Genomic DNA, 56,429 nt, shown 5'->3' on the forward strand with positions numbered 1-56,429 from the left:
CATCTGCGCTGAACATCAACGGCTTTCTGCGCCACCCCGAAAGAAAGGGCTTGCAAAATGTGCTGCGATTAGACGACCCCCGGAACCCGAAAGCGCCCCGCGATGTTCTACCGCCCCGCCGATGGCCACGGCCTGCCGCACAACCCCTTCAACGCCATCGTGACACCCCGCCCCATCGGCTGGATTTCCACCCGTGGGCCGCAGGGCGACAACCTCGCCCCCTATTCCTTCTTCAACGCCGCCGCCTATACCCCGCCGCAGGTCACCTTCGCCTCCACGGGCCTCAAGGATTCCGTCACCAATATCCGCGCCACCGGCGTCTTCGCCGTGAACATCGTGGCAGCCGCGATGCTGCACCCGATGTCCGAAACCTCGGCCGAATTGCCGCCGGAAGTCGACGAATTCGCTCATGCCGGCGTCGCCCGCGCCGAATGCACCGCCATCCCCTGCCCCCGCGTCGCCCATGCCCCCGCCACACTGGAATGCGAGGTGATCGACATCCTCACCCTGCGCGGGCAGAATAACTTTCTGGTGCTGGGCGAGGTGGTAGGCATCCACCTGCGCGACGATTGCCTGATCGACGGCCGCTTCGACGTGACAACCTTCCAGCCGCTCGCCCGGATGGGCTATCGCGACTATGCGGTTGTGCGCGACGTCTTCGAACTGAAACGCCCGAACGAGGGGTGATCGGCCCCGCAAGGCGGCCCCGTCCCGGGCCTGCCCCGGGACCTCCCCCTTCCGCCAGGAACCGCGCGCCAGAGGCCCCGGATCAGGTCCGGGGCGGGGTCGGCAGGATCCGCGATTTCGCCGCCAGATCGCCCGCCCGCCAGACATAGGCCGCAACCAGCGGCTCGTCCCCCGTCCGCATGCCATGCGCCATCCAGGGGTCATGCCGGATCACCTGCCCCGGCGCGACCGGCGCATAGGGCCCCTCGCCCCGCATCCACAGCGCCCGCCCCGACAAGGGCAGATAGACCTCCGCCGCCGCATGGGCATGGGGCGGATAGTCGATCCCCGGCCCCAGCAGCAGGATCCCCACCGCCACCACCTCGCTCGCGATGGGCCCGCGCAGCCCGATCACCTCCGTCCAGCCATAGGAGCGCAGGAAATCCGCCCCGAAATCCGCCATCCCGTAGGTCTGCCCCCAGCACAGCCCCGCCGCCCCGTCGCGCAGCCCCGCCACAAGCCCGGCAAAGGGAGCAGGCGCCCCGCGCGCCGCCGCCTCCAGCACCCCGCAGACAGGCAGCATCCCCGGCGTCACCGCCCGCGTCACCCGCGCTTCGGGCCAGCCCGCCACCGCGTCCTCCGCCCCCGCCGCCACATAGGCCGCATGCAGCGCCCCCGCCAATGTCACCGAATCCATCCCGCATCCTCCACCCTGCCCCGGCACAGCAGATCATGTCCGGGGCGGACGATCACCCCCCTTCCCCGCCCCGCAAACCCCGCCTAAGCTGCGCCGCAGCGACAGAAGGGGCAATCCATGCAGACGATGATCGGCGTGATCGGCGGGTCCGGGGTCTATCAGATCGACGGGCTGGAAGGCGCAGACTGGGTCAAGGTGGCCTCCCCCTGGGGCGCCCCCTCGGACGAGGTGCTGACGGGCCGCCTGAACGGCCTGCCCATGGCCTTCCTGCCCCGCCACGGGCGCGGCCATGTCCATGCCCCCTCCGATGTGCCCTATCGCGCCAATATCGACGCGCTGAAACGTCTCGGCTGCACCGACATCATCGCCGTCTCGGCCGTTGGCTCCCTGCGCGAGGATTTCCGCCCCGGCGATTTCGTCATCGTGGATCAGTATATCGACCGCACCTTCGCCCGCCCCAAATCCTTCTTCGGCGCAGGCTGTGTGGCCCATGTCGGCTTTGCCCATCCGACCTGCCCCCGCCTCTCCACCGCCTGCGCCGCGGCCGCCCGGCAGGCGGGGATCAGCGTGCATGAAGGTGCCACCTATGTCGCCATGGAAGGCCCGCAATTCTCCACTCTCGCCGAATCCCGCCTCTATCGCGGCTGGGGGGCCGATGTCATCGGCATGACCGGCATGCCCGAGGCCAAGCTCGCCCGCGAAGCGGAACTCTGCTACGCCTCCATCGCCATGGTCACCGATTACGACTGCTGGCATCCCGGCCATGATGCCGTGGACGTGGCCGCCGTCATCCGCACCCTCACCGCCAATGCCGGCAATGCCCGCGCCGTGATCGCGGCCCTGCCTGCCCATCTCGGCCCCGACCGCGCGCCTTGCCCGCATGGCTGCGACCGCGCCCTCGACATGGCGCTGATGACGGCACCCGACAAGCGCGATCCGGCCCTTCTCGCCCGGCTCGATGCCGTCGCGGGCCGCGTCCTGCGGGGCTGACCGCCCGCAGCGCGCGCGGCCTTAACCCTCGGGAAACCATGCAAGCCGTGCTATGATGCCCCAGAGGGGGCGCGTTTCGCCCCTGGTCACCAGTGGAGCCCGGTCATGCTCACCTCCCATATCCGCTACCTGCAATCCCGCCTCGCCGCCCTCGGCCATTATGCAGGCCCGCTCGACGGGCAGCGCGGCCCCCTCACCGATGCCGCCATCCGCAAGGTGCTGCCCCTCCTCGGCCAGCCCCTCCCCCCCGGATGGCAGGGCTGGACACCCCGCCGTCAGGCCACTGCCGCCCTGCAGGCCCTGGCCCGCGCCGAAGGCCTGAATCCCGGCCCGATCGACGGCTGGTGGGGCCCGCAGACCGATTACACCGTCACCGCCATGATGACGCGGGCCGAAACGGGCCGCCTGCCCGACTGGCGCGACATCCGCCCCGGCACCGCCAACCCCCATGGCTGGCCCCGGGAAAGCGAGGTTTCCGCCTTCTACGGCCCGCATGGCACGCCCGAAGGCCGCCGCCCGCCCCTGGTCAAGGTGCCCTCGCCCTGGACATTCCGCATCGCCTGGAATCTCGCCCAGCCGCGCAGCTTCCTCTGGGCGCATGAGAAGACCGCCGCCTCCCTCACCCGCATCCTCGCCCGCATCCACCAGCATTACGGCGAGGCCCGCCTGCGCGAGTTGCGGCTGGATATCTTCTCGGGCGATTACGACCCCCGCCTGATGCGCGGCAGCCAGACGAAATGGTCGATGCATGCCTGGGGCATCGCCTATGATTTCGACGATACCGAGAACCGCCTGAACTGGGGCGCCGACCGCGCCCGCCTCGCCCACCCCGAATACCGCCCCTTCTGGGAGATCTGGGAAGCCGAAGGCTGGGTCTCCCTCGGCCGCACCAGGAATTACGACTGGATGCATGTCCAGGCCGCCCGCCCCGACTGACAGCCCGACGGACACCCTATCGAAAGGCCCGACCGTTCCCCCGACGTCCCGCCCCTGCCGGTCCCACCCCCGGGACCGGCCCTTTCCTGACGCCCGCCGTCCCGCTCTGCCCCGGACTTTTCGCCCGCCGGTCCCGCCCCGACCGCCCCGACCGGACGTCGCCGTCCCTCACTACCCCCAACATCACTCCCCGGCCTCCTGTCCCCTCTCCCCCCCCTTCGTCCTCACCCCAATACCCTCACTCCCGCAGCCCTGCCCGCCCGCCCCGACCGACTCCCCGACTGACACCCCGCCCAAAGGCCCGACCGTTCCCCCGACGCCCCACCCACCGGTCCCGCCCCTGACCGGCCGCAACCGGACGCCCGCCGTCCCGCTCTGCCCCCACCCTCACTCCCCGGCCTCCTGTCCCCTCTCCCGCCCCTTCGTCCCGGCCCAAATACCCTCCCTCCCGCAGCCCTGCCCGCCCGCCCCGACGGACACCCCGGCTATTCCCCCGACGCCCCACCCGCCGGACCCGCACTCGACCGGCCCCGACCGGACGCCCGCCGTCCCGCGCTGCCCCCACCCTCACTCCCCAACCTCCTTTCCCCTCGCCTACTCCTTCGTCCTCACCCCAATACCCTCCCTCCCGCAGCCCTGCCCGCCCGCCCCGACCGACTCCCCTACTGACACCCCGCCCAAAGGCCCGACCGTTCCCCCGACGCCCCACCCGCCGGACTTGCCCCCGACCGGCCCCGACCGGACGCCCGCCGTCCCGCGCTGCCCCCACCCTCACTCCCCGGCCTCCTGCCCCCTCTCCCTCCCCTTCGTCCTGGTCCAAATACCCTTCCGCCTTCTCGCAGGCCTGCCCGCCCGACCCGACGGACACCCCGACTGACACCCCATCGGTAGGCCCGACCGTTCCCCCGACGCCCCGCCCGACGCCCCACCCGCCGGCCCCGCACTCGACCGGCCCCGACCGGACGCCCGCCCTCCCGCGCTGACCCCACCCTCACTCCCCAGCCTCCTTTCCCCTCTCCTCCCCCTTCGTCCTGGCCCAAATACCCTCCCTCCCTCCCGCAGCCCTGCCCCTCCGCCCAGACTGACCCCCCGTCCAAAGGCCCGACCGTTCCCCCGACGCCCCCCCGCCGGTCCCGTCCCCGTCCGGCCCTTTCCGGACGCCCGCCGTCCCGCTCTACCCCCACCCTCACTCCCCGGCCTCCTGCCCCCTCTCCCGCCCCTTCGTCCTGGCCCAAATACCCTCCCTCCCGCAGGCCTGCCCGCCCGCCCCGACTGACACCCCGACTGACACCCAGCCCAAAGCCCCGCCCGGACGCCCTCCGCCCCGCTCTGAGCCGCATCCTCTTTCCCCAGCCTCCTTTGCCCGCCCCTGCCCTTCATCTTGGCCCAAATACCCTTCTTCGTTTCCACCGCCATGCCCGCCCGCCAGCCAGCCCCGCACCCAGCCCCGGATGGCGTCCGCGCGCGCCCCGGGCGGGGATTGCGCGACCCGGGGGGTCCGGGGGGGCCGGATGGCCCCCCCGGCCTGCCCCCCCGGCCTGCACGCCCTCCCCCCTCGACGCCCCCGCCCCGGGGCGCTAGACCTTGGCCATTCCCACAGCGTCAGGGCTCCGCATGACCAGAACCGTCAAGGACTACATCCGCACCATCGTCGACTTCCCGCATGAAGGAATCCTGTTCCGCGACGTGACCACCCTCTTCGCCGATCCGCGCGGCTTCCGGATGTGCGTCGACCAGCTGCTCGCCCCCTATGCCGGCATGCGCATCGACAAGGTCGCCGGGCTCGAGGCGCGGGGCTTCATCCTCGGCGGTGCCGTGGCCCATCAGCTTTCCACAGGCTTCATCCCGATCCGCAAGAAGGGCAAACTCCCCGGCGCCACCATCGCGGAAAGCTACAAGCTGGAATATGGCGAGGCGACGGTCGAGGTGCATGACGATGCCCTGCAGCCGGGCGAAAAGGTGCTGCTCGTCGATGATCTTCTCGCCACCGGCGGCACCGCCGAGGCCGGGATAAGGCTGATCGAACGGCTGGGCGCACAGGTCGTCGGCTGCGCCTTCGTGGTGGATCTGCCCGATCTGGGCGGCCGCAAGCGGCTCGAATCCCTCGGCATGGATGTGCATGCCCTCTGCACCTTCGAAGGGCTCTGACAGCCCCGGCCCAGCCGGAGCCCGGGCCGCGCAGGGCGGCCCCGTCAACCCTTCCTTAACCCTTCGCCGCTAGAAGCGATTCTGTCGGGGCACCCACCCCGGCGCTGCTTGCAAGAACCACACCCCACCCACCCCGCCGGTTCACCCCGGCGGGGTTCTTCGTCATTGCCCCGTTACCCGCCCCGGGCTACCTCTCGCACCATGACACCCTATCGCGACCTCTTCCGCAGCTTCGGCAGCATCGGCCTGATGTCCTTCGGCGGCCCGGCCGCGCAGATCGCCCTCATGCACCGCGTGCTGGTCGATGATCGCAAATGGCTGTCCGAGCGGGACTTCCTCGCCGCCCTCTCCTTCTGCATGGTCCTGCCGGGGCCCGAGGCGATGCAGCTTGCCACCTGGTCGGGCTGGCGGTTGCGGGGCACGATCGGCGGGCTGATCGCGGGGCTCCTGTTCGTGCTGCCCGGCGCGGCCGTGGTGCTGGCACTGGCCGCGATCTATGCCGCCTTCGGCAGCCTCCCCTGGGTTCAGGCCCTGTTCATGGGCGTCCAGGCCGCCGTCGCCATCATCGTGATCGAGGCGCTCCTGCGCGTCGGCAAGCGCGCCCTGCAGGGCCGCGCGGCGCGCGTGCTGGCCCTTCTGGCCTTTGCCGCGCTCTTCTTGCTGAACGCGCCCTTCCCGCTCGTCATCCTCGCCGCCGGGCTTTGGGGATATGCCACCGCGCGCGGCACCGCCACGCCCCTGCCCCCGCCTCCCCGCGCCACCCATACCCTGCGCACCGCCGCGCTCTGGCTGGTGATCTGGCTCGCCCCGCTCGCCGCGCTCTGGGCGGCCGATGCGGGCCTTCTGGCCGAAATCGGCCTCTTCTTCGCGAAACTCGCGATCCTCACCTTCGGCGGGGCCTATGCCGTCCTGGCCTGGATGGCGCAGGCGGTGGTCGAAGACAAGGGCTGGCTCACGCTGCGCCAGATGATGGATGGCCTCGGCCTTGCCGAAACCACGCCCGGCCCCCTGATCCTCGTCACCGAATTCGTGGGCTACCTGGCCGGACACCGGCAGGGCGGCTGGCCGCTCGGCCTCGCGGCTGCCCTGGTCACGCTCTGGATGACCTTCGCTCCCAGCTTCCTGATGATCTTCGCAGGCGCCCCCTGGATTGCCCGCATCACCGCCGCCCCCCGCCTCGCCGGCGCGCTGTCGGCCATCATGGCCGCCGTGGTGGGCGTGATCGGCAATCTGTCGGTCTGGTTCGCGGCCCATGTCTTCTTCGCCGAAGTCGCGCGCGAAAGCTTCGGCCCGCTCCAGCTGCTCACCCCCGATCCGGCCAGCCTGCGCCCCGGCCTTGTGGCGCTGGCCCTTCTGGCCGGCTGGATGCTCCTGCGTCGCCACTGGCCCCTGCCTCTGGTCCTTGCCATCTGCGCCGCCGGAGGGCTGGCGCTTCATCTCCTCGCCCCCCATCTCCCCCCGACCCCCTGACACAAAGCATGCCCCCCCGCCCGACGCCCCCTTCCCTTTGGGGGCGAATCCCCCGTAAATGAAGACAAGCAGCGGAAAGGACAGCGCATGGCCCGTTCCATCGACTATGGCAACCTGATGCATCGGGCGATGCGGGGGCTGATCCAGACCGTCCTGCGCGATGTGGCGCGCGATGGCCTGCCAGGCGCGCATCATTTCTTCATAACCTTCGACACCACCCATCCCGGCGTCGCCATCGCCGACTGGCTCCGCGCCCGCTACCCGGCCGAAATGACCGTGGTCATCCAGCACTGGTTCGAGAATCTCGAAGTCACCGATGACCAGTTCTCCGTCACGCTGAACTTCGGCAACCAGCCCGAACCCCTCGTCATCCCCTTCGACGCCGTGCGCACCTTCGTCGATCCTTCCGTGGAGTTCGGCCTGCGCTTCGAAACCCACAGCGACGAGGAAGACGAGGACGAGGAAGACGAGGATGACGACGGCGACGATGACCCGCCGCCCCATCAGGACGCCGAGATCCTCAGCCTCGACAAATTCCGCAAGCACTGACTCCGCAGGCACTGGCCGCACAGGGGCGAAAGGATCTTCGGCAAGGATCCTCCGCCCCCCGGAATTTTCGCATGAAAATTCGTAGGGGGGCGGCGGTATGCGACGGTATGCCGATTGATTTTAAGGGTCCTGCCCGCTAAGGCGGGCACAAGCGATATCAGGAGGCTTGGCCATGACCGCAACCCGCACCGAGACCGACAGCTTCGGCCCGCTGGAGGTTCCTGCCGACAAGTACTGGGGCGCGCAGACCCAGCGCTCGATCATCAACTTCCCCATCGGCTGGGAACGCCAGCCCGTCGCGATCATCCGCGCGCTGGGGGTGATCAAGAAGGCCTGCGCCTTGGTCAATATCGACCAGGGCGATATCTCGCCCGAACTGGGCAAGGCCATCGCGGCGGCGGCGCAAGAGGTGATCGACGGCCGCTTCGACGACAACTTCCCGCTGGTGGTCTGGCAGACGGGATCCGGCACCCAGTCCAACATGAACGCGAACGAGGTCATCTCGAACCGCGCGATCGAGATGCTGGGCGGCGTGATGGGATCGAAGAAACCCGTCCACCCGAATGACCATGTGAACATGGGGCAATCGTCCAACGACACCTTCCCTACGGCCATGCATGTGGCCATCGGCATGATGGCCCGCGACGTGCTGCTGCCGGGGCTGGAGAAGCTGTCCAAGGCGCTCTGGGCGAAGTCCAACGAATTCAAGGACATCATCAAGATCGGCCGCACCCATACGCAGGACGCGACACCCCTGACGCTGGGTCAGGAATTCTCGGGCTACGCCACGCAGGTCGACAAGGGCATCGCGCGGGTGAAGGCCTGCCTGCCCGATATCTACGAACTGGCCCAGGGCGGCACCGCTGTTGGCACGGGACTGAATACCCGTGTCGGCTGGGATACCCGCGTCGCGGCAAGGATCGCCGAAATCACCTCCCTCCCCTTCGTCACCGCCCCCAACAAGTTCGAGGCGCTGGCAGCCCATGACGCGATGGTCATGTTCTCCGGCGCACTGAAGACGGTCGCTGCGGCGCTCTTCAAGATCGCCAACGACCTGCGCCTCCTCGGCTCCGGCCCCCGGTCGGGTCTGGGCGAGCTGATCCTGCCGGAAAACGAACCGGGGTCCTCGATCATGCCCGGCAAGGTGAACCCGACGCAGGCCGAGGCGCTGACGATGGTCTGCGCCCATGTCATGGGCAATGACGCCGCCGTGGGCTTTGCCGGCAGCCAGGGCCATTTCGAACTGAACGTCTACAACCCGATGATGTCCTACAACGTGCTGCAGAGCATGCAGCTTCTGGGCGATGCGGCGGGCAGCTTCACCGACAATATGGTGGTCGGCACCCAGGCCAACACGGCGCGGATCGACAAGCTGATGAAGGAATCGCTGATGCTGGTGACGGCACTGGCGCCGACCATCGGCTATGACAACGCCACCAAGGTCGCCAAGACCGCCCACAAGAACGGCACGACGCTGAAGGAAGAGGCGATAGCCCTGGGCTTTGTCGACGCCGAAACCTTCGACCGCGTGGTGCGGCCGGAAGACATGATCGGACCGAAGGGGTGAGAGGCGGTCCGGGCCATTCCGGCCCGGATCGAAAGCTCCGGTGGAGCTTTCGAAGCATCGAACGCCCGCTGCCGCTGCAGCGGGCCGGGCGGAGGGAACCGAAGCAATGTCCGAGATCGTCAACCTTCGGCAAAAGCGCAAGGAGGCGGCCCGCAAGGCCGCCCGCGCGAAGGGAGATGAGAACGCCGCGAAATTTGGCCGGACCAAGGCCGAACGCGATCTGGAACAGGCGCGGGCGGAAAAATCCGCCCGCGACCACGATGCCCACCGGCGCGACGAATGACCGCCCGCCCCGTCAAGCATTCGCTCACCCTGCGCGGCCACCGCACCAGCGTCAGCCTGGAAGAGGAATTCTGGCAGGCCTTCCGCAGCATCGCGGCAGAGCGGGGTCTGACACTGAACCAGTTGGCTGTGGAGGTTGACGAGGCGCGCGCAGGCGATGTGGGTCTCGCCTCGGCGATCCGGGTCTTCGTGCTGAAGCGGTATCGCGGTTAACCGGGCGTTTACCCCGCTGCGGCATGGTTTACCCATGAGCCGCAATCTTCTTCCCTATACGACCGAAGGGTGGATTTCCCATCTCTTCAACTCGCAGGCCGCGCGGGATGGCGGGGTCATCCGGCGTCAGGTCCGCGATGTCGAACGCTATGTGGGCCGCGAGGTGTTCCTTACTGAAATGCGCAGGCGCGGTTACCCCGTGCTGGAAAATGCCGGCCAGTTCCTCATCATCTGCAACCAGGAACCGATCCGCCGCGTGGTCTAGCGATTTCTGACGCAGAAATCGCAGCGGAATTTGACGCAAATTCCGCCAACAGGCGCCGCGCCCGGAACCCGATTTCTGCGTGCAGAAATCGTTGCGAAATCTGCGTCAGATTTCGCCCCCCCGCCGCGTCACCCGCAGCCACACCCCGTCCCGCGCCCGCACCGTCAGATGCGCCACCGGCACCGGCACCCGCCCCTCCACCACCTCGAAGCGGAACGCCCGACACAGCATCGCCAGCAGCAGAACCCCCTCCGCCATGGCAAACCCCGCCCCGGTGCAGACCCTCGGCCCGCTCGAAAACGGCAGCCACCCGTCGCGCGCCTGCACCTTTGTCTCCTCCCGCCCCCAACGGTCGGGATCGAAGTCATCCGGCGCGGTCCAGATCCGCTCATGCCGCCCCAGATGCCAGGATGACAGCACCACCTGCGCCCCCGGCTTCACCTCCCGCCCCCGGAACTCCTCCGGGCAGGTCGTCTCGCGCACCATCATCGGCACCGGCGGAAACAGGCGCAGCGCCTCGCGGAAGACATCCCGCGTCAGGCGCAGCCGCGACAGCGCCGAAAACTCCGCCACCATCCCTGCGGCCTCCGCCGCCACCCTCTCCTGCACCTCCGGATGCGCCGCCAGCAGCCACAGCGCCCAGCCCAGCGCGCTCGCGCTCGTCTCATGCCCGGCAAGAAAGAAGATGGCGACCTGATCCACCATCTCCTCCGTCCCGAACCGCTCCCCCGTCACCGGGTCCGCCGTCACCATGATCTTCGTCGCCAGATCATCCGGCGCGGTCCCCGCCGCAATCTCCGCCGCCCGCCGCGCCGTCATCGCGGTGATCAGACGCCGGATTTCCGCCGCTGCCCCCTTCGTCCCGCGCCGGAACCCGCGCGGCATCCAGCGGGGTAGCGGCACGAAGGCCGCAAGGTTCAGGATCGGCTGCGTCCGCTGATAGGCGCGGAAGGCATGGAAGACCGCCGTCGCGTCCCGGTCCTCGATCGGGATCGAAAACAGCGTGCGAAAGATCACATCCGCCGCCGCGTGGCTGGCGATTTCCTCCACCTCCACCACACCCACCGGCATCCGTGCCACCGCCGCCTCGCCCGCCGCCCACATGGCCGGAAAGGTGTCGCGCAGCCGCCCCCCTTCGAAGGCGGGATCAATGATCCGCCGCTGCCGCTTCCACTGCTCCCCGTTCGTCACAAAGACCGACTGCCCCAGCAGCGGCACCAACCCCTCGCGCACCCGCCCCGATTTCGGGAAATCCTCCGGGCGCTCCTGCAGCACAAGCCGCACCAGCGCCGGGTCGTTGCACATGTAGCTTCGAAAGAACGGCGTGCGGAACTCGGCCATCCAGGCGCGATACAGCCGCGCGGGCTGGGCCGACAGGATATCGGCCCGGAACAGCCGCAGATAGCGCCAGAACGATACCCGGTCCGGCCGCGCCTCGGGCTTGGGCACCTTCATGCCAGGCTCCTGTGGCCCGACATCGCCCGCTCGATCCGGCTTTTCGATGCGGCCCGCCCGCGATACCGCGCGCCCAGCGTCAGGGGCCCCGCCGTGATGCGGAAATAGTCGTAATCCCCGGGCCGGTCGAAGGCGCACATGTACTGGAAATGCAGCCGGAACCAGCGGAATCGCATCCTGCGCCACCGCTCCGGCGAAAAGGTCTGGGTGAAGGCGGCCGAAATCACCAGGGGCCAGCGCTTCCCCTCTCCCGCCACCCCCGTCACCGCCACCGGATCGCACAGCGCAAAGGCGCAGCCGTCCCCCGGCGCGGTCACATCGACCCATGTCACCTCGTCCCGCGTCGACAGATAGGCCAGATCCCCGCGCAGCCGCCGCGCCTCGGGCAGGAAGGACATCATCGGCACCACCTGCCCCAGCGTCAGAAAGGAAAGGGCCGGCCCCCGCTCCGGCAGGCCCGCCCGGATCAGATCGGCCAGGATCGTCACCCCCAGAATCGCCCCCGAGGAATGGCCCACCACCAGAACCTCATCCACCTCCTCGCGCAGCGCCACCCCGATGCGCGCGGCGAATTCCCCCATCCGCGCCTCCAGAACCGGCGGATAGGCCCCCCAATGCCCGGCGGAAAAGGCATAGTCATGCATCAGGTAATAGGCCAGGAACCGGCCATCCCAACGCTGGAACAGCCGCAGCACCGCCCAGGCCAGCGCCAGCCCCGCCGCCGCGCCCAGCGCAATCCCCGCCCCGCCCGGCCAGAGCCGCGCCCCCGCCAGCGCAAGTCCCGCCCCCGCCAGCCCCGCCAGCAGCGCCTGCAGCCCCAGCATCACCACCGGATAAAGCGCGGCCAGCGTCGGCCCCTTGCGCAGCCGCCCCAGCCGGAACAGCGCCCCCGAGGCGACATAGATCCAGGCCGTCCGCAGCATCTGCGCATAGGTGGCCGGAATGGTCCGCCGCATCGACCCGCCGATGATATCGGCCCAGGCCAGCACCTCCACCGCGCTTTCCACCGTCTCGCCGTCGATCTGCGCCGTCACGCTCCAGCCATGCGCCACGCCAGCCCGCTTGGCCCCGATCTCCAGCGCATAGCCCGAAATCGCCGCCTGGGCCGGGCCTTCCTTGCGGTAGAACTGCCGATAGCGCCGCGTCTGCATCGGATCGAAACCGGGGATATAGAAGACCTGTCGCCGCCGCACGCGCCCCGTCTCTGCCGCCGTCAGCTCCGCCATTGCCCGCTCCGCCACCGAACCACCGCCACCATCCCTTGGGCCACTATGGCGCGGCGCGGCGCTCAGCCCAAGAGGGGAATGCCGAAGCGGTCAAAGGTTTCCAGAAGCCACCAGCTGAAATCGGTGAAGGCCCCGGTCAGCAGTGCCAGCCCCACCACGATCAGCAACAGGCCCATCGCCCGCTCGATCCATTTCATGTGCCGCTTCAGCCGCTGCATCACGCCCATGGCCCGCTCGATGAACATGGCCGCCAGCAGGAAGGGGATCCCCAGCCCCGCCGCATAGACCCCCAGCAGGACCGTGCCGCGCTGCACCGATCCCTCCTGCGCGGCGATCGACAGGATCGCCCCCAGCTGCGGCCCGATGCAGGGCGTCCAGCCAAAGGCAAAGGCCAGGCCCAGCACATAGGCCCCAAGGGCCGATCCGCCGCGATCCCCCGCATCCAGCCGCGCCTCGCGGTCCAGCAGGCCGATCCGGAACACCCCCAGGAAATGCAGCCCGAAGACCAGCACCACCCCCCCCGCCATCTGCGAGAACAGCACCTGGTTCTGCAGGAAGAAGGCGCCAAAGGCGCTGGCGGTAAAGCCCAGCAGCAGAAACACCGTCGACAGGCCCAGCACGAAGAACAGCGCAGGCAGCATCACCCGCCGCCGCGCCGCGCCCGCCGCGGGGGCCCCGTCCCGCCCCGTCATCTCGCCCATGCTGATCCCGCCCATATAGGCCAGATAGGGCGGCACGATGGGCAGCACGCAGGGCGACAGGAAGGACAGAACCCCCGCCGCCAGCGCCACCAGCATGGCCGGGATCAATCCCGCATCTATGATGTCAAAGCCCAGCATGCCTCCTGATAGCCTCTTCGCCCCCCCGCGTCACGACGCCCAGTTGTCACATTGCCGTGGCCCTTCTGCAACCTTTCGGCTATCACCCCGCCATGGCCGCACCCTGGGATATCGAGATGGATTGCGAAGGGCTGCTCTGCCCCCTTCCCGTCCTGCGCGCGCGCAAGCGGCTGGCCGCGATGCAGCCCGGCCAGATCCTGCGCCTTACCGCGACAGACCGCATGGCCGCGATCGACCTGCCGCATTTCTGCACCGAGGCCGGCCACCGCTTCCTCGGCACCGAAGAGGCAGGCCCCGTCACCGCCTATCTCATCGAACGCGGCCCGGGCTGACCCTCCCCAGACGCAGCCCCCGCCTCCCCCCTTCATCCTGGCCCAAATACCCTCGGGGGTCCGGGGGTGAAACCCCCGGGCAGCCAAGCGGCGCAGCCGCGCAGGCGCCCCAAAGGCTTGCGCCGCAGGCGCGCAATTCCCTTCCCGCGCTGCAAAGGCAAAAGCGCCAGCCTCCGCATCCTCGGCACCGAAGAGGCAGGCCCCGTCACCGCCTGACTCATCGAACGCGGCCCAGGCTGCCCCCCCGGACGCAGCCCCCGCCTTCCCCTTCATCTTGGCCCAAATACCCTCGGGGGTCCGGGGGTGAAACCCCCGGGAAGCCAAGCGGCGCAGCCGCGCAGGCGCCCCAAAGGCTTGCGCCGCAGGCGCGCAATTCCCTTCCCGCGCGGCGCAGGCAAAAGGGCCGAGGGTTGCCCCCCGGCCCCAGCCAGAAATCCTCCCGCAGAGCTTCAGCGGCCCAGCGACCACCAGCCCTTCTTGCGCGGCTTCGACGGGTCCGCCTCGGCCTTGGGCGCGGGGGCCGCCGCCGGGGCCTCGGGGGCGATGGCGGCAAGCTCGGCCTCGCCCGGATCGGCCACCAGCGCGGCCTCCTGCGGCGCGGCGATGCCCGGATCGGCCGGGAAGGCCGCCTCGGCGACCGCCGGTTGTGCCTCTGCCGCGGCCGGCGCCTCTGGCGCCTCGGCTGCGGCCGCCTTGGCCTTGCTGCTGCGCGACCGGGTCGCAGGCTTCTTCGCCTTGGGCTTTTCCGCCGCAGCCTCTGCCTCGGCCGGGGCCGCTTCCGCCACCGCGGCCTCGGTCACCACTTCCTTTGCAACCGGGGCCGCCTCGGCAACAACCGCCTCAACCGGGGCCGTCTTGCGGCTGCGCGCGGCGCCGCCGCGCGACCGCGTCACCTTCTTCTTCGGCGCAGCCTCCGCCGGGGCCTCTTCCGGGGCCGCCTCCGTCACGGCCTCCGCCGCGCCTTCGGCTGCCGCCTCGGCGACCGGCGCGTCAGACTCGTCGTCCTCGTAGCCTTCCGCCTCGCCACCAGCCATGGCCTCGCCCGCCTGATCCGCCGGGCCGCCATTCTTCTTGCGCCGCCGACGACGGCGCTTCTTCTTGCCGTTCCCGTCCCCCCGGGCCTCGCCGCCGCGCGCATCACCCCGCGCCTCGCCGCGCCCTTCCGCCTGCTCTGCGACCTCGGCCTCTTCGGCCTCGTCCAGATCCTCCTCCAGCGGCAGGTCGTCGTCTTCCTCTTCCTCCACCGGCGCGCCCATCAGCCCGGCATGGCCCGAAATCACCGAGGAAACCTCCGGCACCACCCGCGTCGCCGTCTTGAACTTCTCGATCACGTAATCCGGGCTCACCAGCGCCGGATCGCCCTCGATCCGCACGCTCATGCCGTAACGCGCCTCGATCAGCGCGATATGTTCCCGCTTCTGGTTGATCAGGAAATTCACGATCCCCACCGGCGCCTTCAGCAGCACCTCCTTGGACCGCTTCCGCGTGCCTTCCTCTTCCAGCGCCCGCAGGATCTGCAGGCCCAGGCTGTCATCCGACCGGATCAGCCCGGTGCCATGGCAATGCGGGCAAGGCTGGGTGGTGCTTTCCAGCATCCCCGGCCGCAGCCGCTGGCGGCTCATCTCCAGAAGGCCAAAGCCCGAAATCCGCCCCACCTGAATCCGCGCGCGGTCCGTCTTCAGCTTTTCCTTCAGCCGCTTCTCGACCGTCGCATTGTTGCGGCGCTCTTCCATGTCGATGAAGTCGATCACGATCAGACCGGCCAGGTCGCGCAGGCGCAACTGCCGCGCGATCTCTTCCGCCGCTTCGACATTCGTCTTCAGCGCCGTTTCCTCGATCGAGCCTTCCTTGGTGGCCCTCCCTGAGTTCACGTCGATCGCCACCAGCGCCTCGGTCACCCCGATCACGATGTAGCCGCCCGATTTCAGCTGCACCACCGGGTTGAACATGCCGCCCAGATAGCTTTCCACCTGATAGCGGGCGAAAAGCGGCATCTGCTCGTCATAGCGCTTCACCAGCTTGGCGTGGCTCGGCATGATCATCCGCATGAAGTCCTTGGCGGTGCGATAGCCGGCCTCGCCCTCGACCAGCACCTCGTCGATCTCGCGGGAATAGAGATCCCGGATCGACCGCTTGATCAGGTTGCCTTCCTCATAGATGGCCGCGGGCGCGATGGATTTCAGCGTGAGTTCCCGCACCTGCTCCCACAGCCGCATCAGATATTCATAGTCGCGCTTGATCTCGGCCTTGGTGCGCTTGGCGCCCGCCGTGCGGATGATCAGGCCCGCGCCTTCCGGCACCTCGATCTCGCCCGCGATCTCCTTCAGCTTCTTGCGGTCCGCCGCCTGGGTGATCTTGCGGGAAATCCCGCCGCCCCGCGCCGTGTTCGGCATCAGCACGCAATAGCGCCCCGCCAGCGACAGATAGGTGGTCAGCGCCGCGCCCTTGTTGCCGCGCTCTTCCTTGACGACCTGCACCAGCATGATCTGCCGGACCTTGATCACTTCCTGGATCTTGTATTTCCGGTGGCGCGGCTTGCGCGGCGCGCTGATCTCTTCCGCGACATCCTCTTCGGCGACGGATTCGATCTCGTCATCAGTGTCGCTCGCATGGTCCATGGCGCGATAGGGACGCTCGCCCCCAGCCTCAGCCCCCGCCTCGCCCTCATCGCCCGCGGCCTCCGGCGCGGCAGCCTCGGCCTGCACCGCCTCCGCGACATCGGCCTCGGCGGCGATCACCGCCTCGCCTGCCAGCGCCTCATCCGCCAGCGCCTCGCCGGCCTCGTCCTCGTCCAGATCAACCACATCCATGCCGCCGATCTCGGCCGCCTTCACCGCATCCTTGCGCGCGGCCTCGGGCCGGGGGCGCGACCGCCCGCGCGACCGGCGGTTGTCCTCTTCGTCCTGCGCGCGGTTATAGGCGCGCTCTTCCTCCAGCAGCGCCTTCCGGTCCGCCACGGGGATCTGATAGTAATCCGGGTGGATCTCCGCAAAGGCCAGGAAACCATGCCGGTTCCCGCCGTAATCCACAAAGGCCGCCTGCAGCGAAGGTTCGACCCGCGTCACCTTGGCAAGGTAGATGTTCCCCGCCAGTTGCCGCTTGTTGACCGTCTCAAAGTCGAACTCTTCGACCTTGTTTCCATCCACCACCACCACGCGGGTCTCTTCCGCATGGGTGGCGTCGATAAGCATTTTCTTTGCCATGATATCCTGATGCGCCCCGGCACGGCCTCCCCGCCCCGGAGCATGCTCCAGGATCGGGTTCGGACGGGCAAAGGCGGCTTGTCTGGGCAAGACGGCGCGGGGCGAAAGGCCGGGCCATGCCCGGTGGGCATCCCTCGGCTTTCGTCATCAAAATCGCGCGCGTCATCGCGGTTCTCTTCCGGATGCCTTGCGGCACCCACCTGCTAAAGCCCGCTGCGTCTTGTGACCTGACGGGCAAACTGACGACCTTTCGGCCGATCCGACTGCCACCCTCCCGGCAGCGCTGAAAGGCACCGGCCTCGGGGGCAGAGAATTCCACGGCGGGGCAAACCCCGCGTCCGCCGACCCTAGCGGCAAAGTCGCGCAAAACACAATGGGGGAATTTCGCACATACCCCGCCCCCGCGATCCAGGGTTGCAAGCCGCCCCAGGGCCCTCAACCCTGCGTGACCGCGCCATTCATCCAGCATTAACCATGGGTTAACGCGGGATTAAGGTTAACGCTCGCGGAGCCATACGCCGTATGCACAGCTGTCTGCACCAGCCGTCTGCACCGGCTGTTGCACGCCATTTTTGCTTTATTTCAATGGGTTAACACCGTTTCAGGTGTAATCCGACCGGCTCAACCCGTATTTCGCCATTTTCTCGTTCAGCGTCCGTCGCGGCAGGCACAGCTCATCCATCACCGCAACGATACTGCCCTTGTGGCGGCGCATCGTATTGTCGATCAGCATCTTCTCAAAGCTTTCGACATATTCCTTCAAGGGCTTGCCCTCGGTCGTCATCGCAGGCCCCGTCGCCTCGTTGTCGGCCATCAGAAGGCTCGCGATCGACCCCGATCCCCGCCGGTTCTGCAACACCGCCCGCTCCGCGATATTGACCAGCTGGCGCACATTTCCGGGCCAGGGCGCCTGCAACAGCTGCGCCGCCTCCTGCGCCGTCACCTGCGGCGCGTCACAGCCATATTCCTCGGCGAACTGCTCGGATGCGCGGGCGAACAGCGTCAGGATATCCTCGCCCCGCACCCTAAGGGGTGGGCAAAGGATCGTCATCGCCCCCAACCTGTAGTAGAGATCCGACCGCAACACATCTTCCAGCGTCTTGTCCGGCGCATGTTCGTTGCAGATGGCGATGATGCGCGTCTCGGGCGGTGTGCCCTGATCGTTGATCAGCGTCAGCAGCCGCGCCTGCAGGGGCTGGCTCAGCGCTTCCACATCCTCAAGGCACAGCGTGCCCCCCCGCGCCTCTTCCACCAGCGGCAACTGTCCATCCTCCGAGGGGCCGAACAGCTTGGCCGCCAACTGATCCTCGGACCAGGCCGCGCAGGAGATGGTCACGAATTTCTTCGATGCCCGCGGCCCCACCGCATGCAGCGCATGCGCCACCAGCGTCTTGCCCGTGCCCGTCTCGCCATCAATCAGGACATGGCTATCTGCTTGACCCAGATCGAGAATATCCTCACGCAGCCGCTCCATCACCAGGCTGGAACCGATCAGCTTCTTCATCAGGATCGACCCGTCCGAAAGCTCCTTTCGCAGCGCCCGGTTGTCCAGCGTCAGCCGCCGCGCCTGCGTCGCGCGCTTGGCAAGTTCCGTCATCCGGTCGGGGTTGAAGGGCTTTTCCAGAAAGTCATAGGCCCCCACCCGCATCGCCTCTACCGCCATGGGCACATCGCCATGGCCGGTGATCATGATCACGGGCAGGCCCGAATCCATGCCCATCAGGCGCTTCAGAAAGGCCATCCCATCCATGCCGGGCATCTTGATATCGCTGACGACAACGCCGGGAAACTCTGGCCCGATCCCCTTCAGCGCATCCTCGGCGCTGGCATAAGTCTCTGTATCGAAACCGGAAAGCGCCAGCCACTGGCTGATGGACTGCCGCATGTCCGCCTCGTCATCGACGATCGCCACCTTCATTGCCCGCGCCATGCCAACCTCATTCCGCTGCTTCCACTTCCCTGCCCAAGAGGGGCAATTGCATCTCGAAGACCGCGCCGCCGCCTTCGCCGTTCCGCGCGGTCAGACGCCCGCCCAGATCGGTGACGATCCCCGAAGAGATGGCAAGGCCAAGCCCCACCCCCTCGCCGGGTTTCTTCGTCGTGTAGAAAGGCTCGAACAGATTGTCCAAGTCCTTGATTCCCGTGCCATTGTCGCGCACGGCCAGCATCGCCACATCGCCCGCCGACAGGATCAGGTCGATCTGCGGATCGCTCCTGTCCCGCGTCGCGTCCAGCGCGTTGCGCAGCAGGTTGATGATCACCTGCTCCAGCCGCAGCCGATCCGCCATCACCATCACCGGCGTGCGCGGCAGGGTGCGGGTGATCTTGACCACCCGCAGCTTCAACTGCGGCTCCATCATCGACAGCGCGCTGGACAGGCAGGCCCGCAGGTCCACCGGCTCGAAGGCCTCGCCGCCCTTGCGGGCATAGGATTTCAACTGCCGCGTGATCGCGCCCATGCGTTCGATCAGGTCGTCGATCCGCTGGAAGGACGACAGCGCCTCTTCCGGCCGCTTCCGCTGCAACAGAAGCCGCGCCCCCGCCAGATAGGTCTTCATCGCTGCAAGCGGTTGATTCAACTCATGACTTACCGCCGCCGACATCTCGCCCAAAGCGGCCAGCTTGGACGATTGCGCCAGCGTCAGTTCCGCCACCGCCAGATCCTTCTGCACCCGCTCGCGTTCCGCGATCTCGCGCTGCAGCCGCGCGTTCAGCAGCCGCAACTCCGCCGATTCCCGCTGAAAGCTCATGCTCTGCGACCAGGCCTTGCGCGACAGGAAATAGAAGGTCAGCGCCATCAGGATGGCGAATCCCATGATCTCCAGCGCCAGAATCCCGTTCACCCGCTCGCGGACCGAGTCATAGGCCGTGAAGGTCACCATCCGCCAGCCGCGGAAGGGCACCCGCGCCTCGGTCTTCATCACCGCCTCGCCGCGCAGATAGGCATCCGGCGGCGCCTGCGCCCAATCCGCCGTGGCCTGCAGCGCCCGGCTCAGCGCCGAAGGCGCATCCCGCACCGCCAGCGCCTCGGCCATCGGCAGGCCCCGCCAGCGCGGCTCGGTCGCAAGGATCACCACGCCCTCGCTGTCGGTCACCATCACGGCATCCTGCAGGCCCGCCCAGGCCCGCTCATACTTCATCAGATCGACCGCGACGACGATCACCCCGCCCGGCTTGCCATCCACAAGCACCGCGCGGGAATAGGTGAAATCATAGCCGCCCCCCTCGCGCGCCTGGGCGGTGAAGACGGTATCCTTGTTGCGCACCGCCTCTACAAAATAGCCCATCGACCTGTGGTTCGTCCCCAACAGGTTGCGGTTCGTCGCGGCGACCGTGCGCCCGTCGGCATCAATCAGCAGGATCGAGGCGACCCCGATCTCCGATTGCACCCGGATCAGTTTCTGCGACGTGTCCGAAAACACCCGGTCCTTCAGCGCCCCCACCAGCGCCGGATCCCCCGCCAGCAGCAGAGGCACGACCGAGGTCCGCTGCAATTCCGAAACCATGTTCCCGGAATAGAGCGCCAGCCGCAGTTCCGCCCGGTTGCGCGTCGATTCCGTGAACCGCTCCGACAGCCAGCGATTGGTCACCAGCACCACGCCAACCGCCAGCACCACCATCAGCACGATGGCCAGCTTCACCCGCCACGAGATGCCGGGCGGCGTTTCTGCATCGAAATTGGTGTCTCTCTCGGCGCTCATGGCGGCAATCTAGGCCCGCCCCGGGCCCCGCTTCAAGCACGGCCCCCGGAATGCCGGTTCAGGCAAGCGCCAACCCGCCCAAAAGGGCCTTGAACAGCACCGCGCCATCCGTTCCGCCCTGCAACGGGTCCACCACCCGCTCGGGATGCGGCATCATCCCCAGCACGCGGCGATTCTCGGACAGGATCCCCGCGATGTCGGCCACCGATCCGTTGGGATTGTCGGCATAGGTAAAGGCGATGCGGTCCTGATCCTGCAACTGCTTCAGCCCATCCGCGCCAATGGTGTAATTGCCGTCATGATGCGCCACGGGAACCGTGATCTCCTGCCCCTTGCCATAGCCCGCCGTAAAGGCGCTGTCGGCCGTCGCCACCCGCAAGGTCAGCATCCGGCAGACGAATTTCAGCCCGGCATTCCGCATCAGCGCGCCGGGCAGAAGCTGCATCTCGGTCAACACCTGAAATCCGTTACAGATCCCAAGCACATAGCCGCCCCGCGCGGCATGGGCCTTGACGGCGGCCCCGATGGGCGATTGCGCGGCAATCGCGCCGCAGCGCAGATAGTCGCCAAAGGAAAAGCCGCCCGGAACGCCCACCACATCCACGCCCTCGGGCAGCGCCGTATCCTTGTGCCAGACACGCACCACATCCCAGCCCGCCCGTTCAAAGGCCACGGCCAGATCGCGATCGCAGTTGGAACCCGGAAAGGTGACGACGGCAGCCTTCATCTTGCATCCTTTCGGAAATGGCGGCGGGATGGGCGCGGATTACCGCAAAGCCCGCCCCGCCGCCACTGCAAAAACCGCCCCCTCAGCTTTGCGGACGGGTCTTTTTCGGGTCGTAATGCGAAAGCCCCACGATGACCGCCGGCAACCGCTTCTGATGCCCGTCCAGCTTGCCGATCTCGACCGCCGTTCCCACCTCGGCATGGGCCAGATCCACCCGCGCCAGCGCGATGTTCTTGCCCAGCAGGGGCGAGCGCATGGAGGATGTCACCTCCCCCACCTGCGCGCGGCCCACATGGATGCAATCGCCATGGCCCACATCGACATTGGCCTCGATATCCAGCCCCACGAACTTCCAGCGCGGGTTCTCCTTCCGCCGGATCAGCGCGTCACGCCCGATGAAATCATCGGTCTTGGATTTCAGCGGCACGGTAAAGCCGATGCCCGCCTCGAACGGGTCAGTCTGGTCGCTGAAGTCATAGCCCGCAAAGATCAGCCCCGCCTCGATCCGCACCATGTCCAGCGCGGCAAGGCCCATGGGCCGCAAGCCCAGATCGCGCCCGTTCTCCCAGACCGCGTCATAGACCGCCGTCCCGTCCTTCGGATGGCAGAACACCTCGAACCCCAACTCGCCCGTATAGCCCGTGCGCGACACCACCACCGGTGCGCCGTTCGGCCCGCCCACGCGGCCAACGGTGAAACGGAACCAGCCCAGTTCCTCGATCGTCGGCTGATGCGGCGCGGTCCAGATCATCCGGCGCATGATCTCGCGGCTGTTCGGCCCCTGAACGGCAAGGTTGTGCAACTGGTCGGTCGAAGACCGCACCATCACCTTCAGCCCCAGCTTTTCGGCCTGTTCCCGCAGCCAGATCCCGCCGTAATCATCCCCGCCGATCCAGCGGAAATTGTCGCGCCCCAGCCGGAACAGCGTGCCGTCGTCGATCATGCCGCCATGTTCATAGCACATGGCCGAATAGACCACCTGCCCCACGCTCAGCTTCTTCACATCCCGCGTCAGCGTGTATTGCATCAAGGCTTCGGCATCCGGCCCCGTCACCTCGAACTTCCGCAGGGGCGACAGGTCCAGCACCACCGCCTTCTCGCGACAGGCCCAATATTCCTCGATCGCGCCGTTCGAGGAATAGACATTGGGCAGCCAATAGCCCTTGTATTCCACCACATTGCGCGTCAGCGCGCCCGTGCGTTCGCTGAACGCGGTGTCCTTGGTCATCTTCGGCTCCGAGTCAGGGGTGGCGCGCCAGGCGATGGCGCGGCTGAATTTCTCCTCACCCGAATAGGTGCGGACATGGATATCGCTCAGATACCAGCCATTCGCGGGCGTCGTGTCATCCGGGCAGGCGGACGACACGCAGACCAGATCCGTCAGCGCGCGGAACAGCACGTAATCGCCGGGCCGCGACCAGGGCTCATCGGTGTAAAGCACGCCATGCGCGTCGATGCCGGTATTGAAGAACAGGTTCACCGCCATCCAGCCCGGCCGCGCGGTGACATTGTATTCCGCCAACGCGCCATTGAAGTTCTCGGAACAGTTGGCATGGCCCGGATAGCCGATGTCGTCATAGTATTTCGCGGCACAGGCCATGGCAAAGGCGTCATGCCGGCCAACCGTATCCTGCACCACTTCCAGAAGCGGCAGCATGTCCTGATCGAAGTATTTCGAATGCAGCCCCGGCATCGAATAGGCATGGCCCATCAAGGTGCGCGAGGTCGTCACGTCCAGCGCGTGTTCGATCCCGCGGTCGAGCTTTCTTGCCGCAAAGGCCTGAAAGTCGGTGCATTGCCGCCCGTCCACATCAATGATCTGGATGTAATCCCCCGCCTTCACGAAATAGGCCCGCGCGGTGGCCGACTTCACCCGCAAATCCAGCACCGGATCGGCCAGCGGATCGGGCAGGTCGAACTGCTTCACCGACAACAGGGCCGAGCGCTGCACCAGCACGAGGATCGGCGTCGCCGTTTCCTGCCCGTCCGGCGTCATGTCTCCGCCCGGCGCGGCGATGACCAGAACGCCGTCCCGGGTGATGGTGAAGGCTTCCTCGCTTCCCGCCGCCGTCTCGGCCCCGAACAGCGCCACCGCCCCGCCCTTGGCAAGGTCGATCCCGCGCCGCTCCAGCCCCAGCCGCAGCCCGCCCATGCCCGATCCCAACCGTGGCCCCGCGGCCAGCAGCGCCTTCAGCCCGGACGCATCGGAATTGGCCTGAACGCCCAGCAGGCCCGCGTCGATCCGGCCGCCCTCATCCGCCGCGACCAGCTCCACCCGCTGCCCGCCTTCGGGATTGACGATGCTCACGCGGTCGCCGGTGCCGACCCGGATCAGGATCGCGCCATTGCCGGGAACCTCATAGCGCTCCTTGCCGGAATGCGGCATGGCCGAGGACGGCGTCAGGATCCGGCTTGGGCGCGGCGGTCCGGGGATCACCTTGGGATACAGATCAAGCATCGGCTTCTCCCGCATCAGAGTTGCATCAGTGTAAAAACTGTTTCACAAAAAGAATATCCAGCGCAATCCTTCGGGGCAAGCGCCAACATCGCAAAACGGGGCCTGACGTGATCGCACTTTCACTGGGACTTCTAGCCGCGCTCTGCTGGGGGATGCATGACTTCACCATCCGCCGCGTGGGCGGCAAGGCAGATGTGGCGGCGATGTTCGCCCTTGTCACCCTCTTCGGCCTGATCCCGCTGATCCCCATCGCGCTGATCGCCGGCGGATGGGGGGTGATCGGCACGCAGCAACTGCTGCTGGCGCTGGCCGCAGGTGTGGGCACGGTCTGCGCCAATATCGCGCTCTACAAGGCCTTCACCATCGGCCCGGTATCCCTCGTGGCGCCGATCTGCGGCTCCTACCCCGTGCTGTCGGTCCTTTTCGCCATCGCCCGCGGGCAAGAGGCGGGGATGCAGGAATGGCTGGCGGTGCTGGCCGTGGTGGCGGGCGTGGCCATCGTCGCGCGCGGCGAAGGCGGGGCCTCATCCGGCAGCCGCCTTGCGGCGGCAGGCTGGGCCGCGCTGGCCTCGGTCTCTTTTGCGGTCACCTTCGGCCTTGCGCAATGGTCGGCAGAAACGGGGGCGCATATGCCTGTTGCCGCGATCACCCGCGTCACGGCGCTGACCATCGCGCTGATCTGGCTCTTGCAGCGCCGCCCTGCCCTCTCGGGCCTCGGCACCATCTGGCCTGCGCTGCTGATGATGGGGTTCCTTGACGTCTGCGCGGTCAGCGCGATCACCCTGGCGGGGGGGATGGAGAATGCGGAATACGCCGCCGTCGCCTCGTCCATCTTCGGGATCGTCACCATCCTGCTGGCCTGGCGCTTCCTGAAGGAACCCATGCGCGCCGGGCAATGGGGCGGTGTGGCGCTGGTCTTTGCCGGGATCGCCGCGCTGGGATTGGGCTAGGGTCGGCCCGCATCACTCCGACGGCGGCAAGGCCCCGGCCAACCCCCGCAGCCCCACCAGACGCCGCCGTTCATCCGCCGGGTTCACGCCAAAGGCTTCGGCATAATGCCGCGTCATCGGGGTGGAACTTGCATAACCCACCGAAATCGCGATCTCGGTGATGGACTGGGTGGAATAAAGCACCTTCTGCCGCGCCTTCTTCAGCCGCATCAGGCGATAGTATTTCAGCGGGCTCTGCCCCGTCGCCTGCTTGAAGCTGCGCTCCAGATGGCGCTCGGAAATGCCCAGCGATTCCGCCACGTCCGAAATCTGCACCGGATCCTCGATATGGTCCGAAAACACCCGGATCGCCTGCCGGATCATGTCGGGCAGCAGGTCATCCGTGCCGCCGCGCTTCTGCACCGGAACCTTCTGGATCACGTCATCGCTGCGCACGAAGGGGTGCTGAAACCAGCAGGCCACTTCCGTCATCGTGTCGCGTCCCAGCTTGTCCTCGATCATCCGCAGCATCATGTCGAACACCGCCCCGGCCCCGCTGGCCGTATGGCGCCGCCTGTCGCGGATGATCACCGACTGGCTGGCCACGATATCGGGGAATTCCGCCTTGAAGGCCGCCTCATAGCACCAATGCACCGAACAGACATGCCCGCCCATCACCCCGGATCGCACCAGCGGAAAGACCCCGCCAGAGAACCCGCCCAGCACGGCCCCGCAGCGTTCCATCCAGCGCACCTGCGCATTGGATCGCTTGGGGTGCAGAAAGTTCGACTGCGGCATCGACAGGAAGAACAGATAGTCCAGCCCCTGCGCCTCGGTCAGGGTGACGTCGGGATCGAACCGCACCTCGGCCGAAGACCGGATCGGCCCGGTCTCTTCGCCCAGCAGTTTCCAGGCGAATTCACGCCGCCCCACGATCTCGTTCGCGGCCCTCAGCGGTTCGATGGCCGAGGTCAGGCAGGCCATCGGAAAGCCGGGAAACAGCAGGAATCCCAGCGTCGTCGGCTGACCCGGTTCCGTCATGCGCTGGCCCCTCCCTGCCCCCGCGTCAATCTTCAGGCCACCAACCCGGAGAAGTGGGAAGCCCGTCATCGAACTGCGACAGCCACTTCACCATCGTCTCGCGGTTGCGCAGGAACCCCTTGTAGGCCGCCAGATCGGGATGCAGGTCGCGCACCACGCGATGCAGGCGGCGGGCCCATTTCGGCTGGGTCACAAGCTCTTCGAACTTGATCAGATAGCAGCGGATCGGAAAGGCGATGGCATTGGACCGCGGCAGCCGCCACAGCGTCTGCAACTCCACCCGCAGATGCTGACGATGGCCGATATTGTCCAGGTTGATCTCGGCCTTGGTCGGCCCCCATTTGGGATAGTTCTCGGGGCTGGTGTCCAGCAGCGGATCCACCGTCATCGTCCAGTTGAACCGGCGCACCGGCGCCCCGTGCTGCAACTTCAGCAGGAATTTCAACGCCCGGTCGAAGACGCCCTTCTCATGCGCCAGCGGCACCGGGGCATGCCATTCGTGAAAGCTCATGCCGATGTCGAAATCGAGGCTCCAGTCCGCCTGCGTCGTCACCATGCCGGCCTCGATCCACAGGTTCTCGTCGCGCTGGTCCTGCAGGGTAAAATCGCCCTGCGCCTGCCGCGTGATGTATTCCATCGGGCCATAGGGCAGCGTGGAAGGGTCGAGGAAGGTGAAGGTCTGCTCGATCTCCATCGGCCGGTTGATCCAGGTCCAGCGATTGCCGGTCTTGTGCAGTTCGAACCAGTGCGGATAGTCCCGCGCCTTGCTTTCCATGATCAGTTCCAGCAGGTCCCAACCCGCCAGTTCCATATGCGGCAAGGACTGGCAGCGCAGCGGATCGTCCTTCAGCACCAGCGCACGGTCGCGCATTTCCGCCAGGTAATGCTCGTCCACGTCGAAGGCATGTTCGAACACCGAACCGGGGCGGCCCGGCACATGCGGCTCCATGTTGACCGAATACATGTAATCGTCCCGGTCGAAGGGAAACGGAAAGCGCTTGATGGCGCGTTCCGAGTTGCGAAACGTGAAATCGTTGCGGAACGTCTCGTTGTTGAACTCGAATCCCATCGCTTCCCTCCTCAGCGGTCGATCACGAGGGTCTTGCCCTCGAAGCGCGAAACGCATGGCATGATCTTGGTGTTTCCGGCCTTTTCCTCGTCGGAAAGCCAGTGGTCGTGATGGTGGATATGCCCGTCACAGCGCACGACATTCGTCTCGCACTGCCCGCAGGCCCCGCCCCGGCACAGATAGGGCGCGTCCACGCCCGCCGCCTCCATCGCCTCCAGGATCGACTGCGCCGCGCCCACCTTGATGGTCTTGCCCGATGCCGCCAGTTCCACCTCGAAGGGCTTGCCCACCGGCGGGGCAAGGAATTCCTCGGAATGGACGGTATTCGCAGGCCAGCCCATCGCAAGCGCCGTGCCCTTCACCCAGTCGATCATCCCCTTCGGTCCGCAGACATAAAGATGCGTGCCAAGAGGTTGGGTCGACAACAGCGCCTTCAGGTCGATCGCCTCGCCCTTCTCGTCGACATAGACATGCACCCGTTCGTCAAACCGCGTGCGCAGCCTGTCCACATAGGCACCCAGCGCCTCGGACCGGATGGCGTAATGCAGTTCGAACCGCTGCCCCATCGGCGCAAGCTGCGCCATCATCGACATGAAGGGCGTGATCCCGATGCCCCCTGCAAGGAACAGATGTTTCCTCGCCCGCACATCCGGCGGAAACAGGTTGACCGGATGGCCAAGCTGCATCCGCATGCCCTTGGTCACATGGCGATGCATGAACAGCGATCCGCCCCGCCCCGCATCGTCGCGTCGGACCGAAATCTCGTATCCCCGCGTATCGGATGGGTCCGACATCAGCGAATAGGGGTTCATCCGCCGCGTGCCGTGATCGTCCATCTCCACCACGACATGCGATCCGCCGGAAAAATGGGGCATCTCGCCCCCATCGGCGCGTTCAAAGCGGAAGCGCTTGATCAGGTCGTTGACCTCGACCACCTCGGTCACGACAACATCCAGTCTCGGGGCTCCGACGCTCATTTGAAACGCTCCACCGCCGGGGGAACCTGGCCCGGATCCTCGGCATCAATATTCACCCCCTGAAAGGCCGCAAGGCGGCGGGAGTAGTGATCGCGGACGAACAGGTTCAGCCCACAATGCGAGCAGGTGAAGGGATCGGTCGTCACATTCTCGGTGATCCCCTTGCAATGCACGCATTGCACGCGCCGCGCCAGCGACCCGCGATGTTCGGTCTGCACCGCCTCATGCGGCAGGCCCGCCTCCATCACGTCGCGCTGCGCCAGCCCGATCAGGGTTTCGGTCCCGGCCAGATAGACCTGCAGGCCCATATGCGCATCCGCCAGCACCTTGCGCAGCCTCGGCTCCGCCGCCCAGAAGGAGGGCGAGCGATGGCATTGCGCCGCGCCCAGGGCCTGCAGGCTGGCGAAATGATCGCTGCCCGTGGCGATGCTGGGCACATAGATGACATGCGTCCGCGCCAGCATCCCGGCCGCATCCGGCCCGGCCTTGGCAAACAGGTCGCAGATCGCCCCCGCCCCTTCGCCATCGGCCACACAAAGATGCGCGGTTCCCGCGCGCGGCTGCAGCACGCCATAGACAGGGCGGCTGCGGATCGACTTTTCGAATACGGTCTGGCTCATGGTCCTGTCAGTTCCGGCTGGCCCCGGTTGAACCGGGGCGCGGCACATCACGCGCCGCGCCCCGGCTTCGGTCATTCCTTCACGGTGCGGCGCTTCTTCTCGACATCGTAGAAGGGCATCGAATGCGTCACCGCCGGGATCTCCCCATGCGTGGCGCAATTCACCACCAGCTTCGTGCCATTATTGGCGCAATCCACCGGCAGGCGGGCAATGGCGATGTTGTGCTTGTTCAGCGGCGAATACATCGCCTGCGTCACCAGCCCCACCTGCTTGCCGTTCTGGAACACCGGCGCGCCGTTGCCCGGCACCTTGGTGCCTTCCATCTTCAGGCCCCAGATCTTGAACCGTTCCTTGCCCTTCAGGCGGTAATGCTCCTCTGCCCCGCGGAAGCCCACCTTGCCGGGGCTGACCGTGAAATCGAGGCCCAGTTCCCACAGCGTATCGCCGGGGCCTTCATTCTCGAACGGATACATCTCGGAATTGTCATAGGGGAAGAACAGCAGGTAGCTTTCCGTCCGCAGCATATCCAGCGTGGTAAAGCGGCAGGGGATGATCCCCATCGACTTGCCCTCGTCCAGAATGCGATCCCAGATCATCGGCGCGTCCTGCCCGCGCACGAACAGCTCATACCCCCGCTCGCCCGTGTATCCGGTGCGCGAGATCATGGCAGGCTTGCCGAACAGGCTCGTCTGCATATGCGCGAAATAGGGCAACTGCCGGATGCCCGGCACGTGCTTTTCCAGATAGTCCACGGCCAGCGGCCCCTGCAGCGACAGGTCATGCGTGTTGTCGTCGAAACGGATCGAAACATCGCGCCCCGTCGCGGCCATGGTCAGCTGCTCATGCGCGCCGCCCGATCCATGCACCACCATGAAGGCGTTGGGCGCCAGGCGGTAGATCACGCAGTCGTCGATGAACTTGCCCTGATCGTTCAGCATGGTCGCATAGACCGAACGCCCCGGCATCAGCTTTTCCATGTTCCGCGTCGTGGCCCGTTCGATCACATGGCTGGCCGCAGGTCCGGTGATATGCACCTTCTTCAGCCCCGACACATCCATCAGCCCCGCCTTGGTGCGGATCGCCATGTATTCCGCATCCGGATCGCCGTCATAGGACCAGGCGGTTCCCATCCCGCTCCAGTCTTCAAGGTTCGACCCAAGCGCCCGGTGGCGGTCGCCGAGCGTGGAGAAGCGCCAGGAATTCGTCATCATGTCCCTCCCGTTGGACTTATGGATTGCCGTTACTTTCCAACCATCCCCCTGCGAAATCAACCTTCATGTGCAAAAAGTTTTCCTCTCAGGGAAAGTTTTTATCCCGGAACCGCCCTCACCCTGCTGAAACCGCCCTGCATTGCCCATGGAACGGGCAGCGCGCCCGGGACATGGCACAAACCGATTCCCGCAGCAAAAAGGGGCGACCCGAGGGCCGCCCCTTTCCATCCCTTTCCCAGGCCCCGATCAGCCCGGCAGCACGAAGAACCAGTTGGCCCAAAGCACGATCGCAGCCCCCAGCGCCAGCGCCAGATAGGGCTTGATCCCCGCCTTCCGCTCGCCCAGATCGCCGTTCGTCAGGCCCAGATCCTCCAGCGCTTCCGGCGGGAACTTGCCGCCATCCTGCACATAGTGACGGAACCAGAAGACGGGCAGGATCAGCGCGGCAAAGACCACGCCGGACCACAGCGCATTCTCATAGCCCCAGACCTTTGCCCCTGCGCCAAGGAACAGCGCGTTCACGAAGGCCAGAACCGTGTTCAGCCCGATCAGGAAGGTCGGCGCCTTCCAGGGACGATGCACATGGCCCGAATCGATGCGGTGGATCCAGCCCGCGTTCAGGTTCAGGAAGTTGAAGGTCAGATAGCCCACGTTCGAGATGGCCAGAACGTAGAAATACCCCCCCGCATCCGAGGCCAGCGCCAGCAGGAACAGGTTGAAGCCCAGATCCGTCCACATCGCGTTGGTCGGCGCGCCATGCTCGTTCACGCGGCTCAGGTATTTCGGCAGCCAGCCGTCACGCGACCCCTGATACAGCGTGCGCGAAGACCCGGCCATAGCCGTCATGATGGCAAGGAACAGCGCCATGATCATCAGGATGATGAAGATCTGCACGATCACATTCGACGAACTCACCATCGACGACAGCGCCGCGCCCACGCCCGTGCCATCCACGATGCCCGGCTCCAGCATCCCGGCCGCGCCGAACACGCCCTGGAACGAGAAGGGGATCATGAAGAAGAACACGATGCACAGAAGACCGGAAAAGAAGATCGCCTTGAACGTATCCGTGGCGGGGTTCTTCATCTCGGCCGTGTAGCAGACCGCGGTTTCGAACCCATAGGTGGACCAGGCCGCGATGTACATCGCCCCCAGGAACAGCGTCCAGCCGCCGATGTTCCATGACCCCACATCGCCGCCATAGGCGACCGAGGGCGGGACGATCTGGCTCACGTTCATCATGTCGATCGACCCGGTCAGGATCGGCACGATCCCCACCAGGAACAGCGGGATCAGCACGATCACGGCAAGGATCTTCTGCGCGCTTGCGGTCGATGCGATGCCGCGATGCTGGATCGCGAAGATGATCAGCATCAGCAGCGCGCCGATCACGAAGGTCGAGTTGAAGTGAAGCGTCCCCAGACCCGGGATCGACAGGGCATAGGCTTCCCAGACGCGAATCGTGGGCGTCAGCGCCGAAACCGCATCGGTCGTGGCAACAGCGGTGATCGCATCCGCCGCCGTCACCCCGGCATTGGCGGCCATGTAATCCACCACTGCCTGCGTCGTCTCGGTATAGTTGGCAAGGTTCGCCGCCACCCAATCCAGCACGACCTGGCTATCCGCCCCCGGGATCGGGAACAGCGCATTCAGGATATAGCCTGCCGCGATGGCGCAGCCCAGCGACAGCACCGGCGACCAGGCGAACCAGTTGCACCAGACCGACAGCGGCGCGATGGACTTGGAATAGCGCAGCCAGGCCGTCGCACCATAGATCGACGCCCCGCCCGACTTGTTGCCGAACATCCCCGCCATTTCGGCATAGGTGAAGGATTGCAGGAACCCCATGCACATCGACAGGATCCACACGACAAACGCCGCCTGTCCGGCAACACCTGCAATCCCGCCGATGGAAAACAGAACCAGAGGCGGCACACCGGCGGCCACCCAGAAGGCGCCCTTCCAGTCCAGCGCGCGATGAAGCTCGCCGCTGCTCGAATTGGATGACATAGACATACTCCCTTGTTCCCTGTTCCTGCCGGTTCCCGGGCCTTTCCCTGCCCCTCGTCCGGCTTTTTGCTTTCCCACCGGCCAGCCATGGCAGGCCGGAAGGGTCTATCTCGGGCACGGCGCGGGCAGGCCCGCTCCGAACAGCCGGCCGGTTTTCCACCCGGCTCAACGGGGAAACACCGCCCGCCGACCCGCGATCACTGCCGTCGCGGCCCGGTGTCGCGAAGGAAAGCACGGTAAATGCGACAAGGCGAGAAAAATTTCATTCCTGCGAAAATTTGTTTCCCGCAACAGGCCGCCTCTTCACAAAGCGCATGAAAAAAGGGGGCAAGGATCCTGTCCCTGCCCCCTTCTGCCCTGTTTCTCATCAGCGCGCGCGCCGCGCGCCCGACCTGCCGCTACTTCGCGCGGCTATAGGCCGCCCGTTCATGCCGCGATCCTGCGATCAGGGCGGCAACACAGACAAGCAGCGACAGCGCCAGCCAGACGGCCTCTGTCCCCGCGCCCGCATAATAGGCCCCGTCCACGGTGGCCCAGTTCGTCACATCCGTTCCGATCAGCATCATGCCCTCCGGTTTCAAGGTTTCATTCGGCAGGAGTTTTCGTGGCCGGCCCCGCGGCCAGGAATTCGGGATAGGCCTCGATCGGCACCTTCACCTTGTCGAGTCCCATCACCTCGGCCTCGCGGGGAACCCGCAGCATCCCCAGTTTCTTCAGGACCAGCGACACGACATAGCCGGGAATGAACCCAAGCGCTGCCATCACCACCGCACCCACGATCTGGCCCGTCAGCGAAATCACCGGCGCGCCTTCCGATGTCAGCGCCGGATAGCCCGCGGCAAAGATGCCCACCGCGATCACGCCCCACAGGCCCACCACCCCATGCAGCGCCACCGCACCCACCGCATCGTCGATCCGCAACCGTTCCACATAGCGCGCGACCAGCGGCATGATCGCCCCGCCGATCGCGGCGATGACAAAGGCCATCGGCGGCCAGTAAAGATCAAGGCCCCCCGCAACCGAGATGATCCCGCCCAGCGCCCCCGACATCATCCAGAACGGATCATGCGTCATCACCCAGGCGGCAATCGCGCCCCCGGCAAAGCCCATCAGGATGTTGAAGGTCATCGCCGACAGCGTCACCGGCGTGCCATAGATCGTGGCAAAGATCCCCTGCCCCCAGGACCACGGCTCGCCCGGGAAGATCACGCAGCCCATCAGGAACCCCCAGAAGCCCGCGATGATCAGCATCAGCCCGACAAGGGCCGCAGGCATCGAATGGCCCGCAATCGCATTGGCGCTGCCATCCGCGTTGAACTTGCCCACCCGGGCGCCAAGGTTGATCAGCACGCCCAGCGTGAAGAAGCCCGCGATGGCATGCACCACGCCCGCCGCCCCGAAATCGTGATAGCCGAAGGACGTCACCAGCCAGCCATCGGCATGCCAGCCCCAGGCCGCGCCCAGGATCCAGACAAAGCTGCCCAGCACGATGGCCAGGATGGTAAAGCCCACGATCTGGATCCGCTCGATCAGCGACCCCGACATGATCGAGGCCGTCGTCGCGGCAAACATCGCAAAGGCCCCGAAGAAGACGCCCGTCGCGCTGTCGGCGACATTCGGCCCCATCACCGCCCCCACCGGATTGGCCGCGGCCAGCGCATAATCCAGCCCCGAAGTGCCGATCGGCCCGGGTGCCATGCTGAAGCCTGTCGGAAAGGCCCAATAGATGAACCAGCCCACATAGTAGAAGGTCGGGATGATGAAGGCGAAGGCGAGGATGTTCTTGATCCCCGATGCGAGCGCGTTCTTGGCGCGCGACGCACCCATCTCATAGGACAGGAACCCCGCATGGATCAGCACCATCAGCGGGATGGTCAGCCAGTAGAAGGTCTCTGCCGTTGTTCGGTTCAGTCCGGCCATCCCATCCTTGAGCGTGGCCAATTCCGCCGTCAGGGCGGCGATCTGGTCTTCCATGCAATCACTCCCCATCTGTTGCGCCGCCCCGCTTTTGCCCGGGGGCTGGCCCTGAAAGTTAAGCACGTGCGGGCATCGCCCGGACCGCGCAACTTCAGATGAGGCAACATTGTTTCAAGGCAAGAAGGATTCCCGCAATAAAATGACCAAATAAAAGGCAACTTCGCGCGACCTGCACAGAAAGGCGTCAAAGCCTGTCCGGACAAGGAAAAAGGCCCCGGGCAGTGCCGGGGCCTTTCATCGGGGAACCGCGCCGGATCAGTTGCGCAGATAGCTTTCCATCGAATCCTCCAGCGCGTCCTTCCAGGGCGTATGGTGGATCGGGGCCATCGTGCCGGTGATCACCGACTTGTAGGCATTGTTGCGGAAGCCCATGATGTCGTCCTTCTTGTGGTCCTTCCACTCGAAGAACGCTTCGCAGGCGCCGTCCACGCGAAGGACGGATAATCCGTCTCGGCGATCAGTTCCTTCACATAGTCGCCCTGATAGTGGATGGCGTCATGCGCGTCCTTGCCCGCATCCTCGCCCGCCACGCGGTCCTCGACATCCTTCATCAGCACGGCCTTGTCGGTGGGAATGGCGATCCGCCCCATGATCGCATCGCGCACCCACCAGGCCTGCGCGTCGAACATGTTGAAGGTGAACCACTGGTCCTGCATGCCCACATAGAACAGCTTGGGATTATGCACCCAGACCACGCCCTTATACAGGTCCGCCGCCGCCAGCCTGTTGGCCGTCTTCAGGCGCAGGTCGTCAGGCAGGAAGGGGAAATGGTGCTTGTAGCCGGTGCAAAGGATGATCGCGTCAACCTTCTTGCTGGTGCCATCCGCGAAATAGGCGGTGGTTTCATCCACCCGCTCCAGCTTGGGCACTTCCTTCCAGTTGTCCGGCCATTTGAACCCCATCGGCGCGTTGCGATAGGCCACGGTGATCGACTTCGCCCCGTATTTCCAGCATTGCGACCCGATATCCTCGGCCGAATATGAGGAACCGAGCAGCAGCAGATCCTTGCCCGCGAATTCCCGCGCGTCGCGGAAGTCGTGGGCATGCAGCACGCGCCCGTTGAACTTGTCGAAGCCCGGATATTCCGGCACGTTCGGCACCGAGAAATGGCCCGAGGCGACGACCACATGGTCGAATTCCTCGTCATACATCCGGTCATTCTTCAGGTCATGCGCGGTGACGGTGAAATTGCCCTTGTCCTCGTTGTATTTCACCATGCGGATGGTGGTCGAGAAGCGGATCCAGTCGCGCACGCCCGCCTTCTTCACCCGCCCTTCGATATAGTCGAACAGCACGGCGCGCGGCGGATAGCTGGCGATCTGCTTGCCGAAGTGCTCCTCGAAGGAATAGTCGGCGAATTCCAGCCCTTCCTTCGGCCCGTTCGACCACAGATAGCGATACATGGAACAATGAACCGGCTCGCCATGCTCGTCGAGACCCGTCCGCCAGGTGTAGTTCCACAACCCGCCCCAGTTCGACTGCTTCTCGAAGCACACCACTTCGGGAATGTCCGCGCCCTTGGCCTTGGCCGACTGGAACGCCCTGAGCTGGGCCAGACCGGAAGGACCCGCTCCGATGACGGCAACACGCTTTTTCAATCTTCCCTCCATGTGCATTCTTATGCGCTGCTTTGGGTGGAAAACTAAACGCCACAAGCAATGCGCGTCAAATATTTTTCCCTCCATGAAATTATTTAAGGAAAAGGAACCTTTTCCACCCCCTGCTTTCCGCTGCTTTGCCCTTTGCAACAAGGCTTGCCCGGCCGCGTCCTGCCCGGAAAACGGGCAATCCGCACACCCGCGCCCGGAAGTGCGGCCCGGGATGATTCTGGAAACAAACCCCGCCCCCGGCCCCGGATTCCGCGCTGCATCGTAGAAAAGGCCGGATTTATGCCCCGCTCTGGCCATCTTTTGCCCGAAGACAGGGGTCTAGGTTGTGTGGGTATGGTGTGTTCTCGCTCGGTGGTCCGGCCGTGCGTTTCGTGTCTGGTTCAGTTCCAGTCGGATGCCCTTGGCAGCTGGTTGCAGCATGAAAATACTTGCCGTCGACGACGACGATACGATCCTCGACCTGCTTTCCGAAGCGCTGGCGCTTTCGGGGCATGACCGGATGGCCCGTGCCCGCTCCGCGCATGAAGCGCTGGGCGTGATCGCGGCCACCACGACGCCCTTCGATTGCCTGCTTCTCGATATCCAGATGCCCGGCATGGACGGGATCGCCCTCTGCCGCGAGGTCCGCAGTCTTCAGGGCTATTCCCATACGCCGATCCTGATGCTGACCGCGATGTCGCAGCGCGACTATATCGAACGCGCCTTCATGGCGGGCGCCACCGACTATGTCACCAAGCCCTTCGATCTGCTGGAACTCAGCACCCGCATCGGCATGGCGCATCGCCTGATCGAGGAACGCCACCGGGTCGAGGATGGGTTGACCACCATCGAACGGCTGAAACGCGAATTGCGCACCCTTCCCGCGCTCTCGCTCAGCGATCCGCTGGATCTGGGCAAGGTGCCGCGCACCATCGCCTATCTGTCCTTCGAGAACTACATCCTGTCGCTGACCCGGGCAAAGCTCTTCACCTCCAACGTCATGGCGGTGAAGATCGTCGATGTGGAACGCATCCACGCCGAAAACCGCCCGGCCGAATTCCTGGCCCATCTGCGCCTCGTGGCCCAGGCCCTGGCCGAGGCGACGGAAGGCGAAGGCAGCGTGCTGTCCTATCGCGGCAATGGCACCTTCCTCTGCGTCAGCCACAACCGCAGCCGCCTGACCCCGCAGGACATCGAAACCCATATCAACGACTCGATCCTTGTCGGGCAGGGTGTCTCGGTCATGGTGGGGGATCGCACCTCGCTGGGCGCGCTCACGCGCTTCGGCTCGCTGCAATCCATCAACAAGGCCGCGGCTTCCGTCGAACGCCGGATCGAAACCGTGGGCAGCGCGCCCACCCTGCCCCGTTCGCTGCCGCAACGCTCGCTTGCCCGCTATCGCGGCGAACAGGAACGCTCGGCCTATGAGGGGCTCTTGCGGCAGGTGCTGTCCGAAGATCTCGCCCGGCTGCGCGGCGAACTCAATGCAGGCGCGGGTCGAGGTTCATCACAGCGACCTGAACCTTCACGCCGTCAAGCTCCATGACAGGCCCTGCGGGTTCCGCCCGCAGGCCCAGCCGCCCGATCCAGCGCGGCCAGACGGCCGGGCCGAAGGCGATGATCTTCTGCGCTCCAAGCGACCGCGCCGTGCGGATCATCTCGTACATCAGATCGCCCTGAACCTTCTTGCGCAGCTTTGCAGGCACCGTGTTCGACACGAAGATGCGCGAGGCTTCCCAGATATTCGGATCAACCGGGGCCTCGAAATCCATCAGGTCGGCGGGAATCGACTCCAGCATCCCCCGCTGGGCATCCCGAATCATGTAGGTATACATGCCCACCCGGGCCGTCGTCGGCGTCAGCCGGACACCCGCCAGCACCTCGCCCTGCTCATGCACGGCAATCCACCGGCTCGCCGGGGTGTCGTACTGGTCGAACTCCATCCCCTCGGCTTCCGGCAGCCGCCAATTGTTGCGCACGATGAAAGACTTGCGCCTGGCCCGCAGCAGATTGACGAAAAGATCGCCATGCTGGTGCATGTTCTGGAAGGAAAGGGTGGTCGTCAGCATCACTGGCCCTGAATTCTTCGCCTCATCAACGCTGGACAGCCGGGGGTTGGCCCCCTCTTGGGAAGCCTCTGCCGGCATCGCCTCGGAGAATCTCTGAGACCGCCTGTTCGGAGGTAGGCTGACCATTGCGCGCTCAAGCATAAACAATTGTTAACAGTGTAAGGTCACGCGGCACGGGAAACACAAACTAAAGTTTGGTCCGAATTTGGGATTCAGGCAAAACTGTGGCAAATCCGCAAACCAGAAAAAACCTTCCAATACAACATATTGTAGCAACTAGCTAAGAAGGCCCCAGTCAGGATTCTATACAAAATCCAACATCGGCCCATCGGCGAAAAAACAGGCACTGTTCACCCCTGACAGACAATCGCCGCCAGCGGGAAAGATCAAGCGGAAACTCGGCTTATGGGCGATCAGGCGCGCAGGTCCTCCACTTCGCCATAAATCACCGCAAGCAGACCACAAAAACGTCCAACTGCTGGGTCAGTAACAACCATGAATGCTGCCTTGTCCTGGCCTCCGGCTCCCGCCGGTCCCGGCGGGGCGGTGCCAGACCGGGGGTTGCCATGCCGCGCTACTTTCAGACCTTCAAGGTATTCGGCGAAGTCGCCGATCTGATGCTGCTGGAACGCCCCGAGCGGCGCCTGATGGTCGATATCTCGCTGGAGCCCGCGCTTCACACGCCCGGGCGGAACCCCTATCCGCACCGGACCACCTTCTGCATCACCGATTCCCACCTGATGCAGCGCTTCCTTTCGGAAATCTCGATCGGCGATGCCATTGATGCCGAAGGCACATTCTCGCAGTCGGACTATGTCCCCCACCGCACGACCTGCATCGACACGACCTTCCTGTTGCTCGACTATCGTCGCCTCGTGGATTCCGAACAACTCATCCCGGCACCGACCGACTTCGCCGTCGATGCACTGCGCCGGATGCGCCTGCATTGAATGAAAGGCTCGATCAGAGCATGACTTCCGCCCCCTTCAACGCGGCGCCTGCCAAGACCCGCGCGCCCGGAAGCGCCGGGCCGTCCGCACGGGCCACGCGCCTGTCGGCGGGGATGCGCCTGCGCCGCTACCTGCGCGGAACGTTGCGGCTGGAAACCAGCGCGACGCGGCTGGAAAAGCAGGTGCGCGACTATGTGACCGTCACGCTGGAACTTTTCTGGAAACGGCAGACGATCTATGCCGCCGCGGCCCTTCTGTGCGGTTTCTACTACGATCTTCAGGTGGCGGTCTTCTGCTACCTCTTCATCCAGTTCACCGAATTCTGCGACACCTGGCTGTCGCTGCGCATCGTGAAATGGAAGGGCGGCAGCCTGCGCGAGGCCCGCCGCTACCGTGATCTTCTGCTGCTTTCAGCCGTGCAAAGCACGGCGGCCATCGTCGTCTGGGCCGGCATCGTGGCCTATATGGAAGGCATCTCCTCCCATTTCATGCCGCTCTTCTTCCTCTTCGCCGCGGGCCTCTTTGCCGCGGTGAACAACCACCAGATCCCGCAGATCCTGCTGGTGCGCCTGATCATGTATGCCGGGGTGTTCCTCTACATCCCCATCGCCGACATCCTCAAGGTCATGCCCCCGATCCAGAGCTTCCTCTGGCTGCAGCTTTTCACCGTGGTCTTCGTGCTGTTCTTCGTGGTCGAATGCTCCATCATCTTCCTCAGGCTCTATCGGCGCGGCCTTGACCAGCTCGATGAACTGCGGCTGGAGCGTGACCGCGTCCAGGCCGCCTATGAGGTGAAGTCGCAATTCGTCTCTGTCGTCAGCCACGAATTGCGCACGCCCCTCACCTCGATCAATGGCGCGCTCGGCCTGCTGCGGACCGGCGCCTATGACAGCGATCCCGCCAAGGCGCGCAACATCCTCGAAATCGCCCACAAGAACAGCGTCCGTCTCTCGGCCCTGATCAATGACCTCCTCGATCTGCAAAAGATCGAATCCGGCCAGATGAGCTATGATTTCGATGAGCTGGACCTCGTCTCCATCGTCGAGGAAAGCCTCGCCGCGATGGAATCCTTTGCCCAGACCTACGGGATCACCTTCGTCCTCTTCGCGCCCGAGGAAATGGTCATCGTGCAGGCCGATCGCGACCGGCTGCATCAGGTGCTGGACAACCTGCTGTCCAACGCCATCAAGTTCTCGCGCCGCGGCGAACAGGTCGAGGTGCGCGTCGTCCTGCGCGGCCAGCGCGTGCTGGTCGAGGTGCAGGATCACGGCATCGGCATCCCGCCCAATTCGCGCGAAAAGGTCTTCGGCAAGTTCTCGCAGGTCGACAGCTCCGACCGGCGCAGCCATGGCGGCACCGGGCTTGGCCTCTGCATCGCGCAGGAAATCATGGCGGCCCATGGCGGCGCGGTGGATTACACAAGCAAGCTTGGCGAAGGCAGCACCTTCGTCATAGATTTTCCCTTCAAGGACTGACCGAGATGACCTTTCAAGCCGATCTTCCGCAACCTGCCGACATGGCCGCGCGTCTCGCCCCGATCCGCGCCCATTTCATCGGGACGCTGCCGCCGCGCCGGGATCGGCTGACCACCTTCCTCGACAGTTTCGAAACCCCCGATGTCGAACCCGCCATCATGCGCCAGTTGCAGGAAGACGCCCACAAGATGCGCGGCGTCGCCCCGACGCTGGGCTTCACCAGCCTCGGTCAGGCGGCGGCCCTCGTCGATGAACTGCTCGAACCCTGGCACAGCAGCAATGACGGCGTGCCCGTCACGGACCGCATCATCGACGGCCTCGCCCTTCTGCTGGCCGAGATCGAGGAAACCATCGCCGCCCGTTGATCCGTCAACGCGCGGCGCGGCCCTTGTCTTCAGGATCGCCCGCGCAGATCCTGCGCGCCCTGTCCGGCCTCACGCCCCGCCCGTGCCCTGCGCGTCCCAATAGCGGCGGATCTCGTCCGGAAGGGCCACCGGATCGAAAGGCTTGGATATCTTGCCCACCACGCCCAGACCGGCCAGTTCCTGCTCCACCAGTTCCATCGCCTTGGCCGTCATGAAGATGGCGGGCGTATCGGCGAATTCCGGCCTCTCGCGCAGCGCCTGCAGGGTCTGCATGCCGTTCATCCCGGGCATCATGAAATCCAGAAGCAGCAGGTCCGGCGCGAAGGCCTGCGCCTTCTCCAGCGCCTCTGCCCCTGAAGAGCATTGCAGCACCTCGAAACCGCCCAGGTCGGCCAGGGCCAGACGCGCGATCATCAGGATGTCTTCATCGTCCTCGACGTGAAGAATGCGGTTCAGTCCGGTCATTGGCACCCCCCGGTGCGCAAGGATCGCGGCTTTCCCCGTGCCGCCTCCTGAACAGAGCGTGACGATGGACGCCCGCCGCGTCAATCACCCCTTTAACTTTCTTCAACATTTTCGGGGAACGGATTGTTTCTCAATGGATTACAATGCCGCGGCCCGCCCGGCGGAAGGCGGGACAGAACGTCGCAGATCATCGCGCGGCAAGGAAACGACTCGCCCATCTTCCCTTACGTCACCCTGACATCATCCCAGCTTCACCCAGACCGTTTTCAGCGCGGTGTATTTGTCGAAACTGTGGATCGAAAGATCGCGTCCGAAACCCGACTGCTTCACCCCGCCAAAGGGCGTCATGGCCGACAGCGCATCCACCGTATTCACCGACACAGTCCCCACCTTCAGCGCCGCACTCATCCGGAAGGCCCGGTCGATATCCCGCGTCCAGACCGAGGCCGCCAGCCCATAGGCGCTGTCATTGGCGATGCGCAGCGCCTCGGCCTCATCGGCAAAGGGGATCACGGCCAGCACCGGACCAAAGACCTCGTCCCGCGCCAATTCGCTGCCGGGGTCCACGCGATCAAAGATCGTGGGCGTGATCCAGGCATCCGATCCGTCCCGCGTCAGCCTCTCGCCCCCCGTCACCAGCCGCGCCCCGGACCGCGCCCGTTCGATGAACCCCGCCACGCGGCCCGCATGGTGGCTGTCCACCATCGGCCCCATCGTGGTGGCGGGATCCAGAGGGTCGCCCTGCACCACCGCACCCGCCCGCGCCGCCAGCCGCTCCACCATCGCGTCATGCACGTCGCGATGCACCAGCAGCCGCGAATTGGCCGAACAGACCTCGCCCGCGTTGAAGAAGATGCCGAAGGCCGCCATATCCGCCGCCCGGTCCAGATCGGCATCGGGGAAGATGATGTTGGGCGACTTGCCCCCCGTCTCCAGCCAGACCTGCTTCATGTTCGACCGCCCGGCATAGGTCTGGAACAGCTTGCCCACCTCGGTCGACCCGGTAAAGGCAAGGCAATCCACATCAGGGTGCAGGCCCAGCGCCTGCCCCGCCTCATGCCCGTATCCGGGCACCACGTTCAGAACCCCATCCGGCAGCCCCGCCTCTGCCGCCAGTTCCGCAAGCCGCAGCGCCGAAAGGGGCGACTGTTCCGCAGGCTTCAGCACCACCGAATTCCCCGCAGCCAGGGCCGGGGCCAGCTTCCAAGTGGCCATGTCCAAAGGAAAATTCCACGGCACCACCGCCCCCACCACGCCCAGCGCCTCGCGCCGGATCATGGCGATATCGCCGGGGCCAGTCGGTGCGATCTCGTCATAAAGCTTGTCTATGGCCTCGGCATGCCACTGGAAGAAATGCGCCGATCCCGGCGCGTCGATGGTCGAGGATTCGGCGATGGGCTTGCCCATGTCCAGCGTATCCAGCAGCGCCAGTTCCGGCACATTCGCGCGGATCAGCGCGGCAAGGCGCAGCAGCACCTCCTTCCGCTCGGCAGGTGCCTTGCGCGACCAGCGCCCATCCTCGAACGCCGCCCGCGCCGCCGCCACCGCCCGGTCCACATCCGCCGCATCGCCCCGCGCCACATCGGCCAGCACCGCGCCCGTCGCCGGGTTCACCGTGGCAAAGCGCGCGCCCGACGCCGCCTCCTGCCAGCGCCCGTCAATCCACAGCCCCGTCCGCAGTTTCAGGGCAGCCGCCCTCGCCTTCCATTCGGCATGGATCGTCATCGCCTGTCCCTCCTGTTCGCCGCGCCAGACTGCCCCAAGCCCCGCCCGGGCGTGATGACAGATTTCCACCCCGCTGCTTAGGCAGAACCTAAGCAGCCGTCAGAAGCGGCAGCATCATCGCAAACAGTTCCGCCTGCGAGGAAATGCGGCAGCGTGCATAAAGCTGCCTGCGGAACACCTTCACCGTCTGCGCGCTGACCCCCAGCCGCAACCCGATGGAATCCGTCGAATGGCCGCGCAGGATCAGCAGCGCCACCTCGGCCTGACGGGGCGACAGATGGATGCCATGCGCCGCCTCCACCGCCCGCACCAGTTGCGCCGGCACATCGTCGGGGGTTGCGCGCTCTGACGAAAGGCCCTGCCAATGCGCCTCGCCCAAGGCGGTGACGATGGGCGCGATGCGCTGGCACGTTTCCACATCGCGCGCCGAAAAGGCCAGCCCTGACGCCGCATCCCGCCCCAGACAGATGTTCAGCGACACATCGGCCACGGGGTAAAGGACGAAGGTGATCTCATCCAGCAATGTCGTCTGCTGATAATACTCCCGGAAATAGCGGCTGCGGTGAAAGGCATCCGGGGCCACATCGCGCAAGCGGTAAGCCCCCGCCGGTGCCCGCGACACATGCAGGTCGTGGAACGGATCCAGCAGATAGGCCCCGGGCAGATAGGTCGTGTCCAGTTGCACGAAGACCTGCGGCAGATCGCTCTGCCGGAAAAGGACCAGCGGCGAACCGGAATCGCGATAGGCCAGGATGATCAGGTTGTCCGGCGCGACACAGCGGCGGAACCATTCCTGCAAGGCCCCTTCGAAACCCGCCGCCCCGACCCGGCGGATCACCTGGGCCAATTGCCCCTCGGCGCTGTTGGGCAGCGGCTGCATCATACCTCTCTGGGGGTATATACCCCCCGTCTCCTGCGATCTTAAGCTTCTCCCACAGTCCAAGGGGTATGGGGCCGCATGTCAACAGCCATCGACATCCGATCCGTGGTCAAGCGCTATGGCACCGCCACGGCGCTGCACGGCGTTTCTCTCTCCATCGCCGACAACGAATTCTTCACCCTGCTCGGCCCTTCGGGCTGCGGCAAGACCACGCTCCTGCGCTGCATCGCGGGCTTCGAGGATGTGACAGAAGGCGAGATTGCCCTTTTCGGCCAGAACATCGCCGGGCTTGACCCGAACCACCGCCCGGTCAACACCGTCTTCCAGCAATATGCCCTCTTCCCGCACATGACCGTGCTGGATAACGTGGCCTTCGGGCTGAAGATGAAGGGGGTGCCGCTTTCCGACCGCACCGCACGGGCGGGAAAGATGCTGGAAATGGTCCACCTTTCCGCCTTCGCCGACCGTCTGCCCGCCCAGCTTTCCGGCGGCCAGCAACAGCGCGTGGCCCTTGCCCGGGCGCTGGCGCCGGAACCCAAGGTGCTGCTCCTCGATGAACCGCTCTCCGCGCTCGACCTGAAACTCAGGCAGGCGATGCGGGTGGAACTCAAGACGCTTCAGGAACAGACCGGCATCACCTTCATCTTCGTGACGCATGATCAGGAAGAGGCGCTGACCATGTCGGATCGCATCGCCGTCATGTCCCAGGGCCGCGTGCAGCAGATCGGCACCGCGCGCGACATCTACGAGGCCCCGGTGAACCGCTTCGTGGCCGATTTCATCGGCGAAACCAACCTTATCGAGGTGACGGTCGACCGTATCGAAGGCGAAACCGCCCGCGTCACCCTGCCGGGCGGCCATGCCATCACCTGCCCCGCTGCCGCCACCACACCGGGCAAGCACCACCTGTCAATCCGCCCCGAACGCCTGTCGCTTGCCACCACGGGCGACCTGACCGCAACGGTGGAACGCGTGGTCTATCTCGGCACCGACCTGCAACTCCTGACCCGGCTTCCGACCGGCGAGGAATTCCACATCCGCCTGCAAAACTCTGCCCGCACCGAAATCCCCGCGCCCGGAACCACCGTCGCGCTGCATCTGGAGGAAGGCGCGGCCCGCCTTCTGGCCGACTGATGGCCGGCATCACCCCCACGCCACAGGGCAACGGATCGGGCTATCGCGGGATCGTGGGCCCATTGCTGATCCCGACTTGGGCGGTGATCGGCATCTTCCTTGTCCTGCCCGTCCTCCTCATGGCGGTCTATTCCTTCCTGACCAAGGAGTTCCGGGGCGGCGTCGTCTGGGATTTCACCCTCGCCGCCTATGACCAGTTCTTCCTGAATCGCGGCCTTTTCGGCGACGAACCGCCCGTCATCGAATGGACCTATATCACGATCTTCTCGCGCTCCATCTGGCAGGCCGCCGTCGCCACGCTGATCTGCCTGATCGTGGGTTTCCCCACCGCCTGGTTCATCGCCACAAGGCCCCCGCAGACACGCGCGATCTGGCTTTTCCTTGTCACCATTCCCTATTGGGTGAACCTTCTGATCCGCACGGTCAGCCTGAAATTCCTGATCCGCGAAAATGGCCCGCTGAACGAATCGCTGATGTCCATCGGCCTGATCACCGACCCGCTTCCGCTGGTGAATACCAACCTCGCCGTGCAACTGGGCCTCTTCTACAGCTACCTGCCCTTCATGGTTCTGCCCATCTACGCCGCTGTCGAACGCTACAACTTCGCTTTGTCCGAAGCGGCGGCCGACCTCTACGCCTCGCGCTGGGTCACTTTGCGCGAGATCGTTCTGCCCGTCGTCAAACCGGGCATCATCGCAGGCTGCATCCTCGTCTTCGTCCCCTCCCTCGGCGCCTTCCTCGCGCCAGATCTGCTGGGCGGCGCCAAGACCTTCATGATCGGCTCGCTCATCGACGAACAGTTCCGCGGCTCGCAGGGCAACTGGCCCTTCGGTGCGGCGGCGGCGATGATCCTGATGACCCTCGTCCTGATCGTGCTGACGATCTATGCCCGCGCCCAGGCGAGGGGAGAGGCGAAATGAAGGGCGTGCGCCACTATCCCGGCTTCCTGGCCATGGCCGTGGCCTGCCTCGTCATCCTTTACGCCCCCCTGATCGTCGTCACGATCTACAGCTTCAACGGCTCCACCTCGATCACCAGCTGGGGCGGCTTTTCCTGGCGCTGGTATGCGGATGTCTTCACCGGGCCAGAGGCCCCCCGCTTCAAGGCCGCCGCCTGGAACTCCATCACCATCGCCGTCATCGCCGCCACCAGCGCCACCGCCATCGCCGTGGCGGCCAGCCTCGCCATGATCCGGGGCGGGCGGTTCAAGGGGAAATCCGCCACCTTCGCGCTGATCAACCTGCCCCTCATGGTGCCCGAGATCGTGATCGCCGTGGCGACGCTGATCTTCTTCTCCGCCATCGGCCTGACCACGGGCTACCTGACCATCCTCATCGCCCACATCACCTTCTGCATCCCCTTCGCCTACCTGCCCATCGCGGCGCGGCTGCAAGGGATCGAGGATGCCTATGAACAGGCCGCCCGCGACCTCTATGCCACCCGCTGGCAGGCCTTCCGCCTGATCCTGATGCCCCTGATGATGCCCGGCATCATCTCGGGCTTCCTGCTGGCCTTCATCATCTCGCTCGACGATTTCATCATCACGAATTTCGTCAAGGGCGCAGGCATGGAAACCCTGCCCACGGCCATCTTCGGATCGGTCAAGCAGGGCATCAAACCCAACATCATGGCCATCTCCACCATGATGCTGGCTGTCTCGATCCTCTTCGTCACGCTGTCCTACTACGTCAACCGCATCGGGCAAAGAACCCGGTCCTGAATCCAAACAGGGAGTCTGCCATGAAGAAACTGCTGACCACCGCCACCGCCTTCGCCCTTCTCGCCGGCGCGGCCCAAGCCGAGGGCAAGCTCTCGGTCTATCACTGGTTCGAATACATCCCGCAGGAACTGGTGGACAAATTCGCCGCCGAGACCGGCATCGAAGTCACCATCGACACCTATGACAGCAACGAATCCATGCTCGCCGCGCTGAAGGCGGGCAAGATGGGCCAGTATGACGTGGCCGTCCCCGGCGACTACATGGTCGCCATCATGGCGGGCGAGGGCCTTCTCGACAGCTTCACCCCCGAGGAACTGCCCAACTTCGGCAATATCGCCCCGCAATGGGTGGACGTGCCCTTCGATCCGGGCCGCAAATCCTCCATCCCCTATCAGTGGGGCTCCACCGCCTTTTCGGTGAACCGCGATGTCTATACGGGCGATATCGACACGCTCGCCATGATCTTCGACCCGCCCGCCGAATTGCAGGGCAAGATCAACGTGCTGGACAGCCAGGGCGAGGTTCTGGCGCTCGGCTCCATCTATCTGGGCATCCCGCAATGCTCGACCGACCGCGAACAGCTCAAGGCGCTGAACGACATGCTGATCAACGCCAAGCAATACTGGGCCTCCTTCGGATCGGACACGGCGAAGGATGTGCTGGTCTCGGGCGATGCGGCGGCGGGCATGATCTATAACGGCTTCTCCGCCAAGGCCCGCGCCGAGGGGGCGAATGTGGAATATGCCTATCCGAAGGAAGGCTTTGTCGTCTGGATGGACAACGTGGTTCTGCTGAAGGACGCGCCCAACCGCGACAACGCGCTGAAATTCATGAACTTCCTCTTGCAGCCGGAAAACGCCGCCGCCGTGACGAACTATGCCGCCTACACTTCGGGCGTGACGGGGGTGGAGCCGTTCCTGGACGAGGCGATCAAGTCCAGCCCGGAAAACAACCCGCCCGCCGACGCGCCCGCGGGCAGCTTCATCCAGGTCTGCGATCAGGAAACCCAGCAATTCTACGACGCGATCTGGACCAACCTGAAGAAATGATCCTGCAAGGCGGGGGGGCAACCGCCCCCCCGCACCCCCCCGTCACCCAGCCCCAACCCGCGGGACCGGAGGTCCAATGTCCTTTCCCATCGCCCTCTGGCAGGGCCCCTCGCCCGAAGGATCGGACGACCGGGCCTTCGCTGCCCTCGATGCCGCGCTCCGCGCCGCTGCCGCCCTTGGCGCCATCACCCTCGTCGCGCCCGAGGCCTATCTGCCCGGCTACAACCAGCCCGACATCCCCGCCCGCGCCCAGCCGCGCGGCGGCCCCTGGCACCAGCGCCTTGCCGCCCTTGCCCGCAGCCACGGCTGCGGCATCGTCATCGGTTATGCCGAAGGCGACGGCGACCATGTCTACAATTCCGCCGTGGCCTTCGACGCTTCAGGCCGCGAGATCGGCCATTACCGCAAGGTGCAGCTTTTCGGCCCGCGCGAGAAATCCATCTACACCCCCGGCGACACCGTCTCGACCTTCGATCTTGGCGGGATCCGGGCGGCCATGCTCATCTGCTACGATGTCGAGTTTGCCCATCTCACCCGCAAGCTCGCCGAAGAGGGCGCGGATCTCATCCTCGTCCCCACCGCCAATCCCGAACCCAATACCCATGTCAGCCGCCTTGTCGTGCCCGCCCATGCCATCAACCACGGGTTGACCATCGTCTACGCCAATTACTGCGGCACCGAGGGCGACATCACCTATTGCGGCGGCTCGGTCATCGCAGCCCCCGATGCGGCCATCCTCGCCGCCGCAGGCCCGGGCCCCGCCCTGCTGATCGCCGATATCGACCGCCAGCCCGACCCCGCGCTGATCCAGACCCAACTCACCGATTTCCGCCCCGTTTGAAGGCCATTCCCATGCCCAAAGACAGCCGCGACAGCCGCTACGACATCCTTTTCGAACCCCTCCGCATCGGGCCGAAGCTGGCCAAGAACCGCTTCTACCAGGTCCCCCATTGCAATGGCGGCGGCTATCGCGACCCCTCCGCCGTCGTCGAAATGCGCCGGACCAAGGCCGAAGGCGGCTGGGGCGTCATCTTCACCGAACAGACGGAAATCCACCCCACCTCTGAAATCACCCCCTTCATCGAACAGCACCTCTGGGACGACCGCGATATCCCCGCCCTTGCCCGCATGGCCGAGGCGATGAAATCCCACGGCGCGCTGGCGGGCATCCAGCTTGCCTATTCCGGCATCAACGGCCCCAACCTCTATTCCCGCGAAGTCCCCCTCGCCGTCTCTGGCGGCCCCATCCTCACCTTCACCTCCGACCCGGTGCAGGCCCGCACGATGGACCGCGAAGACATCCGCGACCTGCGCCGCTGGTTCCGCAACGCCTTCCGCCGGTCACAGACCGCAGACTTCGACCTGATCTGCCTCTACGGCGCGCATGGCTTCGGCATCCTGCAACACTTCCTGTCGCGCAACACCAACCACCGCACCGACGAATACGGCGGCAGCCTGGAAAACCGCGCCCGCTTCCTGCGCGAAATCGTGGAAGAAGCGCGCGAGGAAACCAAAGGCGAACTCGCCATCTCCCTCCGTCTCTCCCTCCACGAAGGCGGCGAGCTTGGCTTCTCCAACGCCGAACTCCGCGACTTCATCGAAATGCACGGCGACCTGCCCGATATCTGGGATCTCGCGCAAGGCACGTGGGAGGCCTGCTCCGGCACCTCCCGCTTCAAACCCGAAGGCGCGCAAGAGGACTTGGTCAAGGGCATCAAGCAACTCACCTCCAAACCCGTCGTGGGCGTGGGCCGCTTCACCAGCGCGGATGCGATGGTCCGCCAGATCAAGGCGGGCATCCTCGATTTCATCGGCGCCGCCCGCCCCTCCATCGCCGATCCCTTCCTTCCGAAAAAGATCGAAGAAGGCCGCTTCGACGACATCCGCGAATGCATCGGCTGCAACATCTGCGTCTCTGGCGACATGACCCAAGGCATCTCGCGCTGCACCCAGAACACGGCGTTCATGGAGGAATGGCGCAAAGGCTGGCACCCTGAACGGATGCACCCCAAGGGGAAATCCGAATCCGTCCTCATCGTCGGCGCTGGCCCCGCGGGATTGGAGGCCGCGCATATCCTCGGCAAACGCGGCTATCAGGTGACACTGGCCGAAGCTACCACCCAACTCGGCGGCCGCGTCGCCCGCGAACGCACCCTTCCGGGTCTCTCCGCATGGGGCCGCGTCGCCGACTACCGCACGGGCCAGATCGCCCCCATGCCCAACGTGCAAACCTACCTCGACAGCCCCCTGACGCCCGATGACATCCTTTCCTTCGGCATCGAACACATAGCCATCGCCACCGGCTGCCAGTGGAGACGCGACGCCGTCGCCCGCCTCCACCTCCACCCCATCCCGACCGATCCCGCCATGCCCATCTTCACCCCCGACGACCTGATGTCGGGCGCAGGCCCCACAGGCGGCACCGTCCTCCTCTACGATGACGACCACTTCTACATGGGCTCTGTCATGGCCGAACTCCTCGTGTCCCGAGGCTGCACCGTCCATTTCGTCACCCCCGCCGTGAAGGTCGCCGAATGGACCGACAACACGCTGGAGCAGGCGACCATCCAGCGCCGCCTTGCCGACCTTGGCGTGATAATCCACCTCTCCCACGCCCCCGACACGATCCACGCCACCGAAGCCGGCCTCACCTGCACATGGAGCGGGCGCAGCACCACCATCCCCTGCGACGCCGTCCTCATGGTGACCAGCCGCACCCCCAATGACAGCCTCTTCCACGCCACCCGCGCGCAGGACTGGCAGGCCGCAGGCATCGCCAGCCTCAAACTCATCGGCGACGCCGCCGCCCCCGGCCCCATCGCCTGGGCCACCTATGCCGGCCGCCGCTATGCCGAGGAACTGGACGCCCCCGATCGCGGCGACGCCCTCTCCTTCCGGCGCGAGATCGCCGCGCTGATGGATGCGCCCAACCTGACCCCATGATCGAAATGTGAAACGGATTGCCTGATCAGGCCGGTTCTCGCGCCCGCAAAAGCATGAAAAGTGCAGACGCGCTGCCGGACCGGCGATCAGGTCAGACCGCCGCGCCCGCCTTCAGCCCCTCGAACACCGCCTCCTCGGCGGTGCGCGGGGCAAGGCAATCCCCCGCCATATGCACCTCTATTCCAAGCCCGGCCGCCACTTCCGCCAGATCGTCCACCGGGCGATGCCCAAGGCACAGGACCAGCGTCGCCACGCCCTCCACCTCCATCGCCTCGCCGCTGGGCGTGTGCTGCAGAAAGACACTGTCCCCCGCCGTTCCGAACAGCCGCGCATAGGGGCGCACCTCCACCCCCAGACGGTGCAACTCGGCGGCGATGTTGTCGCGCACGTAAAGCGGTAGCACCTCGCCCGCATGCAGGCCGTTCACCGCCAGCACGACCGATGATCCCGCCCGGGCCAGCATCTCGGCCAGCCCCGGCCCGATCCAGTCACAGCGCCAATCCGCCACCACCACCCGCCCGCCGGGCCGCGCTTCGCCCCGCAGCACCTGCCAGGCCGTCACCACCTCCACCCCGCCATCCCCGGGCAGGTCCGGCACATGCGGCACGGCCCCGGTGGCCAGGATCACCGCATCCGGGGCCTCATCCCGCAGCACCTCTTCCGTCACCCGCACGCCGCGCCGCAGCCGGACCTGCGCGCGCTCCACCTCGCGCATCAGATTGGTGACGATGCCGCCGAACTCCGCCCGCCGGGGCAGCATCTGCGCCAGCAACGCCTGCCCCCCCGGTTGCGCCGCCGCTTCCCACAGGGTCACGTCATGCCCGCGCCGCGCCGCAGTCACGGCGGCCTTCATCCCGGCGGGCCCCGCCCCCACCACCATCACGCGCTTGCGCCGCGGTGCAGGCGCAAGGCTGCCATAGGCCAGTTCGCGCCCCGTTTCGGGATGCTGGATGCAGGAGACCGGCAGCCCCTTGTGGAAATGCCCGATACAGGCCTGATTGCAGCCGATGCAGGCCCGGATGTCGTCCACCGCGCCCCGCGCCGCCTTGGCGGGCATCTCGGGATCGGCAATCAGCGCGCGGGTCATGCCGCAGAGATCGGCCTGCCCGGCGGCCAGGATCGCCTCGGCCTCCTGCGGCTGGTTGATCCGGCCTGTCACGAAAACCGGCACCCGCAGCGCCTGCCGGAAGCTCGCCGCCTCCGGCGCCACATAGCCCGGCTGATAGGCCATCGGCGGCGCGATATGCATCGCGCCCCCCAAAGTGGCCGATGTGCCGGTTGTCACGCTGACATAATCCAGATCCGCCTCCAGCGCGATGCAGGCCGCCCGCGCCTCATGCTCGGTCAGCCCCTCGTCATCCCGCTCGCCCGCGCTGATCCGCAGCCCGATGACGAAATCCTCGTCCGTCTCGGCCCGGATCGCCTGCAAGACCTCGCGCATGAACCGCAGACGCCGCGCCGCGTCGCCGCCATAGCCATCCTGCCGCAGGTTCACCCGGGGGTTCAGGAACTGCGCGGGCAGGTAACCGTGGCTTGCCACCACCTCCACCCCGTCCAGCCCCGCCGCCCGCATCCGCCGCGCCGCCGCCGCGTAACCCGCCACGATCTCTTCGATCATCGCCACCGGCAGCGCCCGCGGCATCACATGGAACCGCTCGTTCGGCACGCTGCTGGGCGCATAGGCCACGGCCAGCAACCCATCCGCACTTTCCATGATCTCGCGCCCGGGATGGAACAGCTGCGAAAACACCACCGCCCCTTCGGCATGGATCGCCTCGGCCAGCCGCCGATAGCCCGCGATGCAGCCATCCTCCGTCGCCATCAGCAGATGCGAGGTATAGCGCGCCGTCTCATGCACCCCCGCCACCTGCGTCACGATCAGCCCGACACCCCCCCGCGCCCGCGCCCGGTGATAGGCGATCAATGCCTCGTTCACATGGCCATCCACCGGCAGAACGGTATCATGCCCGGTCGACATGATCCGGTTGCGGATCTCGGCCCCGCGAATGCGCAGCGGCGCGAAAAGATGGGGAAACGCCGCGCCTGCCGCCCTGTCCGCCATGATCTGTCCCCTTCTCCCGCCGCGCCACCGATGGCCCCCCTTGCCTAGCCCGGCCCCGCCCGCGCCTCCAGCCCTTTCCCGACGACGCCCTTCCCACAGGCGACATGCCCGCCCACGCGGCCCCACTCGCGCACAGATCCCTTGCGCAATGGCCCCGCTTGCCTATCCTGCAAGGCGAAAATCCCTTTTCCACGGTGCTTCATGTCCAGCCTTCTTCGCAAGATCCCTGCCCGCGGCCTCGCCCTCTCGCTCTTCCTCACGCTGCCCTTCGCCGCCCTTGCCGCGCCCTGCTCCGATACCGGCGGCCAGTATGAAAGCTGGAAACCCCTCATGGCCGAAGAGGCAAAGGCCGCCGGCGTCGGCCGCCGCGGGATCGAGGCGCTGATGGCCACCAGCTATTCCAAGGCCACCATCGGGGCCGACCGGAACCAGAAAAGCTTCAAATACAGCCTGACCAAGTTCCTCGAGATCCGCGGCGCCGAGGCGATCGTCAGCCAGGGCCGCAAGCGCCGCGCCCAGAACCCCGATTTCTACGCCGCGCTGGAACGCCAATATGGCGTGCCCGCAGGCGTGCTGATCGCCATTCACGGCATGGAAACGGGCTTTGGCAACTTCATGGGCGATACCAATGTCGTCTCGGCCATCGCCACCCTGGCCTATGATTGCCGCCGCTCCGATTTCTTCACCCCGCATCTGATCGGGGCGCTGAAACTGATCGACGCGGGCGCGATCACCACCCAGACGCGCGGCGCCAAGCATGGAGAGCTTGGCCATACCCAATTCCTGCCCGGCAATGCGCTGACCTACGGGGTCGATGGCAATGGCGATGGCCGCGTGGATCTGACCGATCTGGTCGATGCCATGGCCTCCACCGCCAATTTCCTGCGGCAAAAGGGCTGGCGGCCCGGTGCAGGCTATCAGGAGGGCGAACCCAACTTCGCCGTGATCAAGCAGTGGAACGCCGCCACCGTCTACCAGCAGGCCATCGCCCTGATGGGCGCGCGGATCGACGGCTAGGAAAAAGGCCGCCCGCGCGGCCTATTCCACCAGCCTGTCCAGCAGATCCAGCAGTTGCGCCACTTCCCGCGGCTTCAGCTTGCGCAGCGTCTGGCGCGACACCTGCGCCGCCCGCGGCGCCAGCGCCGCGATCAGGGCCGCGCCCTCCTCCGTCAGGCTGACCTCCAGCCGCCGCCTGTCGGTCGCCGAAGGCACCGTCTCCACCAGCCCGCGCAGACGCAGCCGGTCGATCACCCCCTTGATCGTGGCGGCATCCATCGCCACCAGCCGCCCCAGCCGGTTCTGGCTCAGCGTGCCCATCTCCTGCATCTTGGCCAGCACCGCGAATTGCATCGGCGTGATCTCCGGCAGGGCCAGGGCAAAGATCTCGACGTTCTTCTGATAGGCCAGCCGCAGCTTGAAGCCGATCTGATCCTCCAGGACATAGGGCGGTTCCGCCTCCGGTCCGGTCCTCTCTGCCACGGCAACCCCCCTTTCGTATGCCTTCCTCCCCGCCGAACCGCGACGGCACAGCCATTCCGCCCGCCCGCCCAACCCAATTGCAGACTGGCCGAAACCGGCCCGGAAAGACTATTCCAGTATTCAGCTTTGCCGCCGGCCCCTGCGCGAGATCTGCCCTCGCTCATCACGCTCCGGCCACCACCGAAGGAATGCCACGATGGAATTGGAAATCTCCTGTCCCTACAAGGGCAAATGTTTCGCAGAAAGCACGATGCAGTGCCGCGTCTGCGACGTCCGCCCCGAAACGGCCAAGCGTCTGACCATCGCCGAAGATGCCGTCACCGCCATCGGCGCCACCATGACGGCCGGTCTGCTCTGCCTTGCCCTGATCGTCTGGTTCGCCTGAACCGGCACCCGCCGCATCCTGCCCGAACCCGCCTTTGCCCCCTGGCAAGGGCGGGTTTCTTCATGCCCGCCATCCGGGCCGGGCGCATTCCGCCCGTCGCCACGCATCGCGCCGCGCCTGTCTTCGCAATCCGCAAGGGGGGGATGGTACCGCCTCCCCGGCTCGAACGGGGGACCCCCAGATCCACAATCTGGTGCTCTAACCAACTGAGCTAAGGCGGCACTTGCGGGCCGTTTACCCCCGCCTTGCCCCGATTGCAAGAGGCGAAAGCCCGCGCCCGTCTTGCCTCTTTGCCCCTCCCGCGCTAGGGCAAGGCGAACCCCGGCAGGAGGCACCCATGGGCATCGACAGGCAAAGCGACATCGCCGCCAATATCCAGATCGGGCCAACCGATCAGGGCATGGTGCGGATCTATGTCGAAGCCGAAGGCGGCATCGAACTGCCCCTCGACTTCGATCCCGACGAGGCCGAAGAGATCGCCGAGGAACTCCGCGCCGCCGCCGAAGCCGCCCGCGCCATCGGCACCACCGCGCCGAAGGGCAAGCCCGGCAAGCGCTGATCCCTACCAGCCGATCCCCGCCGCCGGATCGCGCAGGGCCTGCAGGCGCTGCGCCGCGTGGCGGGCGAATTTCTGCGTCATCACCTTGCGCCGGGCCGGGGCAAGCGGCGCCTCCGGCCCGATCCGCAGGATCTCGGCGTCAAAGGCATCGGCCAGGATCAACCCGCTGTCCTGCGGCAGCAGATCGACCGGGAAATCCGCATCCACCGCCCAGAAGAACCGGTCGCACCATTCCAGATAGTTCTGCCATTTCCTGTCCGCCGTGAAATCGGCCCGCCCCGACTTGCACTCCACCACCCAGATCTCGCCCTTCGGGCCCAGCGCCATCACATCCACCCTGAGGCCGGGCGCCGGCACCAGTTCCTCCACCGTCACGAAATCCATCGACCGCAGCCCGCGGCACACCCCGCGCTGCAGGCGCTGGCCGGGCATCAGGGGCAGGGTTTCGGCGGCGTGATCCATGATGCAAACATGAACCAATCATGAACATCCTTCAAGCCCCCCCGCCCACGGCTTGCGCAGAGCCTGCGCAGGGCCTATCTCCGAAGGTGGCGGGTGCTGCTCTTCGCGTGCGAGGCTCTTTTCCAGTGGCCGATAAGCAAACGAATGGGGGCTGGCTCTGGCAGGATCCTGGTCCTGCTACCTGGCACCCACCTGAGACCTCTGGCTCTCGGGAAACCATGCCATCCACGGCTGCTGCGGGCCCGCCACCCAAAGCCCCGGATGCCACGCAAGAAAGGGGGCGCGGTTGTGCGCGCGCCCCCCAGGTCAGGCACAGTCAGGACAGGATCAGAACCCGAAGACCAGCGACACGCCCAGCTTGTTGTCGGTGCGGATCGCGCGGTTGTCGTTGTATTCGCTCAGATAGCTGATGCGCGTCGATACCGCATCCGTCACGCGAAAGTTCACGCCCAGATCGTTGTTCACGCGCAGGGCCGAATCCGAGGCCAGAACATCGGTATCATTCGTCATGAACACCCCGTCATTGATCCGGTAGTAAAAGCGCGACGCCGCCAGATAGCCCGTCTCCGTCACCGAATTGCGCAGGCCGTCCTCCAGATAGCTCACCCCGATCCCGGCTTGCAGACGCCAGGTCATGTCGGGCGTGTTCACGACGCGATATCCCGGACCAAAGCCCAGAAATCCGTCGCGCCGCACATCGCCCGCCGTGCTGGCCAGGCCGTCGGCCTCCAGCCGCGCCAGGACAAAGCCGTAGAAGCTCTGGTCGAAGTAATAGTTGGCGTCATAGACGGCGAAGATGTCTTCCTTGGTCTTGCCGACACCATCCTCGGCGAAATCCACCGCCGCGCCCAGGGTCTGCACGAAGTTGCCCTGCGCATAGGACAGCCGCACCCCGCCCGAGAATTCCTGGCTCTCGTTGTTGCCCGTCTTGCCCGAGTAACCGATCGAGGCACTGCCCGACAGGCCGGCCCGCGCCTCGGGATTGCCGAAACGGGCCGCATCCTCGGCGCGCTCCATGTCTTCGGCCACGATCTCGTTGATGTCGTCGATCCGGTCATTCACGTCGCGCACCCCGGTAATGGTGGTCTGCGCCAGCACGGGGCCCGCCACCAGCAGCGCCAGCATCGACGCACCGCCTGCCTTGATCACGGTCTTGGTCATCGTCTTCATCTCATGTCCTTTCCTGCAAGCCAGCCCCTCAGGGGCCATCGAACTTGTCACGAAGGCCGAGATAAACTTTTGATTTCATTTGAAAATTCAAAAAATACTCATGTCTGATACAAGTATTTCTCGTATCCCTCTCCCCTTGACGCGGCGCCCTTGCGCCCCCACCGCCCGCAGGCCGCGCGAATTCCGGCAGGGTTTCAAGGGCTTGCCGGGGCCTCACTCCTCTCCGATCAGGTCCGCAACCTCGGCCTGGACCTGCGAAATCGCCGCCTGCAGACGGCCACGCGCCAGATCGCGCAACTGTGAATCGACGTCATTCCGCCAGACGGCCCAGATGTCCTGCGCAAAACTCGGCGCATCTTCCACCGGAAACAGCTGCCCCGCCTCCACATA

General features: G+C 65.8%; 51 protein-coding genes, 1 tRNA gene and 1 pseudogene (1 of these 53 running past the window's edge). 25 read left to right on the top strand and 28 right to left on the bottom strand.

Annotation, left to right across the window (positions count from 1 at the left end; genetic code table 11):
- Window positions 1-102 precede the first annotated feature (102 nt).
- Window positions 103-687: a flavin reductase family protein gene (locus G5V65_RS08610; RefSeq protein WP_165049001.1), complete on the top strand. Its 585-nt coding sequence runs from the start codon at window positions 103-105 to the stop codon at window positions 685-687.
- An 82-nt stretch (window positions 688-769) separates the two neighbouring features.
- Here the strand turns inward: G5V65_RS08610 and G5V65_RS08615 are convergent, their stop codons facing one another.
- Window positions 770-1,363, bottom strand: a complete 594-nt coding sequence (locus tag G5V65_RS08615) for a dimethylsulfonioproprionate lyase family protein (RefSeq protein ID WP_165049003.1) — start codon at window positions 1,361-1,363, stop codon at window positions 770-772.
- 117 nt (window positions 1,364-1,480) lie between these two features.
- Between G5V65_RS08615 and G5V65_RS08620 the strand changes: the two genes are divergently transcribed.
- From G5V65_RS08620 to G5V65_RS08660, 9 genes are all read left to right on the top strand, one after another.
- Window positions 1,481-2,353 carry an S-methyl-5'-thioadenosine phosphorylase gene (locus G5V65_RS08620; protein ID WP_165049005.1) on the top strand — a complete coding sequence of 291 codons (873 nt, stop codon included), beginning with the start codon at window positions 1,481-1,483 and terminating at the stop codon, window positions 2,351-2,353.
- A 105-nt stretch (window positions 2,354-2,458) separates the two neighbouring features.
- Window positions 2,459-3,289, top strand: a complete 831-nt coding sequence (locus G5V65_RS08625) for a M15 family peptidase (RefSeq protein ID WP_165049007.1) — start codon at window positions 2,459-2,461, stop codon at window positions 3,287-3,289.
- Between the two features lie 1,614 nt (window positions 3,290-4,903).
- A complete protein-coding gene (locus G5V65_RS08630; RefSeq protein WP_165049010.1) occupies window positions 4,904-5,437 on the top strand; it encodes an adenine phosphoribosyltransferase in 534 nt (177 codons plus the stop codon).
- Between the two features lie 201 nt (window positions 5,438-5,638).
- On the top strand, window positions 5,639-6,907 hold the full coding sequence (gene chrA / locus G5V65_RS08635) for a chromate efflux transporter (protein ID WP_165049012.1): 1,269 nt from the start codon (window positions 5,639-5,641) through the stop codon (window positions 6,905-6,907).
- A gap of 87 nt (window positions 6,908-6,994) precedes the next feature.
- Window positions 6,995-7,456: an SspB family protein gene (locus G5V65_RS08640; RefSeq protein ID WP_165049014.1), complete on the top strand. Its 462-nt coding sequence runs from the start codon at window positions 6,995-6,997 to the stop codon at window positions 7,454-7,456.
- 172 nt (window positions 7,457-7,628) lie between these two features.
- A complete protein-coding gene (gene fumC / locus G5V65_RS08645) occupies window positions 7,629-9,023 on the top strand; it encodes a class II fumarate hydratase (RefSeq protein ID WP_165049016.1) in 1,395 nt (464 codons plus the stop codon).
- Between the two features lie 106 nt (window positions 9,024-9,129).
- Window positions 9,130-9,306 (top strand): DUF4169 family protein, encoded by a 177-nt coding sequence (locus G5V65_RS08650; RefSeq protein ID WP_165049018.1) that lies wholly within the window; start codon window positions 9,130-9,132, stop codon window positions 9,304-9,306.
- On the top strand, window positions 9,303-9,518 hold the full coding sequence (locus G5V65_RS08655) for a ribbon-helix-helix domain-containing protein (protein WP_165049020.1): 216 nt from the start codon (window positions 9,303-9,305) through the stop codon (window positions 9,516-9,518). Before G5V65_RS08650 ends, G5V65_RS08655 begins: the two co-directional genes overlap by 4 nt.
- Window positions 9,519-9,552: 34 nt before the next feature.
- Window positions 9,553-9,783 carry an N-(5'-phosphoribosyl)anthranilate isomerase gene (locus tag G5V65_RS08660; RefSeq protein WP_165049022.1) on the top strand — a complete coding sequence of 77 codons (231 nt, stop codon included), beginning with the start codon at window positions 9,553-9,555 and terminating at the stop codon, window positions 9,781-9,783.
- Between the two features lie 105 nt (window positions 9,784-9,888).
- Here G5V65_RS08660 and G5V65_RS08665 read toward each other — a convergent pair whose 3' ends face one another.
- The 3 genes from G5V65_RS08665 to G5V65_RS08675 all read right to left on the bottom strand — a co-directional run bounded on the left by G5V65_RS08665 (window position 9,889) and on the right by G5V65_RS08675 (window position 13,303).
- Window positions 9,889-11,238 carry a cytochrome P450 gene (locus G5V65_RS08665; protein ID WP_165049024.1) on the bottom strand — a complete coding sequence of 450 codons (1,350 nt, stop codon included), beginning with the start codon at window positions 11,236-11,238 and terminating at the stop codon, window positions 9,889-9,891.
- Window positions 11,235-12,464, bottom strand: a complete 1,230-nt coding sequence (locus G5V65_RS08670; protein WP_165049026.1) for a hypothetical protein — start codon at window positions 12,462-12,464, stop codon at window positions 11,235-11,237. Before G5V65_RS08670 ends, G5V65_RS08665 begins: the two co-directional genes overlap by 4 nt.
- A 62-nt stretch (window positions 12,465-12,526) precedes the next feature.
- Window positions 12,527-13,303: a cytochrome c biogenesis CcdA family protein gene (locus tag G5V65_RS08675; RefSeq protein ID WP_165049028.1), complete on the bottom strand. Its 777-nt coding sequence runs from the start codon at window positions 13,301-13,303 to the stop codon at window positions 12,527-12,529.
- A gap of 92 nt (window positions 13,304-13,395) precedes the next feature.
- On the opposite strand from G5V65_RS08675, the gene G5V65_RS08680 reads away from it, so the two are divergent.
- Complete coding sequence (locus G5V65_RS08680; RefSeq protein ID WP_165049030.1) at window positions 13,396-13,635, top strand: sulfurtransferase TusA family protein; 240 nt, start codon at window positions 13,396-13,398, stop codon at window positions 13,633-13,635.
- A gap of 449 nt (window positions 13,636-14,084) precedes the next feature.
- On the opposite strand, the gene G5V65_RS08685 is transcribed toward G5V65_RS08680, so the two are convergent.
- From G5V65_RS08685 to G5V65_RS08705, 5 genes are all read right to left on the bottom strand, one after another.
- Complete coding sequence (locus G5V65_RS08685) at window positions 14,085-16,838, bottom strand: Rne/Rng family ribonuclease (protein ID WP_165049032.1); 2,754 nt, start codon at window positions 16,836-16,838, stop codon at window positions 14,085-14,087.
- Between the two features lie 601 nt (window positions 16,839-17,439).
- Window positions 17,440-18,768, bottom strand: a complete 1,329-nt coding sequence (locus G5V65_RS08690; RefSeq protein ID WP_165049035.1) for a sigma-54-dependent transcriptional regulator — start codon at window positions 18,766-18,768, stop codon at window positions 17,440-17,442.
- Window positions 18,769-18,775: 7 nt separating this feature from the next.
- Window positions 18,776-20,539, bottom strand: a complete 1,764-nt coding sequence (locus G5V65_RS08695; RefSeq protein WP_165049037.1) for a sensor histidine kinase — start codon at window positions 20,537-20,539, stop codon at window positions 18,776-18,778.
- A gap of 58 nt (window positions 20,540-20,597) precedes the next feature.
- On the bottom strand, window positions 20,598-21,266 hold the full coding sequence (gene purQ, locus G5V65_RS08700; protein WP_165049039.1) for a phosphoribosylformylglycinamidine synthase subunit PurQ: 669 nt from the start codon (window positions 21,264-21,266) through the stop codon (window positions 20,598-20,600).
- A gap of 82 nt (window positions 21,267-21,348) precedes the next feature.
- The gene (locus tag G5V65_RS08705) at window positions 21,349-23,724 is read right to left on the bottom strand and encodes a DUF1989 domain-containing protein (protein WP_165049041.1); all 2,376 of its coding nucleotides are present in this window, start codon (window positions 23,722-23,724) and stop codon (window positions 21,349-21,351) included.
- Between the two features lie 107 nt (window positions 23,725-23,831).
- On the opposite strand from G5V65_RS08705, the gene G5V65_RS08710 reads away from it, so the two are divergent.
- Window positions 23,832-24,674, top strand: coding sequence for an EamA family transporter (locus G5V65_RS08710; RefSeq protein WP_165049043.1), 843 nt, complete (start codon window positions 23,832-23,834; stop codon window positions 24,672-24,674).
- Between the two features lie 12 nt (window positions 24,675-24,686).
- Here G5V65_RS08710 and G5V65_RS08715 read toward each other — a convergent pair whose 3' ends face one another.
- The 9 genes and pseudogenes from G5V65_RS08715 to G5V65_RS08755 all read right to left on the bottom strand — a co-directional run bounded on the left by G5V65_RS08715 (window position 24,687) and on the right by G5V65_RS08755 (window position 35,168).
- Window positions 24,687-25,694: a GlxA family transcriptional regulator gene (locus G5V65_RS08715; RefSeq protein ID WP_165049045.1), complete on the bottom strand. Its 1,008-nt coding sequence runs from the start codon at window positions 25,692-25,694 to the stop codon at window positions 24,687-24,689.
- Between the two features lie 25 nt (window positions 25,695-25,719).
- On the bottom strand, window positions 25,720-26,763 hold the full coding sequence (locus tag G5V65_RS08720) for a heme-dependent oxidative N-demethylase family protein (protein WP_165049047.1): 1,044 nt from the start codon (window positions 26,761-26,763) through the stop codon (window positions 25,720-25,722).
- Between the two features lie 11 nt (window positions 26,764-26,774).
- The gene (locus tag G5V65_RS08725) at window positions 26,775-27,740 is read right to left on the bottom strand and encodes a PDR/VanB family oxidoreductase (RefSeq protein ID WP_165049049.1); all 966 of its coding nucleotides are present in this window, start codon (window positions 27,738-27,740) and stop codon (window positions 26,775-26,777) included.
- Entirely contained in the window at window positions 27,737-28,360 is a 624-nt protein-coding gene (locus G5V65_RS08730) for a dimethylamine monooxygenase subunit DmmA family protein (RefSeq protein ID WP_165049051.1), read from the bottom strand. Before G5V65_RS08730 ends, G5V65_RS08725 begins: the two co-directional genes overlap by 4 nt.
- Before the next feature lie 71 nt (window positions 28,361-28,431).
- Window positions 28,432-29,568: an aminomethyltransferase family protein gene (locus tag G5V65_RS08735; protein WP_165049053.1), complete on the bottom strand. Its 1,137-nt coding sequence runs from the start codon at window positions 29,566-29,568 to the stop codon at window positions 28,432-28,434.
- 249 nt (window positions 29,569-29,817) lie between these two features.
- A complete protein-coding gene (locus tag G5V65_RS08740) occupies window positions 29,818-31,581 on the bottom strand; it encodes an APC family permease (RefSeq protein WP_241250503.1) in 1,764 nt (587 codons plus the stop codon).
- A gap of 398 nt (window positions 31,582-31,979) precedes the next feature.
- The gene (locus tag G5V65_RS08745) at window positions 31,980-32,147 is read right to left on the bottom strand and encodes a hypothetical protein (protein WP_165049057.1); all 168 of its coding nucleotides are present in this window, start codon (window positions 32,145-32,147) and stop codon (window positions 31,980-31,982) included.
- Between the two features lie 19 nt (window positions 32,148-32,166).
- Window positions 32,167-33,555, bottom strand: coding sequence for an ammonium transporter (locus tag G5V65_RS08750; RefSeq protein ID WP_165049059.1), 1,389 nt, complete (start codon window positions 33,553-33,555; stop codon window positions 32,167-32,169).
- Between the two features lie 258 nt (window positions 33,556-33,813).
- Window positions 33,814-35,168 (bottom strand): annotated as a pseudogene (locus G5V65_RS08755) (NAD(P)-binding domain-containing protein).
- Between the two features lie 418 nt (window positions 35,169-35,586).
- On the opposite strand from G5V65_RS08755, the gene G5V65_RS08760 reads away from it, so the two are divergent.
- On the top strand, window positions 35,587-36,693 hold the full coding sequence (locus tag G5V65_RS08760; protein ID WP_165049061.1) for a response regulator: 1,107 nt from the start codon (window positions 35,587-35,589) through the stop codon (window positions 36,691-36,693).
- Here G5V65_RS08760 and G5V65_RS08765 read toward each other — a convergent pair.
- A complete protein-coding gene (locus G5V65_RS08765) occupies window positions 36,629-37,216 on the bottom strand; it encodes an acyl-homoserine-lactone synthase (RefSeq protein ID WP_165049063.1) in 588 nt (195 codons plus the stop codon). The genes G5V65_RS08760 and G5V65_RS08765 overlap by 65 nt on opposite strands.
- A gap of 566 nt (window positions 37,217-37,782) precedes the next feature.
- Between G5V65_RS08765 and G5V65_RS08770 the strand changes: the two genes are divergently transcribed.
- Genes G5V65_RS08770 through G5V65_RS08780 form a run of 3 tightly spaced genes read left to right on the top strand, consistent with a single transcriptional unit; the run spans window position 37,783 to window position 40,006 of the window.
- A complete protein-coding gene (locus tag G5V65_RS08770; protein ID WP_165049066.1) occupies window positions 37,783-38,166 on the top strand; it encodes a hypothetical protein in 384 nt (127 codons plus the stop codon).
- Window positions 38,167-38,186: 20 nt separating this feature from the next.
- Entirely contained in the window at window positions 38,187-39,641 is a 1,455-nt protein-coding gene (locus G5V65_RS08775; RefSeq protein ID WP_165049068.1) for a sensor histidine kinase, read from the top strand.
- A gap of 5 nt (window positions 39,642-39,646) precedes the next feature.
- Entirely contained in the window at window positions 39,647-40,006 is a 360-nt protein-coding gene (locus G5V65_RS08780) for an Hpt domain-containing protein (protein WP_165049070.1), read from the top strand.
- A 69-nt stretch (window positions 40,007-40,075) separates the two neighbouring features.
- On the opposite strand, the gene G5V65_RS08785 is transcribed toward G5V65_RS08780, so the two are convergent.
- The 3 genes from G5V65_RS08785 to G5V65_RS08795 form a co-directional block, all read right to left on the bottom strand.
- A complete protein-coding gene (locus tag G5V65_RS08785) occupies window positions 40,076-40,471 on the bottom strand; it encodes a response regulator (RefSeq protein WP_165049072.1) in 396 nt (131 codons plus the stop codon).
- Window positions 40,472-40,711: 240 nt separating this feature from the next.
- On the bottom strand, window positions 40,712-42,196 hold the full coding sequence (locus G5V65_RS08790; protein WP_165049074.1) for an aldehyde dehydrogenase: 1,485 nt from the start codon (window positions 42,194-42,196) through the stop codon (window positions 40,712-40,714).
- A gap of 88 nt (window positions 42,197-42,284) precedes the next feature.
- Entirely contained in the window at window positions 42,285-43,076 is a 792-nt protein-coding gene (locus G5V65_RS08795) for a helix-turn-helix transcriptional regulator (RefSeq protein ID WP_165049076.1), read from the bottom strand.
- Window positions 43,077-43,154: 78 nt separating this feature from the next.
- On the opposite strand from G5V65_RS08795, the gene G5V65_RS08800 reads away from it, so the two are divergent.
- The 6 genes from G5V65_RS08800 to G5V65_RS08825 all read left to right on the top strand — a co-directional run bounded on the left by G5V65_RS08800 (window position 43,155) and on the right by G5V65_RS08825 (window position 49,922).
- Window positions 43,155-44,210, top strand: coding sequence for an ABC transporter ATP-binding protein (locus G5V65_RS08800; RefSeq protein WP_165049079.1), 1,056 nt, complete (start codon window positions 43,155-43,157; stop codon window positions 44,208-44,210).
- The gene (locus tag G5V65_RS08805; protein ID WP_165049081.1) at window positions 44,210-45,130 is read left to right on the top strand and encodes an ABC transporter permease; all 921 of its coding nucleotides are present in this window, start codon (window positions 44,210-44,212) and stop codon (window positions 45,128-45,130) included. The genes G5V65_RS08800 and G5V65_RS08805 overlap by 1 nt, the downstream gene beginning before the upstream one ends.
- On the top strand, window positions 45,127-45,930 hold the full coding sequence (locus tag G5V65_RS08810) for an ABC transporter permease (RefSeq protein ID WP_165049083.1): 804 nt from the start codon (window positions 45,127-45,129) through the stop codon (window positions 45,928-45,930). The genes G5V65_RS08805 and G5V65_RS08810 overlap by 4 nt, the downstream gene beginning before the upstream one ends.
- A gap of 20 nt (window positions 45,931-45,950) precedes the next feature.
- A complete protein-coding gene (locus tag G5V65_RS08815; protein ID WP_165049085.1) occupies window positions 45,951-46,979 on the top strand; it encodes an extracellular solute-binding protein in 1,029 nt (342 codons plus the stop codon).
- A 76-nt stretch (window positions 46,980-47,055) separates the two neighbouring features.
- A complete protein-coding gene (locus G5V65_RS08820; protein WP_165049087.1) occupies window positions 47,056-47,820 on the top strand; it encodes a carbon-nitrogen hydrolase family protein in 765 nt (254 codons plus the stop codon).
- Window positions 47,821-47,831: 11 nt separating this feature from the next.
- On the top strand, window positions 47,832-49,922 hold the full coding sequence (locus G5V65_RS08825; protein WP_165049090.1) for an oxidoreductase: 2,091 nt from the start codon (window positions 47,832-47,834) through the stop codon (window positions 49,920-49,922).
- Between the two features lie 91 nt (window positions 49,923-50,013).
- On the opposite strand, the gene G5V65_RS08830 is transcribed toward G5V65_RS08825, so the two are convergent.
- Complete coding sequence (locus tag G5V65_RS08830; protein WP_165049092.1) at window positions 50,014-51,984, bottom strand: oxidoreductase; 1,971 nt, start codon at window positions 51,982-51,984, stop codon at window positions 50,014-50,016.
- Between the two features lie 201 nt (window positions 51,985-52,185).
- Between G5V65_RS08830 and G5V65_RS08835 the strand changes: the two genes are divergently transcribed.
- On the top strand, window positions 52,186-53,001 hold the full coding sequence (locus G5V65_RS08835; protein ID WP_165049094.1) for a lytic murein transglycosylase: 816 nt from the start codon (window positions 52,186-52,188) through the stop codon (window positions 52,999-53,001).
- A 21-nt stretch (window positions 53,002-53,022) separates the two neighbouring features.
- On the opposite strand, the gene G5V65_RS08840 is transcribed toward G5V65_RS08835, so the two are convergent.
- Window positions 53,023-53,463, bottom strand: coding sequence for a MarR family transcriptional regulator (locus G5V65_RS08840; protein ID WP_165049096.1), 441 nt, complete (start codon window positions 53,461-53,463; stop codon window positions 53,023-53,025).
- A 196-nt stretch (window positions 53,464-53,659) separates the two neighbouring features.
- Here G5V65_RS08840 and G5V65_RS08845 point away from each other — a divergent pair, with 196 nt between their 5' ends.
- Window positions 53,660-53,848 carry a hypothetical protein gene (locus G5V65_RS08845; protein WP_165049098.1) on the top strand — a complete coding sequence of 63 codons (189 nt, stop codon included), beginning with the start codon at window positions 53,660-53,662 and terminating at the stop codon, window positions 53,846-53,848.
- 144 nt (window positions 53,849-53,992) lie between these two features.
- On the opposite strand, the gene G5V65_RS08850 is transcribed toward G5V65_RS08845, so the two are convergent.
- Window positions 53,993-54,069: transfer RNA gene (locus tag G5V65_RS08850), tRNA-His, on the bottom strand.
- A gap of 116 nt (window positions 54,070-54,185) precedes the next feature.
- Between G5V65_RS08850 and G5V65_RS08855 the strand changes: the two genes are divergently transcribed.
- Window positions 54,186-54,407 carry a DUF6324 family protein gene (locus G5V65_RS08855; protein ID WP_165049100.1) on the top strand — a complete coding sequence of 74 codons (222 nt, stop codon included), beginning with the start codon at window positions 54,186-54,188 and terminating at the stop codon, window positions 54,405-54,407.
- Window positions 54,408-54,410: 3 nt separating this feature from the next.
- On the opposite strand, the gene G5V65_RS08860 is transcribed toward G5V65_RS08855, so the two are convergent.
- From G5V65_RS08860 to G5V65_RS08870, 3 genes are all read right to left on the bottom strand, one after another.
- Window positions 54,411-54,869, bottom strand: coding sequence for an MmcB family DNA repair protein (locus G5V65_RS08860; protein WP_165049102.1), 459 nt, complete (start codon window positions 54,867-54,869; stop codon window positions 54,411-54,413).
- Window positions 54,870-55,196: 327 nt separating this feature from the next.
- Window positions 55,197-56,039 (bottom strand): DUF481 domain-containing protein, encoded by an 843-nt coding sequence (locus tag G5V65_RS08865; RefSeq protein WP_241250504.1) that lies wholly within the window; start codon window positions 56,037-56,039, stop codon window positions 55,197-55,199.
- A 213-nt stretch (window positions 56,040-56,252) separates the two neighbouring features.
- Window positions 56,253-56,429, bottom strand: partial view of a LysR family transcriptional regulator gene (locus G5V65_RS08870; protein WP_165049104.1) — the 3' end only. Its footprint extends 705 nt past the window's final position; the window shows 177 of its 882 coding nt (coding positions 706-882); its start codon lies beyond the right edge, outside the window; it ends in the stop codon at window positions 56,253-56,255.

Origin of the sequence: Paragemmobacter kunshanensis (assembly GCF_011059185.1) — a bacterium.
In the GTDB taxonomy this organism is placed as follows: domain Bacteria; phylum Pseudomonadota; class Alphaproteobacteria; order Rhodobacterales; family Rhodobacteraceae; genus Paragemmobacter; species Paragemmobacter kunshanensis.

Excerpts from the sequence above, each read along its gene's own strand:
- G5V65_RS08715 (WP_165049045.1), bottom strand. The coding sequence starts at position 25,694 with ATGACGGAACCGGGTCAGCCGACGACGCTGGGATTCCTGCTGTTTCCC.
- G5V65_RS08690 (WP_165049035.1), bottom strand. The coding sequence starts at position 18,768 with ATGGCGCGGGCAATGAAGGTGGCGATCGTCGATGACGAGGCGGACATG.
- chrA (WP_165049012.1), top strand. The coding sequence starts at position 5,639 with ATGACACCCTATCGCGACCTCTTCCGCAGCTTCGGCAGCATCGGCCTG.
- G5V65_RS08810 (WP_165049083.1), top strand. The coding sequence starts at position 45,127 with ATGAAGGGCGTGCGCCACTATCCCGGCTTCCTGGCCATGGCCGTGGCC.
- G5V65_RS08805 (WP_165049081.1), top strand. The coding sequence starts at position 44,210 with ATGGCCGGCATCACCCCCACGCCACAGGGCAACGGATCGGGCTATCGC.
- G5V65_RS08750 (WP_165049059.1), bottom strand. The coding sequence starts at position 33,555 with ATGGAAGACCAGATCGCCGCCCTGACGGCGGAATTGGCCACGCTCAAG.
- G5V65_RS08855 (WP_165049100.1), top strand. The coding sequence starts at position 54,186 with ATGGGCATCGACAGGCAAAGCGACATCGCCGCCAATATCCAGATCGGG.
- G5V65_RS08820 (WP_165049087.1), top strand. The coding sequence starts at position 47,056 with ATGTCCTTTCCCATCGCCCTCTGGCAGGGCCCCTCGCCCGAAGGATCG.
- G5V65_RS08675 (WP_165049028.1), bottom strand. The coding sequence starts at position 13,303 with ATGCTGGGCTTTGACATCATAGATGCGGGATTGATCCCGGCCATGCTG.
- G5V65_RS08830 (WP_165049092.1), bottom strand. The coding sequence starts at position 51,984 with ATGGCGGACAGGGCGGCAGGCGCGGCGTTTCCCCATCTTTTCGCGCCG.
- G5V65_RS08695 (WP_165049037.1), bottom strand. The coding sequence starts at position 20,539 with ATGAGCGCCGAGAGAGACACCAATTTCGATGCAGAAACGCCGCCCGGC.
- G5V65_RS08610 (WP_165049001.1), top strand. The coding sequence starts at position 103 with ATGTTCTACCGCCCCGCCGATGGCCACGGCCTGCCGCACAACCCCTTC.
- G5V65_RS08665 (WP_165049024.1), bottom strand. The coding sequence starts at position 11,238 with ATGAAGGTGCCCAAGCCCGAGGCGCGGCCGGACCGGGTATCGTTCTGG.
- G5V65_RS08660 (WP_165049022.1), top strand. The coding sequence starts at position 9,553 with ATGAGCCGCAATCTTCTTCCCTATACGACCGAAGGGTGGATTTCCCAT.
- G5V65_RS08770 (WP_165049066.1), top strand. The coding sequence starts at position 37,783 with ATGCCGCGCTACTTTCAGACCTTCAAGGTATTCGGCGAAGTCGCCGAT.
- G5V65_RS08795 (WP_165049076.1), bottom strand. The coding sequence starts at position 43,076 with ATGCAGCCGCTGCCCAACAGCGCCGAGGGGCAATTGGCCCAGGTGATC.
- G5V65_RS08865 (WP_241250504.1), bottom strand. The coding sequence starts at position 56,039 with ATGAAGACGATGACCAAGACCGTGATCAAGGCAGGCGGTGCGTCGATG.
- G5V65_RS08670 (WP_165049026.1), bottom strand. The coding sequence starts at position 12,464 with ATGGCGGAGCTGACGGCGGCAGAGACGGGGCGCGTGCGGCGGCGACAG.
- G5V65_RS08650 (WP_165049018.1), top strand. The coding sequence starts at position 9,130 with ATGTCCGAGATCGTCAACCTTCGGCAAAAGCGCAAGGAGGCGGCCCGC.
- fumC (WP_165049016.1), top strand. The coding sequence starts at position 7,629 with ATGACCGCAACCCGCACCGAGACCGACAGCTTCGGCCCGCTGGAGGTT.
- G5V65_RS08760 (WP_165049061.1), top strand. The coding sequence starts at position 35,587 with ATGAAAATACTTGCCGTCGACGACGACGATACGATCCTCGACCTGCTT.
- G5V65_RS08615 (WP_165049003.1), bottom strand. The coding sequence starts at position 1,363 with ATGGATTCGGTGACATTGGCGGGGGCGCTGCATGCGGCCTATGTGGCG.
- G5V65_RS08655 (WP_165049020.1), top strand. The coding sequence starts at position 9,303 with ATGACCGCCCGCCCCGTCAAGCATTCGCTCACCCTGCGCGGCCACCGC.
- G5V65_RS08860 (WP_165049102.1), bottom strand. The coding sequence starts at position 54,869 with ATGGATCACGCCGCCGAAACCCTGCCCCTGATGCCCGGCCAGCGCCTG.
- G5V65_RS08790 (WP_165049074.1), bottom strand. The coding sequence starts at position 42,196 with ATGACGATCCATGCCGAATGGAAGGCGAGGGCGGCTGCCCTGAAACTG.
- G5V65_RS08625 (WP_165049007.1), top strand. The coding sequence starts at position 2,459 with ATGCTCACCTCCCATATCCGCTACCTGCAATCCCGCCTCGCCGCCCTC.
- G5V65_RS08720 (WP_165049047.1), bottom strand. The coding sequence starts at position 26,763 with ATGGGATTCGAGTTCAACAACGAGACGTTCCGCAACGATTTCACGTTT.
- G5V65_RS08730 (WP_165049051.1), bottom strand. The coding sequence starts at position 28,360 with ATGAGCCAGACCGTATTCGAAAAGTCGATCCGCAGCCGCCCTGTCTAT.
- G5V65_RS08705 (WP_165049041.1), bottom strand. The coding sequence starts at position 23,724 with ATGCTTGATCTGTATCCCAAGGTGATCCCCGGACCGCCGCGCCCAAGC.
- G5V65_RS08780 (WP_165049070.1), top strand. The coding sequence starts at position 39,647 with ATGACCTTTCAAGCCGATCTTCCGCAACCTGCCGACATGGCCGCGCGT.
- G5V65_RS08765 (WP_165049063.1), bottom strand. The coding sequence starts at position 37,216 with ATGCTGACGACCACCCTTTCCTTCCAGAACATGCACCAGCATGGCGAT.
- G5V65_RS08845 (WP_165049098.1), top strand. The coding sequence starts at position 53,660 with ATGGAATTGGAAATCTCCTGTCCCTACAAGGGCAAATGTTTCGCAGAA.
- G5V65_RS08735 (WP_165049053.1), bottom strand. The coding sequence starts at position 29,568 with ATGACGAATTCCTGGCGCTTCTCCACGCTCGGCGACCGCCACCGGGCG.
- G5V65_RS08680 (WP_165049030.1), top strand. The coding sequence starts at position 13,396 with ATGGCCGCACCCTGGGATATCGAGATGGATTGCGAAGGGCTGCTCTGC.
- G5V65_RS08775 (WP_165049068.1), top strand. The coding sequence starts at position 38,187 with ATGACTTCCGCCCCCTTCAACGCGGCGCCTGCCAAGACCCGCGCGCCC.
- G5V65_RS08825 (WP_165049090.1), top strand. The coding sequence starts at position 47,832 with ATGCCCAAAGACAGCCGCGACAGCCGCTACGACATCCTTTTCGAACCC.
- G5V65_RS08745 (WP_165049057.1), bottom strand. The coding sequence starts at position 32,147 with ATGATGCTGATCGGAACGGATGTGACGAACTGGGCCACCGTGGACGGG.
- G5V65_RS08685 (WP_165049032.1), bottom strand. The coding sequence starts at position 16,838 with ATGGCAAAGAAAATGCTTATCGACGCCACCCATGCGGAAGAGACCCGC.
- G5V65_RS08725 (WP_165049049.1), bottom strand. The coding sequence starts at position 27,740 with ATGAGCGTCGGAGCCCCGAGACTGGATGTTGTCGTGACCGAGGTGGTC.
- G5V65_RS08620 (WP_165049005.1), top strand. The coding sequence starts at position 1,481 with ATGCAGACGATGATCGGCGTGATCGGCGGGTCCGGGGTCTATCAGATC.
- G5V65_RS08640 (WP_165049014.1), top strand. The coding sequence starts at position 6,995 with ATGGCCCGTTCCATCGACTATGGCAACCTGATGCATCGGGCGATGCGG.
- G5V65_RS08800 (WP_165049079.1), top strand. The coding sequence starts at position 43,155 with ATGTCAACAGCCATCGACATCCGATCCGTGGTCAAGCGCTATGGCACC.
- G5V65_RS08740 (WP_241250503.1), bottom strand. The coding sequence starts at position 31,581 with ATGTCATCCAATTCGAGCAGCGGCGAGCTTCATCGCGCGCTGGACTGG.
- G5V65_RS08630 (WP_165049010.1), top strand. The coding sequence starts at position 4,904 with ATGACCAGAACCGTCAAGGACTACATCCGCACCATCGTCGACTTCCCG.
- G5V65_RS08785 (WP_165049072.1), bottom strand. The coding sequence starts at position 40,471 with ATGACCGGACTGAACCGCATTCTTCACGTCGAGGACGATGAAGACATC.
- G5V65_RS08815 (WP_165049085.1), top strand. The coding sequence starts at position 45,951 with ATGAAGAAACTGCTGACCACCGCCACCGCCTTCGCCCTTCTCGCCGGC.
- purQ (WP_165049039.1), bottom strand. The coding sequence starts at position 21,266 with ATGAAGGCTGCCGTCGTCACCTTTCCGGGTTCCAACTGCGATCGCGAT.
- G5V65_RS08835 (WP_165049094.1), top strand. The coding sequence starts at position 52,186 with ATGTCCAGCCTTCTTCGCAAGATCCCTGCCCGCGGCCTCGCCCTCTCG.